We start from the raw sequence: 56,836 nt of genomic DNA, 5'->3' as shown, positions 1-56,836 counted from the left end.
GCCTACGTCGTCACCACGTGCCGCCCCGACACCCCCTGGTCCCGCTCCTACTCCGCGTTCCTCAAGCTCGCGCTCGCCGTCCTCGTCATCCGGCTGGTGTTCGTCGTCGTCCTGGGCTCCCCGATCCCGGGCACGCAGGTGCTCGTCACGCTTCCCGAAGTCCCGCTCCCCCACTGGGCGCAGGGCATCCGGCTCGGCGGCGCGGTCACGGCCGAGGGACTGCTCTTCGCGCTCTACGACGGACTGAAACTGGCGACCCTTCTGGTCTGCGTGGGTGCCGCCAACGCCCTGGCCAGCCCCTCCCGGCTGCTCAAGACGCTCCCCGGCGCCCTGTACGAGACGGGGGTGGCGGTGGTCGTGGCCCTCACCTTCGCCCCGAACCTCATCGCGGACGTCCACCGGCTGCGCGCCGCCCGCCGTCTGCGGGGCCGGCCCGACACGGGCCTGCGCGGTCTGCTCCAGGTGGGCCTGCCGGTCCTGGAGGGCGCTCTGGAACGCTCCGTGGCCCTCGCGGCCGCGATGGACGCGCGCGGCTACGGCCGTACCGCCGACGTCCCCGCCCCCGTCCGCCGGACGACCGCCGTGCTCACGCTCGGCGGTCTGCTCGGCGTCTGCGCGGGAACGTACGGGCTGCTCACCGCGGCGGGCGGCAGCTACGGCCTCCCGGTGCTGTTCGCCGGAGTCGTCGCGGCCCTCGCCGGACTGCGGCTGGGCGGCCGCCGCTCCCCACGCACCCGCTACCGTCCGGACCGCTGGACCCCGCAGGCCTGTCTCACCGCCGCCTCCGGGGTCGCGGTCGCGGCCCTCCTCACCGTGGCCGCGTCCGCCGACCCGGCCGCGCTGCACCCCGGTGTGGTCCCGCTGACCGCCCCCGCCCTCCCGCTCTGGCCGGCGGCGGCCGTACTCCTCGGCCTGCTGCCCGCGTTCACGCACAAGGAGCCGTCGTGATCCGCTTCGAGAACGTCTCCGTGACGTACGACGGCGCCGCCGAACCCACCGTCCAGGACGTCGACTTCACCGTGCCCGAGGGTGAACTGGTGCTGCTGGCGGGCCCGTCGGGCGTGGGCAAGTCGACGCTCCTCGGCACGGTGTCCGGCCTGGTCCCGCACTTCACCGGCGGCACCCTGCGCGGCCGCGTCACGGTCGCCGGCCGCGACACCCGCACCCACAAGCCGCGCGAACTCGCCGACGTCGTAGGGACGGTGGGGCAGGACCCCCTCTCGCACTTCGTGACGGACACCGTCGAGGAGGAACTCGCCTACGGCATGGAGTCGTTGGGCCTGTCTCCGGAGGTGATGCGCCGCCGCGTCGAGGAGACCCTCGACCTGCTCGGTCTGGCCGCCCTGCGCGACCGCCCGATCGCCACCCTCTCCGGCGGCCAGCAGCAGCGGGTCGCGATCGGCTCGGTCCTCACCCCGCACCCGCGTGTCCTCGTCCTGGACGAGCCGACCTCCGCGCTCGACCCGGCGGCCGCCGAGGAGGTCCTCGCGGTCCTCCTCCGTCTCGTCCACGACCTCGGTACGACGGTGCTGCTGGCGGAACACCGCCTGGAACGCGTCCTGCAGTACGCCGACCAGGTCGCCCTGCTGCCCTCCCCGGGCGCGGCCCCGCTGCTCGGCACGCCCGCGGACATCATGGCCGTGTCCCCGGTCTTCCCGCCGGTGGTGAGCCTGGGCCGGTTGGCGGGCTGGTCCCCGCTGCCCCTGACCGTGCGGGACGCCCGACGGCGCGCCGGTGACCTGCGGGAACGCCTGCAAGGGCGGGAGCCTCTCCAAGGACGGGAACGCCTGGACGGGCGGGAAACCCCTCCAGGGGCAGGCAGCACCGTGGCGGCCTCCGTCGAGCCCCCGGCGGAGCCCTCCGCCCGCCGCCGCTTCCGCCGCCCCCTCCCCGCGCCGTCCGCCTCCACGGCCCCCGCCGAGGCCCGTTCCCTCTCCGTGCGCCGGGCCCGGGTCCAGGCGCTGCGCGGGGTGGACCTCACCGTCCTGCCCGGCGAGACCGTCGCCCTCATGGGCCGCAACGGCGCCGGGAAGTCGACGCTGCTCAACACCTTCGTAGGCCTCGTCGAGCCGTCGGCGGGAACGGTCCACGTGGGCGGTCTGGTGCCGCACCGCACCCCGCCCCGGGACCTGGTCCGCCGCGCCGGTCTGGTTCCGCAGGAGCCTCGCGACCTGCTGTACGCCGACACGGTCGCCGCCGAGTGCGCGGCCGCCGACCGGGACGCGGGGGCCGCCCCCGGCACCTGCCGGGCCCTGGTCTCGGATCTCCTCCCCGGCATCACGGACGGCACCCACCCCCGCGACCTCTCCGAGGGTCAGCGCCTCACCCTCGCGCTGGCGGTCGTCCTCACCGCCCGCCCGCCGCTTCTCCTCCTGGACGAGCCGACCCGGGGCCTGGACTACGCGGCGAAGGCGCGCCTGGTCGCCGTCCTGCGCGGACTCGCCGCGGCCGGGCACGCGATCGTCCTGGCCACCCACGATGTGGAGCTGGCCGCGGAACTGGCCCACCGGGTGGTGCTGCTCGCGGAGGGCGAGGTGATCGCCGACGGCCCGACGGCCGAGGTGGTGGTCTCCTCCCCCTCCTTCGCCCCGCAGGTGACGAAGATCCTGGCCCCGCAAGGGTGGCTCACCGTCGCGCAGGTGCGCGAGGCACTGCGGGAGGAATCGGGGGAGGAGCTCCGATGACGAGGCCCAGGCGGCGTCCGGTACACCTGGGCCCCCGTTCGCTCGCCGCGTTGGCGCTGGTCAGCGCGGTGGGCGTGATCGCGTTCGGCTGGCCTTTCCTCGCCCCGCCCAGCTCCGCGCTGAACGCGCACGCCCAGGACGCCCCCTGGCTGTTCGCGGGCCTGCTGGTGCTGCTGGTCGCGGTCGTGGCGGCGACGATCTCGGAGTCGGGGCTCGGCGCGAAGGCGGTGGCCATGCTGGGCGTGCTGGCGGCGACGGGCGCGGCCCTGCGTCCGATCGGCGCGGGCACGGCGGGCATCGAGCCGATGTTCTTCCTGATGGTGCTGAGCGGCCGGGTCCTCGGCCCGGGCTTCGGCTTCGTCCTCGGCTCGGTCACGATGTTCGCGTCCGCGCTGCTGACGGGCGGGGTGGGCCCGTGGATGCCGTTCCAGATGCTGGCGATGGGCTGGTTCACGATGGGCGCGGGCCTGCTGCCGGGCGGCGACCGGCTCCGCGGCCGTACCGAACTGGCCCTGCTCGCGGCCTACGGCTTCCTGGCCGCCTTCGCGTACGGCACGGCGATGAACATGGCCGGGTGGCCCTTCATGGGCGCGCTGGCCTCGGGGGTCGCCTTCGATCCGGACGCCGCGGTGCCCACGAACCTGGCTCGCTTCGCGGCGTACTGCGTGGCGACCTCACTGGGCTGGGACCTGGGCAGGGCGGTGGTCACGGTCCTGCTGACCCTCGCCCTCGGCCCGGCGGTGCTCAGGGCGCTACGCAGAGCCACCCGGCGCGCGGCCTTCGAGACCGCGGTCACATTCGAGGCCCCGCGGAAGGCTCCAGAAGGCCGTTGACCGGTGAACCACCCCACATGACTCACATCACCTACTACCCGACCTAGTCGGGCATATCGGACGCCATGCCCATGCCATAACGGCCTCTGACCTGGGCATTGAGAGCCAGCTCACACGGGGCGCCGACTTCGCGAATACGACCACAACTAGCAAAAGGGGTCTTTGCGGACGGCGCTCGATCCTGTTTCTCTGGATGACGTCGCAGGGTGCACCGAGTCCACGGGCTCAGGCACCACGGCATGCAGCCACCCACCGCAACCACACGGTGCGGCCACGCACCGCGTGACTCCGGCATGCAAGCGACCGCCATCGTCCCCGAAGAAAAAGGTTCTCTGTGTCCGTCTCCGTCATCCGTCGCATCGCTTCCCCGAAGAAGGCCCTCACCGGCATCGCCGTGGCCGCCGCCACCGCGGGGATGGCGCTGTCCGCCGCTCCCGCACACGCCGCGCCCGCTTCCTCCGCCGCCCAGGCCCAGGCGATCGCGCACAAGATGATTCCGAACGCGGCTCAGTACAAGGCCTTCTCCAACATCGTGAAGCACGAGAGCGGCTGGAACGTCACCGCCACCAACGCTTCCTCCGGCGCCTACGGCCTCGTCCAGGCCCTGCCCGCCTCCAAGATGTCCTCGGCCGGTTCCGACTGGAAGAGCAACGCCAAGACCCAGATCAAGTGGGGTCTGGACTACATGAACTCCCGTTACGGCAGCCCGGTCGCCGCCTGGAACTTCTGGCAGGCCAACGGCTGGTACTGAGCCACGCCACCGCGCTGAACAAGCGCCCCCGTACCGTCGAAGGCGGCGGCCCCCGATCCCCGGGGCCGCCGCCTTCGGCGTTTCCTCACCTTGCCGTGCTCCACTGAGCGGATGACCGGCACCGATCACCCGTCCGAGCCCCCGGAGCCCGCGGAGCCGTCACGGGACCCGGAAGCACGCGGCGTCCGCCTGGTCCCCGTACTCCTGGCCCTGACCGCCATGAGCGGCCTGATCGACGCGGTCACCTATCTCGGCCTGGGACATGTCTTCACCGCCAACATGACCGGCAACGTCGTCGTCCTCGGTTTCGCCGCCGCCGGCGCCCCGGGTTTCTCGGTCCCCCACACGGCGACCTCGCTCGTCTGCTTCCTGGCGGGCGCGGTGACCGGTGGCCGGGTCGTGCGGCGGGTGGGCGAGGGCTCACGCCGCACACCGGCCCGCGTGATGCTGGCGACCGAGGCGCTCCTCACGGCCGTCTCCGCGGCCGTGGCATTCACCACCTCGGACCACGCCCCGGCCACGGTCTACGCGATCATCACCCTGACCGCTTTCGCGATGGGCCTGCGCAACGCGACGGTCCGCAAACTGGCGGTGCGCGACTTCACCACGACCACCGTCGTGACGATGACCCTGACCGGCCTGGCCTCCGACTCCCGGGCGGGCGGCGGCACGGGCCGGCGGTCGCCACGCCGTACGGCGGCCGTGACCGCGATGTTCTCGGGCGCGGTGCTGGGCGCGGTCCTGGTACTCCACAACGACCTGGCGATCCCGCTGATGCTGGCCGCCGTGACCTCGGCGGTCCTGGCACTGACGGTGTCCGGCAAGGAGTGATCGCGCCGAATCGAGTGCTGATCATCGAGCGCTGATCACCCTGCGCCGATCATCCCGCGCTGACCCGGAGCTCCTTCACCCCGTTGATCCAGGCGGACCGCAGCCGACGCGGGTCCCCCACGAGCCTCAGGTCGGGCAGGGCATCGGCGATGGCGTTGAAGATGAGGTTGATCTCGAGCACGGCGAGTGACTTGCCGAGACAGAAGTGGGGTCCGCCGCCGCCGAAGCCGAGGTGCGGATTCGGATCCCGGGTGACGTCGAACTCGTCGGGCCGCTCGAACACCTCGGGATCGCGGTTGGCGGAGGAGTAGAAGAGCCCGACCCGGTCCCCCTTCCTGATCGGCTTCCCGCCCAGTTCGGTGTCCTGGGTGGCGGTCCGCTGGAAGGCGATGACGGGCGTGGCCCACCGCACGATCTCCTCGGCGGCGGTGCCGGGCCGCTCCCGCTTGTACAGCTCCCACTGCTCGGGATGGGTGAGGAAGGCGTGCATGCCGTGGGTCGTGGCGTTCCGGGTCGTCTCGTTCCCGGCCACGGCCAGCATCAGCACGAAGAACCCGAACTCGTCGGAGTTGAGATTGCCCTCGTTCTCGGCGGCCACGAGCGTCGAGACGATGTCGTGAGCGGGGCACTGCTTCCGCTCGGCGGCCATGTTCATGGCGTACGCGAGGATCTCGGCGGCGGACTGCTGCCCGACCTCGGCGGTGATGGCGAACTCGGGATCGTCGTACCCGATCATCTTGTTGGACCAGTCGAAGATCTTGGAGCGGTCGTCCTGGGGCACGCCGATCAGCTCGGCGATGGCCTGCAGGGGCAACTCCGAGGCGACGGACGTGACGAAGTCGAAGGAACCGTCCTGCGCGCGGGCGCTCTCGACGATCGCCGTGGCCCGGTTGCGCAGCCGCTCCTCCAGCGCCCGGATGGCCCGGGGCGTGAACCCGCGCTGCACGATCTGCCGCACGCGCGTGTGCTCGGGCGGATCCATGTTCAGCAGGATGAACCGCTGAGCGTCGATCGAATCCCGTTCGATGTGTTCGTTGAACCGGATGATCGCGGTGTTGAGGTAGGAGGAGAAAATCTCGGGGTGGGTGGAAACGTACTTCACATCCGCGTGGCGGGTCACCGCCCAGTACCCCTCGTCCTGGAAGCCGGCGACATTGCCCGTCTGAGGGATCCAGCGGACCGGTTCGGCAACGCGCAACTCGGCGAACTCCGGTAGCGGCACTTGGTGTTGCAGCAGGTCGGGATCGGTGAAGTCGAACCCTTCGGGAAGCGCTGGACAGGGCATCGGCGGCTCCAGCCATCTGACGATGCGATCTGACGGTTCATCAGAAACAGATTGTCGTGAAGGTAGTTCAGGACCCTCGAGGCTGCAAGACCCTTGCGGTGACGCACATCACGTAAGCAGACTGCACACAGCAGAGAACTAGAACACGTACTAGTTCCGAAGGGATCCGCACCCATGGCCGCCGAACCCGTGATCGTGGAAGCAGTCCGCACCCCCATCGGCAAGCGCGGCGGCGCGCTCGCCAACCTGCACCCCGCCTACCTCCTGGGCGAGACCTACCGCGAACTACTCGGCCGCACCGGCATACCGGCCGATGCCGTGGAACAGATAGTCGGCGGCACGGTGACCCACGCCGGCGAACAGTCCATGAACCCGGCACGGACAGCATGGCTGACGATGGGCCTCCCGTACGAGACCGCGGCGACGACGGTCGACTGCCAGTGCGGTTCCTCGCAGCAGGCCAGCCACATGGCGGCGAACATGATCGCCGCGGGCGTCATCGACGTGGGCATCAGCTGCGGAGTGGAGGCGATGTCCCGCGTCCCCCTCGGCTCGGGCTCGAAGCACGGCCCCGGGAAACCGTTCCCGGAGGAGTGGAACGTGGACCTCCCGAACCAGTTCGAGGCGGCGGAACGTATCGCCCGCCACCGGGGGTTGAGCCGGTCGGACGTGGACGCCCTGGGCCTCCTCTCCCAGGAGCGGGCAGCGGCGGCCTGGTCGGAGGAACGCTTCAAACGCGAGACCTTCGCCGTCCAGGTCCCGACGACGGAGGAGGAACAGGGGGCGGGCCAGGGCATGTGGCGCCTGGTCGACCGCGACGAGGGCCTGCGCGACACCTCCCTCGACGCCCTGTCCCGTCTGAAGCCGGTCATGCCGACGGCGATCCACACGGCCGGCAACTCGTCCCAGATCAGCGACGGCGCGGCGGCGATCATGTGGGCGTCGAAACGGATGGCCCGCGCCCTGAAGCTGAAGCCGAGGGCGAGGATCGTCGCCCAGGCCCTGGTGGGCGCGAACCCGCACTTCCACCTCGACGGCCCGATCGACGCGACCCGCGCCGTCCTCGGCAAGGCGGGCATGTCCCTGAAGGACATCGACCTCGTCGAGATCAACGAGGCTTTCGCGTCAGTGGTGTTGAGCTGGGCGCAGATCTTCGACGCAGACCTGTCCAAGGTCAACGTCAACGGCGGAGCGATAGCCCTCGGCCACCCGGTCGGCGCGACGGGCGCCCGCCTCATCACCACGGCCCTGCACGAACTGGAGCGCACGGAGAAGGAGTTCGCCCTGATCACCATGTGCGCGGGCGGCGCACTGGCAACCGGCACGATCATTCAGCGCCTGTAACGCCACCGCCGGTCCAGGCGAGGAACGTCGAGAACGCGGCGGGCTCGATGGTGAGGATCGGGCCCGCCGGGGCCTTGGAGTCACGGATGGCGATGGTGGCGGGGGTCTCGGCGATCTCGACGCAGTTGCCACCCTGGTCGCTGCTGTAGGACGACTTACGCCAGGCCAGGGGCCCGATCGGTGCGCACTCGACGCAGTTGCCGCCTTGGTCGCCGCTGTAGCTGGACTTACGCCAGATGCTGCTCTCCATAGCGTTCCTCCATCACTCGCCGGATCAACGCCGCCGAGTCCTTGAGAGAGAGCGCGGCAGCTTGAAGATGATCGTAACGGAGCGAGCAGTCCTGGACGGTGTCCGGATTGGCGGTCGGATGCCCACTGTTGTAGCCCTCGGTGTAGACGATGGGGGCATCGCCCGCAAAGCGGTAGACGTCGAACGCCCCTTGCAACCCCGCATGCGCGCCCGCCGCGAAGGGCAACACCTGAACGTTGATCCGCGGATTGCCCTCGAAGGACAACAAGTGGGCTAGTTGCTCCCGCATGACGGCTCGACCACCGATCTCCTGACACAGCGCGGCCTCACTCAGCACCAGCCAGTAGAGAGGCGGTTGCCCCTTCTCGAAGGGTCGACAAGTGGGGAGTGTCGCCGACTGCCGGGGGCGGGAAGACGGTGTGGTTCGAGTGCACGAACCACTCCCGCGCTCGGGGCCGCAACCCCCTGTGACCGCAGTGGAACCGAGCGAATGCCGCTGCGACTCATTCGTATATTCGCGCCGCCATGACCATGGCGGCCAAGAGATTCCAGTCAGGCTGGTCCGGAGTCTGTTTGCCGTGGTTCTGACACCATCCGGGCAGGGAATCCACCCAGGCCCCCCACGCTTCGAGAAAGTTTTCGAGCGTGCGGTTCTCCCACTCCTCAGGTCGATCCCGTAGGTCAGCCAGAGCGGCAGCGAGGAATACGACGAAATCTTCACGTGTCGTCACTGCAACGGCTTGATCATCCAAATTCGTAGCCGTGGCCACAAAGAATCGCCGGCGAGAACGCTTCTGCTTCAGCAAGGTGGCCGCGTAGCAAATCGCCAGGAGTCCGGCCCCGAAAGCGGGAGACCACAGCCAACCCCTGGGAAGGTCCTTATGGGGAGCTATCAGCCAGAACATCCCTGATGTGACTGCCCACGCGCCGAGCATCTGCAGAATCACCGCGCGCCGCGAGAGAGGCTTTGCCCGTAGCGCCTTCTGCCGCACCTCATCGTATCTGCCCGTCCTCATGTAATAGGCGTGCAGCCATCGAGTATTGCGGCACGCCGCCCAGGCGAGCAGCCCGAGCCCCGCACCGATCAGGGTCGCCTGAAACAGGATCACAGGATCGTCGAAGCCGGACAGGACCGCAGCGATCAACACCGCCATCACAGTTCCGCTCGTCACCCCGACGCGCACGGGATGGCGAGCCGCAGCCAGTTCCACCCGGGAAGGCGGCTCGCCCGTCCCCAAGACCCGGTCGACCGCCAGCAACGCCTTCTCCCAGCGACGCATGTCCACCCCCCGTGGAATCCCGCAGCACCAACCAGGAGGACGGCCTGGTCGGACTGCGAGAATCTCAGCCTTCGTTGATACGCAGCGACCGGCAGACCACGAACCCGTCCCCCGCCCCATCCGTGACAAGCAGCTTGGCGTACCGGGCCCTGTGCTGTCCCGGGGGCTCGACGGCTCGGCCAGCTCGGCGCGGCCGGATCAGGCGGCCGGCGGGTCGGTGGCGGCCGGGCGGAAGTAGGCGATCGTCCTCAGGACGGCGGCGATCAGGCAGCCCACGGCGAGAAGCGCCAGCAGGACCAGCATGGGGTTGACCCAGAACGGCACGAGGTCGTACGAGGCGTTGCACTTGTTGTGCAGCGGGAAGAACTGCGACGGCTCGCGCCAGTGCTCCGTGCGGTAGGCGTCGTCGTACTTCTGGCCTTTCAGGAGCGTGCAGGTCTCCGCCACGTCCAGGCCGCCGGACCACGCTCCCCATAACCACGTGAGGAACGACCCCACGCACGACAGCGCCGAGAGCGTCAGCCAGAAGACCGGCGTCCGCCGCATCAGCCACGCCCTCGTGTTCCCGAACACCGTCTTCCCGACCATCCCGTGATTCTCCCCTCCCGGCGATCAGAACGCCCCGTCACCCCCAACTGCCGTCTGTACCATGCTTTTTGTCCCGCGCGCGCACTCAGCGGGCCGGGGTGGCCAGGGGGAGGGGACGGATCATGCTGAGCGAGGCGTTGACCGCGGCTGCCGCCGGTGGGGGGATGGCCGTCGTGCAGTCGGCCGGGGCGGACAGCTGGGCCTGGTTCCGGGTGCGGTGCGCTCGGCTCGTCGGGCGGGGTGATGCCGACGCCGAACGGGAGGCGATCGAGCGGCTCGACCGGACCGCCGCCGCGCTGGACGCCGTCGACGAGGGCGACCGGGAGCGGGTGCGGGCCGTGCACGCGGTCCTGTGGCAAGGGGAGTTCGCCTCGCTGCTGGAGGCCCTCGCACAGGAGGAGCGGGATCGGCTCGTCGAGCAACTCGTACAGCTGACCAAGGAGTTCGGCGCAGCTGACGGGCCGCAGGGCGGCGCCGTCAGCGGGAACACCTTTCACGGGCCCACCGCCGTCCAGACCGGCGATCACAACCGGCAGGAGAACCACTTCGGGTCCGGCAGATGACCGACCCCGGCAGCGCCGCGTCGGAGACCGGCGACAGAGACCCCGGCGACAGAGATCCTGGCGACAGAGACTCCAGCTACCAGGAACCCAGCGGCACAGACTCCGTCTCCGGCAACGCCTTCCACGGGCCCACCGCCTTCCAGGTCGGTGATCACAACACCCAGAACATCCATCACCACATCACCCACAGCGGCCCCACCACCGAGGACCCCCTCGACACCACCACCGACGAACTCGCCCGGGTCGTCGGCGCCCAGTGGCAGCAGGAGGCCGGCCTGCGACGGCTGCTGGAGCCCGCGCCGCTGCCCGTGCGGTGGCGGGTGAGTGAGCGGAAGGTGGCGGGTCGGGTTGTCGGGGCGACGGGGGAAGGCGCGGGGCGGGCGCGGTTCGGGCCGTTGCCGGGGCTCGCACCGGCCACCCGGGACCGGCTCCGTGACGGCGGTGGGCTGTCCGAACTGCACGCCGTGTACGGCGGGTTGGCCTCCGGTCGGCTGCTGCTCGTCGGGGCGCCGGCCGCCGGAAAGACCGCCGCAGCCGTGTTGCTGCTCCTCGACGCGCTCGTCCATCGGGCCGCGCAGGCCGCACCCGCGGACCGGGCTCGCGTGCCCGTGCCCGTGCTGCTCTCCCTCGACGGGTGGAATCCCGGCGAGGACACCGCCGTCGACTGGGCCGCCGACCGGCTCACCCGCGAGTACACGCTCTTCCACGGGAGGGGCGGGCGGGCCCGCGCCCGGCAGCTGCTCGAACAGGGGCGCATCTCCCTCTTCCTCGACGGCCTCGACGAGGTCACCGGCAAGCTGCGCGGGGCCATGGTCAGCGCGCTGGAGACGGCGCCGTTCCGGCTGGTGCTGGTGTCGCGGGCCAGGGAGGCGGTGCTCACCGCGAGGAAGGCCCGGCTGGGCGGTGCTCTCGCGGTGGAGATCCAGCCGGTGCGGCCCGCCGACGCCGCCGGGTATCTGCTGAACCGGCTGCCCTCCACTCCGTCCCCCGCCTGGCAGCAGCTCACCGGACGACTGCTCACGGAGACCGGACCGCTCGCCGCCGCCCTCACCGGGCCCCTGGCCATCGCCCTGCTCCGCGACGTCTACGGCGACGACGATCCCGTCGACGAACTGCTCGACACCGCCCGCTTCCCCACCCGCGCCGCCGTCGAGAACCATCTCCTCGATCACGCGGTCGTCGCCGCCTACACCCGGCGCCCCGGACACCCCCGCCCGCGCTACTCCGCCAGGACGGCCGAACGCACGCTCCGGTACCTCGCCGCCCGGCTCACCCAGGAGGGTGCCCGCGATCTGCGCTGGTGGCACACTCCCGGCTGGACGGACCACCGGCCGCGGCTGATCGCCGTATGGATCGTCGCCACGGTCGTGTGCGGGCCGCCCGGCATGGTCATGGCCTGGAGTCTGTACCCGACTCCGCTGGTGAGCGTGATCGGTGCCCTCTCGGCGATCGGGGGCGGCTACGGTGTCGCCCGCCGGGTCGCGGAGTTCAGCGAGCCGCAGCCGCTGTCGAGTGCCGGCTGGCGCGACATCTTCACCCCGGATACGGTCCGGTCCGGCATCGGGCAGTGGCTTTTCGTGGGTACCGGGCTCTGCCTCCTGCTGCCGCTGGTCTTCGACCCCGGCCCGCCGGTCTGGCTGCTGTACCTGGTGACGCTGCCCGTCGGCTTCTCCGAGCTGCTGGTGACAGGCCGAGGACACAAGATCCTCTCCGGCACCCCGTTCCTCTCCGCCGGCTCGGGCCGTCGCTACGACAAGGTGCGGGAGGGCTTCGCCCGGCCCCAGGTGGTGGACACCCGGTCAGTGGGCCCGATGGACGTGTGGCGGCACCACATAGGGCTGCGGCTCTTCCTGGGGCTGCTGACCGGATTCGCCCTCGCCCTGTACATCGGTCCCATCATCGCCTGGACGCAGTCCCCGCTCCTCGGAGCGATGTTCGCGCTGACGGCCGCCCTGTGGACCGGCGCCACCTCGGTCCTCGTCGGCAACCTCGCCGTCTCCACCGCCCTCACCGCCGTACAGCTCCACTTCGAGGAGGGCACCCCCGTACGGTTGATGCACTTCCTGGAGGACGCCCGTCGCCGCAATCTGCTGCGGGCGACGGGCCCCGTCTACCAGTTCCGGCACGCGCGGCTCCAGGAGCGGCTGGCCGCGAGAAGCGCGCCGGAGTGATCAGCTCACCGGCCGGGCGCCGGCATCGGAACGGTCTCGGTCCATCGGAACGTCATCGACAACGGTTTCTGGCCGCCGGGAAAGACCGCGCGGGCGGTGTTGGAGATGCCCGACGCCATCGGGTCCTTCGCTCCGCTCTCGTACCCTTCCTTCGACACGCCACGGGTCAGTGACTCGACGGTCATCTTCTGTGTGATCTCGAACTGCACCGTTCCGCGCCGGTTCAGCTTGTTGTATCCGGTCACGGTCGCCTTCATGTTGAAGGAGCCGAGCACCGCGCGGGTGGCGCCCGCCGCCGTGTCCGGGTCGTTGTCACCGGCGAGCTGCATGAGGGCGTCGGACACTTCGCCCACCATCATTCCCTTGAGGGGAAGATCGTTCATGGCCGCGCCGTACTTGGTCTTGTAGTCGAGCCCCTTGATGGTCTGCCCTATCTTCGTGTTCTTGCGGTGCGTGAGGAACGTGCGCACGACCTGCATCCAGATGTGGTCCTGGACGGCCTGGGTCATCTTGTCGTTCTTGTCGAAGTAGTAGGCGGACGGTGTGACACCCATGAACCACAGGGCCGTGAGCTGGGTGGCGTTCGGGTTGAGGATGACCTCCGGGTTGAGCACCAGCTGCTCGCGGTAGGCGGCCGCGGCCCGACGGCCCAACTCGTCCTGTCGCGTCCACGTGTCGCCGCTCGCCGTGCCGCAGTTGCTGTTGCACGGGTGGGGCGACTGCGGCTTGGAGTAGTCGACGGCCTCGTTGGGGCGGCCGTTGCCGGGGGTGCCGTCCGGGCGGGTCGGGCAGGGCGTGTCGTCGCCGTTCCCGCCGCAGGCGAGGCCCAGGCCGGTGGGGTCGCTGTGGGTGAGCGGGTTCTGCACCGCGTACGTGTAGCCGTTGAGGCTCTGGAGTTCGCCGGATTCCAGGAGCGGGTCGACGCTGATGAACTGACCGATGGAAGCGTCGTATTCACGCGCGCCGATGTGGGTCAGGCCCGACGTGGCGTCCCGTGTCTTGCCCAGGAAGCCCTTGTCGTCGGGCCAGGGCCCGTTCAGCGTCGTCCCGCGATCGGCGCCGAAGGGGGTGGTGTAGCGCTTGGTGAAGGTCTGGCCGGTGTCCGGGTTGAGCGCCAGCGTCGAGGTCTGGTGCTGGTCACCCGTGAGGTAGGTGAGCTTGTTGGTGCCCGACTGGTTGGAGCGGACGGCGACCGTCAGTTCCTCGGCGCCGTAGTAACGCTGCGACCAGGTGGTGCCGTTGGCGCGGAGGTGGAGTTCGGTGGCGCCTGTGTACAGGATGCGCTCGCCGTTCTGCGTGCTGCGGATCAGCAGGGTGCCGTCCGTGGTGTAGAGGTGGTCGGTCGCCACGCCGCCCTCGGTGAGCTTGCTCAACTTGCCGTCGGCCGACCACTCCAGGGTCTGGGTTCCGCTCGCGCCGGGGCGGTGCCAGGTGTTGCCGGACTTGTCGTAGTCGTAGGAACGCTCCGGGGTGGCGCAGTCGGTCTTGGTCGTGGTGCCTGTCAGGGTGTGCGGCTGGGCGGTGAGGGTCGTGGGGTAGCAGTACGTCGTCCTGGTGTCGCCGGTGCTCTTGTGGACCGTCTCACTGGTCCGCTGGCCCGCGGCGTTGTAGGAGTAGGTCGACCAGTACGGGGCCGGGCCGGACAGGCTCGACGCGCTCCTGGTGTCGGTGCACTTCTGCGAGGCGGGCGTCCAGGCCTCGGTCAGGCGCTGATGGCCGTCGTAGGTGAAGCACTGGGTGTCCGCGGAGCCGGCGCCGCCCAGGAGGGTCGGGTCGCTGATCTCGGTGACGTTGCCGGTCTGGTCGTAGGTGTAGGTGAGGTCCTGGAGCATGTAGCCGTGGGTCTGGTCGGTGACATGGCTGTTGGTCAGGCGGCCGGTGCCCTCCTCATAGGTGTTTGCCACGTAGACGCTCTTGTTGCCGGTGCCGCCGGTGCCCAGGGTCAGCTGCTGCGGTTGCGCCAGCGCCGAGTAGTCCACGTCCAGCAGGTAGCCGGTCGCGCCGCCGACCGAGGTCACGTCGCCCACGTCGTCGTATCCGTAGTCGACGATCTCGGAGGACAGGCCGCCCACGGCCGGCTCACGGCTGAACTTCTTGCTGCCGTCGACGTTGTATCCCGTCTCGTACGCCAGCGTGGCGGATGCGCCCGCCTTCACGAACGGGTCGCTGTCCGGCAGTTGCAGCTCGGTGCCCGTGGGACGGTTCAGGCTGTCGTAGGCGGTGACGGCCTGTGTGTAGGCCGCGCCCGCCTTGCCGTTCACGTAGCGGGTGGAAGAGGTGAGCTGCCCCTTGACGAGGGTGTCGTAGACGAAACCGGTGAGCTGGTTGGCGTCCGTCTTGGAGTTCTTCCAGGTACCGGTGGTCCGGCCCAGCACGTCGTAGTCGGTCACGACGGCCGTGCCGCGCGCGTCCGTCGTCCTGACCGGACGGTTGAGGGCGTCGAACTCGGTGAGCGTCACGCCCTTGTCCGGGTCGGTGCTGATGCCCTCTCGGCCGAACAGGTCGTAGACGTAGGACCACTTGGCGCCGTCGGGGCCGGTGAGCGTCAGCTTCCTGCCGTCGAGGGCGAAGTCCGTCTTCGTGGACGTGTACGAGGCGCCGGCGCTGCCGCCGTAGGCGGCGTCGGCCGGGCTCGTGCTCGCGTACTCGCGGGTCTCCGTCGCCTGGCCGCGGACGTCGGTGATCGTGCGCTGCGCCGAACCGCCCTCCAGGGCCGTTGTCGCGACCGAGTCACCCGTGTAACTGGTGCTGGTGGCCCACTTCTTGATGCCGTAGGTGTACAGGGTGCTGGTCGTCGGGCGGCCCGCCCCGTCGAACACCGTCCCCGTCTGCTGGGGCGCCTCGCCGTACTCGGCCCGCGTGTACGTGCCGTTGGGCGTGCTGGTGGTGTCGAAGATGTCGGCGTACGTCTCGTAGGCCAGGCCCCGCGTGTCGTAGCGCGTGTCCGTCAGCAGCCTGCCGCCCTCGGGTGTGGGCGACTGGGTCTGCAGGGGGCGCAGGAGTGCGTCGTAGATCGTGTAGGTGGTCTTGTAGCTCTCGCCGTCCTTCTTCAGCGTCGAGGTCGACACCCAGGACGGCTTGGCGCTGTCCGTGTGGTACGCGTACTTCTGGTTGGGGGTCTGGCTGCCGCTCGTCCGGTTCGGCAGCCACACGTCGGTGAGCCGGCCGAGGGCGTCGTAGGCCATCTCGGTCTTCTTGAGACCGACGTCGTAGGTGCGCAGCGGCACCGCGCGACGCGGGTCGAGGAAGGTGATCGTGTTGTACGTCTTGGCGTCCGTGGTGATGGTCTTGGTCAGCGGCCCCGCGTCGACGGGCGTGTAGGCGGTGCTGGTGGGGTTCCCCACCGAGTCGGTGACCTTGAGGGTGCGGCCCAGCGCGTCGTACGTCGTGGTGGTGGCCGTCTGCCAGCCGGACGGGAGCCGGTCGCCGGCCGCGTCGGCGGTCGCGGTGTAGCCGGTGGGGCGGCCGGTCCAGGTCGCCAGGCCCTTGGTGGGCTTCTGGGTCGCCGACCAGGTGGTCGCGTTCGCGGTGTCGTAGACGGTGCCGACGTCGGAGAGCACGCTGCCCCGCTCGGGGGCGGCCGGGTTCATCGTCGCGGGCAGGGCGAGTGAGGCGTCCGCGGTCGCGCAGCTGCGGGCGACCGTGCGGGTGCGGGAGGTCAGGCCCGTGAGGCCGATGTCGGCATTGCGGGCGTACCAGGTGCGGGTGCAGGTCTCGTCCGAGGCCTTGCCGACCTGCCCGGAGTCGTCGACCGTGACGGGCATGCCGTAGCTGTCGTAGGACGTGTTCGTCAGGCGCTCGCGCCACGTCTGCGAGGCCGTCAGATAGGTGTAGCTGTGCACCTTCTGCGGGCGGACGAAGCGGGCGACGTGGTCGCCGGCGCCGGACACGCTCTGCCGGGCCGTCTCCTGCGACCAGGGGTCGTTCACCGTCGCCGAGATCGCGGTGGAGCCGTCGTACGTGACCTGCTCGCGCAGTTGCCCCGAGTACGGGTCGCTGTCGGTGATGGCGGCGGCCCCGAGAGCGGGCGTCGACAGGGGGGCGACGGAGACGGACTTGTCGGTGCCGTCGCTCTTCTCGTCGCCGTCCATGCCCTGGAGGTAGAGGGAGACCGTGCGGGAGCGGGTCACGCCCGTCGCGCCGGTCCACGCGGTCACCTGGGCGTAGCCGCGCCACTCCGACCAGGTCCGCTCGGCCTTCGGCGCGAACGGGTCGTCGCTGTAGTGCCAGGCGGCACCGCTGTAGGAGTACGCGTGCTCGACCGCCTCGTTGTTGCCTGTCGGGTCGGACACGCCGACGGCCAGCACCCGGTATTTCTGGAACCAGTCGATCGAGGCGTCCTCGCCACCGTTGATGTGCCAGAACTGCGGGTAGCACGAACGGGTGTTGGTGTCCGGGGCCGCGCCCAGCACCTGGCTGCGCACGCACTCCGCCGCCGACAGCGTCACCGTCGTGATCGCACCGGTCTCCGAGACGAGGGTGGAGATCCGCGGCCGGGTCAGGGGCAGGATGTCGTCCGTGCCGTCGACGCGGTTCGGCCGCATCTGGTAGGTGAACGAGACCGGGTTCAGCGCGACGCTCGTGGCACCCGCCTTCGCGGTCCGCTTGAGGGACTTCAGGGTCAGCACCTGGTCGGAGCTGTCACCGATGTCCCCGCCGTCCAGGTACTGCTCGACCAGGTCCCAGGAGTCCACCGCGTCGTACGCGGCGCTGGTGGCGTTGTAGGAGAAGGTATCGATCCCGGTGAGCCGCTTGCGGGAGAAGAAGGCCGGGCCGACCGCCTTGCACTCGTCGTCGTCCTTGGCGCAGATCGCGTCGAACGGCACGTCCGGCCAGTTGTCGGCGGTGTCCTTGGTCAGGGAGGAGCAGTCCGAGGCGGTGCAGCGCTCGGCGTGACCGAAGGTGACCTTCGCGTCCGCCTTGTCGGTGAACAGCGCCCCCCTGCGCAGGCCGTACTCGATCCGGTCCAGGTAACCGCCGCGGGTGTAGGAGGCGTTGGCGGTCTCGGCCTTGTTCTTCTTGTAGTAGTTCGATTCCTTCGTGTACCAGTAGGTGGCCGCGTTGCCCCGCAGGTCCTCGACGTAGTCGAGACTCCACCGCCAGGCCTGCGTGAGCGAGCGGTCGCCGAAGGCGTCGCCCGCGGAGTAGCCCGGCTCACCCGAGTCGTCGCCGAACACCGGCACGGTCGCCGTGGAGTTGGTGCGCTGGGCGTCCGCGCCGTCCAGCTTGTTCTGACCGAACACGTACCTGGTGCCGTCGCCGGTGACGACGGTCCAGTACTCGCCGTTGTCGTCGCCGTTGTCCGCGCCGCTGGACCGGGTCACCTTCGAGGCGTCGTCGCCCTCGAGCCGCCACTGACCGTCATCGTCGTCCTTGACCAGCCGCGTCGACTTGCCGTTCAGCACCAGCCGCGCGTTGTCGTACTTCCAGCAGAGGTCCGAGATGTCCTCGTGGCCGTCCTCGTCGCACGAGCCGTAGGTGCGCTCGATGTAGGACTCGGTGAGCGAGAAGCCCTCCCCGACCGACGTGCCCTGGTTGTTGGACGTGGCCGTGCGGCCGTCGACGCCGCCCGAGTCGTACGACAGCGACAGCGGCGGCAGCGGGCCCGCCGCCGCGGGCGGCAGGGTGAAGTCGTACGACCAGGTGAACGCGCCCGAACTGCCGCCCGCCTCCCAGGACGAGGACTCCGACAGCGGGGTGGCCGAGTAGTTGCCGGTGCCCTTGGGCGACTCCCCGGCGCCGGCCGCGGTGGCGGTGACGGCCAGCACGGTGGCGGCCGGGGCCGCGCTGCCCGCGGCCTTCATGAGCTGGGTCGACGCACCGTCCGTGGACTCGGCGATGCTCACCTGCGCCGAAACCGACCGGTGCGCGAGGTCGTTGTCCGACGCGAGCGGACGCTGGGTGCGGCACTCGCTCTTCTCGGGGGTCGTCAGGGCGCACGCGGGAAGCTGCACCAGCCGCAGCCGCTGCGACCAGCCGCCTCCCAGGGCCGAGGAGAAACCGCTGTAATCCACGCTCACTTCGGCCTTGCCCGCGGTGTCGGCCTCGGCGGTCAGCAGCACACCCGTGACGCCTGCCGCGCGAGTGGCCTGCTGATCCAGCACGGTGACACGCGCCGTGCCCGCCGCCGCGCCCTTGCCCGCGGTCGCGGCCTTGTCCCCGGACGACGGCGCCACCGTGACCGGGACTCCGCCCGGTTCGGCCTTCCCCGCCCTGCCTCCCGTGAGGGCGAGCTCCGCCTCGCCCGCTCCGGGCCAGACCGCCTTCCGCTCCGTACGGGCCCGATCGGCCTGCGCCTTGTTGGCCTTGTTGTCCTGGGCGACCCGTCGCCGGGCTTCCTTCGCGCCGAGGCCGTCGACCGTCTCGACCTTGCTCACCCGGGACTTGGGCACGTCGGGCCGCCCCAGGCCGGAGGTCTCCGCGGCCTGGGCCAGTTGTGCCGCGCCCAGAGGTGCGACGAGCGCGAGGGCCAGCGACGGCACCAGCAGCCGACCGAAGCGGTGCCGGCCGGCACCACCCCCTCGCCAATATGAGGTGCCCCTGCCAAAGATCATGGTCATTTTCCCCCGGTCCTGTCGAAAGAGTTCAGAGAGGGTTCAGAGAGGTTCGGAGCGATACGGAGAGGTTCGGAGCGGTACCGAAAAGTCGGGGCAGGGGCAGCCCGCCGAGCGAGCCGCCCCTGCCCCTCCTCGTCAGTCGCCTACGGTCTCTTCGATCTGCTCTGATCCGGCCATGGCGCCCGCCCACAGGCGAACGTCCGCGACGCGGCCGGGCAGGTAGTGCCCCCACGCGTTGCCGGCGAAGTCCTTGCCGACCGCGAGGTCGCCCGAGCCGATCCTGGCCGTGAACGCCTCGTCGTCGCCGTTCTGGACGGCTCCCAGGTAGAGGCCGATCGTGCCGTCCTGGGCGTTGAAGACACCGGTCATCCTGACCATGCCGTCCACCATCGCGGCCTCTTCAGACGCCACCGCGCTGAACGTGCCGTTGGCGTTGAGCCGGCCGAAGCGCCAGAAGCCCACCGGAACGGTCTTCTCCTCCAGGGTCTCCTCGTCCAGCACGGTCTGCTTGTCCGTCAGCTCGTACCAGAAGCCCCAGGCCGACCCGTCGGCCGTCCGCTGTCCCACCACCTGGCCGGTGTAGCCGACGCTCTTGCCGGCGAGCGCGGTGGCATCCAGGGACGCCAGCGCAGTGACCGTGAACGACCCCGTGTCGTCCACCACCGGACCCGCCGCCGTGGCCGCGTCGTCCACTCCGTCCAGCACGATCGACTCGCCGTTCAGCGAGGCGCCGCCGCCGAGGGTCAGCGATCGGCCGTAGCCCGAGGTGGTGTCCGCGACGGTGCTGGCGACGCCCCGGTCGGCCGACCAGTCGGCGACCAGTTCCACCCCGGCGTACCCCTGCGACGTCAGCGTCCGCGCGTCGTCCGCGATCTCCTCCGCGGACAGGGCCCGCTGCCACGCCGTGGGCTCGTCGATGCTGCCCTTGAAATAGTCCACGTAGGTGTCCGCGTACAGCAGGCGGCCGATCTGGAACGCGCCGTCCGCGTGCCAGGCGGTCCCCGCGTCGACCGAGGCCTGAAGCTTGCCGTTCACATAGAGGTGGACCTTCTTGGCAACGGCGTCGTGGACACCGGCCACATACGTCCACACCCCCTTCGGTGACGCGTTCGGTGCCGCCGCCTCGTGGAAGGCACCGTCCGTGCCCAGCACGCGCATGCTCCACTTGCCGCCGTAGGAGATGATGAACGGGCTGTACTTCTTGGTGAACGGGCTCGTCGTTGCCGTGGACTGGCTGAGGACCGTGACGGTCTTCGTGGAGGCCGGGTCGACCCGTACCCAGGCGGCGACCGTGTACGACCCCGCCGTGTCCAGCACCGTGCCGGCCGTGGCCGCATAGCCGGTGCTGCCGTCGAGGGCCAGCCCCTTGTCCGTCACCGGCGTCGCCAGCGGCACACCGGCGGCGTCACGCGTGATCAGACCGCGCCGACCGCGGTCGTCGCGGACCGCGCCGCCGCTCGGGGTCGCGTTGTCCGCGCCGTCCCACGTCGCGGAGTCCACCGCTGTTCCGTCGGCCTCGCCGAACTGCCACTGGCCGACCGGCTTCTCACCGTCGGCGACCACGAAGTCGACGACGGACTGCGCACCGTAGCGGGCCACGTTGTCCTTGGCCCGCACGTACAGGCGGTACGTGCCCGCCTTCGTGGGCGTGATGCCGACCGACACCGAAGCGCCGGTCTGGTCCGGCGACCACGCGGCCGTCGAGGAGAGCTTGTACTGGTAGGCGACGTTGGTGTCGCCGGTGGCGGGCCCGAACTTGAACGTGCCCTTCACCGCGGGCCCGCCGTGAGCGGTGCAGTCGTTGGTCGTGCATGCCGTGTAGGGGCTGCCGACGGTGATGCCGGGCGCCTTGGGCGCGCTGGAGTCCACCTTGAAGTAGCACCAGCCGGTGGTGGTGGCGTTCGACGGGCCGGGCAGATTGCTGGCGCCGCCGTTGTAGTACGACCGTACCCAGCTCCGGTACCGGTAGAGCGTGCCGTCCGTGAGGGTGGACCAGGTCAGCGTCACCTTGGTGTTGTCCCCGACGTAACCGGTCGAGGGGCGTGCGTCGCCGTTGCCCGGTGTGGTGTCCACCCAGGTGCTGCCGCTCTTGCTGTCGAGGTCGTAGGCGATCCTGAGCTGGGCGTCCTTCTCACCGCCGGACTTGGTCTGCGCGGTCGCGGCCAGCGTCGGGGTGGGGTCGGAGATGACCGCCGGGTCGCTCTCGGCGGTCTCGCAGACCGTGCCGGAGCCGGTGACGATGCCGACGGCGCTCGGCTTGTCGGGCAGGCCGACGAAGTTCACGGCGAGCACGGCGTCGTTCTTGAACCGCTTCCACGCGGCGGTGTCGGACTCGTCGTGCGCCTTGATCTCCAGCGTCAGCCGGGAGAACTTGCCCGCGGCGAAGTTCGACACCGTCGAGGTGAGGTTCTCGTTCGTCTCGTCCGGGCTGTCGTTGAACTCGATCGGCGCGTCCGGGGCGTCCGGGTCGCACAGCGAGCCACGGCCCGCCGAGACGTTCCGGTCCACCATCAGGTCCAGCTCCGCCGGCCGCGAGGACCACGTGGTCGCCGAGGAGATGTTGTTCGTACGGACCAGGTCCACCCAGCGCGGATCGCACTGGAACGCCCACGGCTCCGTCACCCGGAACGTCGCGTCCAGGACCTTCTTGCCCTTCAGACTCGCCGGCGAGAACTCGAAGTACAGCTTCTGCACATACCCCGGACCGCAGTAATACCCGTTCCAGGTACCGCACTTGCCGGCACCCTTGCCCTGGTCGTCATCGCCGTTGCTCCAGCCGTACGACTCGTAACCGTCACTGCGCAACAGAGTGCGCTCCGACTCACCCCAGGTCACCGTCGGGTCGATGAAGAGCGGAAAGGCCGAGGCATCGGACTTGGTGAGCATCTCCGTGTCCGGGACGACCGACAGCGAGTCCTTGGTGACCGCGACGTCCATCTTCGCGACCTTGTCACCCTGACCGGGCTCCAGACCCGAACCCGACGGCGCCACCTCGGCGGAGTCGGACGACTCCACCGGCTCCTCGCCAGGCACCGGCTCCTCGCCGAGCACCTGTGCCCGCAGCAACTGGGGCTGAGCCCCCGCGGTCTCTGACGTCTCCGGCGTCTCCGGCGTCTCGGCCGCCTTTGGCGTCTCCGGCGTCTCCGGGACCTTCGGGGCCTCCGGCGTCACAGCAGTCTCTGGCGCCCCGTCAGCCTTCGGCGTCTCCCGCGCCTTCGCCGTCTCGGCCGCTGTTGGCGTCCGTGGCGTTACGGCAGCCTCGCCGGTCGAGTCCCACATCCGCGCCGGCGGTGCCTTGAACACCGTGCGGCCACTGCCGTCGACGGCCGCGAGATTGCCCGCCGCACCCTCGCGAACGTCCAGCCCCTGAGCCTTCAGCCCGAAGGTGAGCTTCTTCAACTCCTCGTTCGCCGCCGCCTCGGGCGTCTTCACCACGAACACCGGCTGGAAACTCTCCGGCGTCGCCGTCACTTGCAGGTCGACACCCGGAAGCACCTCCGCGTATACGGCGCTCGGGCCGTCCAACCGCGGGGCCGGAAGCTTGCCCGGCCACTCCAGTTCCAGCGAATTGCCCTGGTCCTCGATCCGCGCCAGCGGCGTTTTGTCGCCCCCCGCCGAGAACGCGATCGACACGGCGGCGGCCTTCGGCCCCACCGAACCATCGGAACGCTTTTCCAGCGTCGCGTCCGGTGCCTGCCAGCCACCGCCCGCCTTGGCCACGCGTATCGGAACCGCCGACTGCTCCAGCGTGAAGGTGAACCCGTCGGGATTGGCGAAGACCGTCGTCCGGTCCGTCCGCTCCCCCGTCACCTCCACCCGCTGACCGGACTTCTCCGCCTCGGCCAGGGCCTGCTGACCCTCTGTCGAAGGCGCGGTATCCGCCTCCGGGGAAGCTGCCACAGCCTCCTGCGCGGGCAACGCCAGCATCCCCAGCAACACGGCCAACGCGGCCGCCGTTCCCGTCCCCCTGCGTCTGCCGTGTCTACGACGTCCGAACGCGCCTGAACCGCCCCGTGCCGAAAGCACTGAACTCCGCCCCCCAGAGTCAGAAGATCTCGAAAAAGTAAGCGAATTCAAGCCTCTCTCTCACCCAGCGTCAAGGAACTATCGCTGTACGCAATGGCCACTTGACGCACCAAAGCCGGTCAACTGCCCTCTTGAGAAATGCGCCGTCAACGCATCGACATCCGCACAGAGTGCGAAATGAAAGAATGATGAAAGAAAGAGGAAAGGTAACAACGCCTCTAGCGATTAACGGTCATCACCACATAGAGGCCCGCGATGACCGCGAGCACGCAGACGACGGCCAGGACGATCAGCACGAGGCCGATCAGGCCTGTCGCGCCGGCGATCGCCATCCACCCGGCGCGTTCCGCGCGTTCGGCCTTCTGAACCGCGTCGCGGTAACCGCCGTCGTCGTTCCAGTCGCGATTTGTCATGATCCCCCCTGGGGGGAGTGTACCGCCCGCCTTGTCCCGGGCCCCCTGGCTCCGCGCCCCTGACTCCGCGCCCCTGACCCCGATCCCCTGGCGGTTGCCGGAGGGGCGGGGCATCTGGGGACGACCCACGTCTCCAGCCGGGCACCCCGCCGCGACGGCCGGGCTCGGGTCGCGAGAGCGCTCAGCGCGGTGCCGGGTTCTTCTCCGTGGCCGCGGACCCGGCGGACTCGGCCGCACCCGCACCCGCCGCCGTGGCCGTCGTCGCCGCCGCCGTGGCGAGCCGCGCCCGCGGCCCCATGAACAGGTACGACAGGCCGAAGCCGCCGCCGACCACGACCGCGCCGCCGACCGCGTCCAGCACCCAGTGGTTGCCGGTCGCGACGATCGCCGACACCGTGAAGAACGGGTGCAGCAGGCCCAGCGCCTTCATCCACCACTTCGGTGCGACGATCGCGATGACCAGCCCGCACCACAGGGACCAGCCGAAGTGCAGGGACGGCATCGCCGCGTACTGGTTCGTCAGCGCCGTCAGCGTCCCGTACTCCGGCTTGGAGAAGTCCTGGACGCCGTGGACCGTGTCGATGACGCCCAGGTTCGGCATCAGACGGGGCGGGGCGAGCGGGTAGAGCCAGAAGCCGACCAGGGCCAGCAGGGTCGCGAAGCCCAGGGAGGCGCGGGCCCAGCGGTAGTCGACCGGACGGCGCCAGTAGAGCAGCGCCAGCACCGACAGCGGGACCACGAAGTGGAAGGACTCGTAATAGAAGTCGAAGAAGTCGCGCAGCCACCCGACCTTCACGACCGCGTGGTTGGCCCAGTGCTCGATGTCGATGTGCAGGAACCGCTCGATGTCGAGGACCTGCTGCCCGTGGCGCTCCGCACGGACCCGGCCCGCGGAGTTCGAGCCACCGGTCGCCGCCAGCCGGACCTGCTGGTACGCCGCGTACGTCACGCGGATCAGCAGCAGTTCGAGGAGGAGGTTCGGGCGGGTCAGCACCCGCTTCAGGAAGGGCAGCAGCGGTACGCGCTTCCAGCGCGTGGGGACCGGCCGGGCGTACTCCGTGGGGATGGGCGCGCGGTAGTACGGGGACGTACGCGGCAGGAAGGGGAGGACCGTGGCCGCCGCGACGGCCGCCAGCAGCACCGCGTTGTCGCGCAGGGGGTACAGGGCCGCCATGTTCGGCAGCATCATCTTCGCCGGGAGGGTCATCACCAGGATCACCGCCACCGGCCACACATAGCGGTCGGAGGCGCGCTCGCCGACCCGGCCGACCACCGCTAGCAGCACCCACAGCAGCTGGTGCTGCCAGGTCGTCGGCGAGACGACGATCGCCGCGCAGCCCGTGAGGGCCACCGCCAGCAGCAGCTGGCCGTCGTGGGCGTAGCGGACCGCCCGGCGGACGCCCAGGGCGGCGACGGCCGCGCCGAGCGACAGGAACAAGCCGATCTCCAGCGGTCCGGAGAGGCCGAGGCGGAGCAGGGCGCCGTGCAGGGACTGGTTGGCGAGCGCGTCGGCGTCGCCGCCGAGTCCGACACCCGCCATGTGGTGCACCCAGTAGGTGTACGAGTCGTGCGGCATCGCCGCCCAGGCGAGCGCGGTGACCGCGGCGAACGAGGCGCCGGTGACGGCCGCGGCGCGGCGGCGGCCGGTGAACCACAGCAGTGCGGCGAAGAGCAGGACGGTGGGCTGGAGGGCCGCCGCCAGACCGATCAGGACGCCGGCCGCCCGCCAGTCCCGTACGACGAAGCAGCCGAGCAGGACCAGCAGCACCGGGATGATGCTGGTCTGGCCGAGCCAGAGGGTGTTGCGCACCGGCAGCGACAACATCAGCAGGCTGATCGTGACGGGGGCGGCCAGCAGTGCCGTCCGTCTGCTGACCGGCTGGGGCAGCGCACGCGCCACGACCAGGCCGAGGGCGGCGACCAGCAGCAGGGTGCCGAAGGTCCAGCCCCAGCCCAGGGCCTGTTCGGCCGCCCGGGTGAGGGGCTTGAGGACGAGTCCGCCGAACGGGGTCCCCGTGAAGCGCGTGGAGTCGTAGAGCGAGCCGTTGACGTGCAGCACGCCGTCGGGTCCGACCCAGGTCTCCAGGTCCGTCAGCCGTTCTCCGCGCGGGGTGCCGAGGACGACGGCCACCTGGCGTACGGCGAGGACCGCCGCCAGCAGCCAGAGGCCGAGACGGGCCGCGCGCAGACGTGCCCTCGCCGTGTCGGCCGCCGTCGACCCCAAGGCCTCCGCCGGCCGCCCGCTGTGCTCCGCATTCGCCACGCCTCGTCGGCCTCCCGCCCCGTCCGTCCCACGCGTCCCGTGCACGAAGTTCCCTATCGCACCCTATGAGGCTCGCATCGCCCCCTGACAGAGACGCAAGCCATCCCCACTTCACCTGACGTCCGCTCTCCTTTTGTCCGGAAGACGATAGTGCTCCCGGGGCCCCGCCGTTTCCACGGGCCGGGATACGAGACCGGACGCGGGTCCGGATACGGGCCGGCATACGAGACCGTCAGCGGGCCGCCAGGGGGCGGGAATTGGATGAGGCCGCGAACGGAACGGGGGCTTCAGCCGTACCGTCGTTGCCACCGCACCGCGCGCTGGCGGGTACGGAGAGTGCTGGAGGGGATACGAGGCATGGGCGGTTTCCCGCGGGGACGGCAGGCGTGGCGGAAACGGTTGCGCGGGCGGATGACGGCCGTGCTGCTGGCTCTGCTGGCGATCCAGCTCGGTTCGCTCGTCGCGCCGGCCTACGCCTGCGGCTGCGGTGCGCTGCTCCCGGGCGACCAGCGGCAGGTCGTGGTCGGCCGGGAGGTCTCCGTCGTGCGCTGGGACGGCGCGCAGGAACAGATCGTGATGCGGCTGACGGTCGGCGGGGACGCCGAGCGAGCCGCCTGGATCATGCCCGTGCCGCACCGGGCGACGGTCGACCTCGGCGCACCGAAGCTGTTCGACCAGCTGGCCGCGGCCACCGCCCCCGTGCACCGCACCCGCCACCACTTCTGGCCGCAGGACGGCGACTGGCCGCTGACCACGGGCGGCGACACGGCGGGCCCGCCGCCGCCAGGGGCGGGGCCGGGCGTCGGCGTGATCGGACGCGAGCGGCTCGGCCCGTTCGACGTGGCCCGGCTGACCGCCACCGATCCGGGGGACCTCGACGACTGGCTGCGCGCCAACGACTTCACCCTCCCGGGCCACCTCGAGACCGCGCTCCAGCCGTACGTCGACCGGCGCTGGGAGTACGTGGCGGTCCGGCTGACCCCCGAGAGCAGCGGGACCGCGCTGCGCGGCGAGCTCGAACCGCTGCACCTCACCTTCGCCGCCGAGACCCTCGTCTACCCGATGCGGCTGTCCCGGCTGGCGGTCACCCCGCAGTCGCTCGGCCTGTACGTCCTCGCCCCGCACCGCATGGAACCGGCCTCGCGGATCGGCGGCGAACGGCCCCGGGTGACGTTCGCCGGGCCGCTCGGGAAGACGACGGGGCCGCTGGCCGCGCTGGCGAAGGGCACACCGTTCCTGACGGCCGTCGCCCAGGAGTTCCCGCGGCCCTCGGAGATCTCCGGGGACCACGAGCTGCGCCGGGCGGCGACGGACGCCGCGTACCGGCAGGTGATCTACGAGGACCGGCTGCTCGCGCTGGCCGGCATCCCGGTGTGGCTGCTCACGGTCGTCGGCGGACTGGCCGTCCTGAACACCGTCGCGCTCGTGCTGGGGGTCCGCTGGGGCCGGGCCCGCCGGGCGACCCTGCCCCGCCCCCGCCATGCCTCGGGCTTCCCCCCGACACCCAGCACCGGAACCGGGGCGGCGATGCCGGTGCCGGTGCCGGCGCAGGTACCGGTGCAGGCGGAGGTACCGATGCCAGGTACGACGGCCGGGAGGCCTTGGCCGGTAGCGGGGTCGGCTGCGGTACCGGGCACGACCGCAGGGCGGCCCGGGCCGGTACCGGAGTCAGCGGCGCCACGCCCGACAGCGCGAGGGTCGGCGGCGGTACCGGGGACGGCTGGCGTCGGCCCTACGGCACCGTCCGCACCTCCTGGTGTGCCCTCGGCACCTGTCCCGGCCGCCCCGCCTGCCCCACTCATCCCGCCCACCGCGCCCCCCGTACCCCCGCGGCCGCCGTCCCTCCGCCGCACTCCCCCTCCGCCCCCTCGGCCCGCGCGGTCGTCCGCCCCCACTGCTCCTCCCGCCCCCGCCGCCCCTCCCGTCCGGCCTCCCGCTGCCGTTCCGCCGAAGCCGTCCACGCCACCCCGGGCACCCCGGACGCCCCCCATGCCGTCCGCAGGCCCCACTCCGCACCCGCCCACGCCCAGCACGCCCCCCGCGCCACGCACGGCGCCCTCCGCCTCTTTCGCGCCTCCCGCCGCGCCCCCTGCGCCGAACGGCTGAAAGCCCCGGCCGGGGATCCGTGGGGCTCGACTTAGCATTCCTGACGAGACATACCGCCGGATATGTCAGGTACACGAGAGGCAGAGCGCATGAGCGAGTCGCAGGCCTGGGACGCCGTCGACGCCTACTTCACCGACCATCTCGCCCCGGACGACGAGGTGACGGCGGCCGCGCTGCGCGACAGCGAGGCCGCCGAGCTGCCGCCCGTCAACGTCACGGCCAACCAGGGCAAGCTGCTCCAGCTGCTCGCCGAGATCCAGGGGGCCCGGACGGTCCTGGAGATCGGCACGCTCGGCGGTTACAGCACGATCTGGCTGGCCCGCGCACTCCCGGCCGACGGCCGGCTGATCTCGCTGGAGTACAGCCCCCGGCACGCGGAGGTCGCCACCCGCAACATCGCCCGCGCGGGCCTGGACAAGCTGGTCGAGGTGCGGGTCGGGCCGGCCCTGGATTCGCTGCCGCTGCTGGCCGACGAGAACCCGCCGCCGTTCGACCTCGTCTTCATCGACGCCGACAAGGTCAACAACGCCCACTACCTGGAGTGGGCGCTGAAGCTCACGAGCGTGGGCAGTCTGATCGTCGTCGACAACGTCGTACGGGGCGGGCGGGTCGTCGACGCGGACAGCGACGCGGGAGACGTGGTCGGCACCCGCGCCGCGATCGAGCTGATCGGCTCGCACCCGAGACTGAGCGGCACGGCCGTGCAGACGGTGGGGGCGAAGGGCTACGACGGCTTCGCGCTGGCGCGCGTGCTGGCCTAGCGCCCACGGGGCGGACAGGCCCCGGCGGCACCACCCTCCCCCTCTTCCCCCCCCGAAATTGTCACGCCTCGTGATAGAAGCCCACGTTGACGCTGCGCGGCCCGGTGCGGTCGAGGACGATGATCTCGCCGGAGCCGCCGCGCGCCAGCGGCATGGTCCCGCCGTAGGCGAGCGGCTGGGCGTACTGGCCGCTCACCAGCCGTACCTCGGAGGACGGCTCGTCCTGCGACCCGCGCAGCCACGAGACCTGCCAGGTGCCCTCGGGGCCGCACAGGAACTCCAGGTGCACCCGGGAGACGAACAGCCAGTCGTCGGGGGTCGCGAGGCGGCACACGGACTTGTCCCGGCCCACCCGGAGCACGGCACCCGGGTCGCTGGGCGAATCGGCCATCAGCATGCCGGCCGTGGCGCCCTCTTCCGTCCCGGAGACGGTGGCCATGGTGAGTTCGAGCACGTGCGCTCCCCTTGAAATGTCTTTGACATGCCTGTCGGCGTGCTGGGTCCTAAGTGTGCTTGTACAGCGGCCGCATGATAAATCGCCCGGCCCCACCGCGTCCGGCACAATGGACGCATGACCGAGCGCAAGCCACCGGGTGTCCCGTTCGAGTCCTGGGTCGACAAGCAGATCCGTGACGCGGAGCGGCGCGGCGAGTTCGCCCAACTGGCGGGAGCGGGAAAGCCGTTGCCGACGGGTGCGGACACCACGTACGACGAACTCTGGTGGATCAAGCGCAAGATGGCCCGCGAGGGCCTTTCCGTCCTTCCACCGACGCTCGCCCTGCGCAAGGAGGCGGAGGACGCGCTCGTGGCGGCGTACGCGGCGCCTTCGGAACGCCTCGTCCGGAAGATCATCACGGACGTCAACGTCAAAGTGCGCGACATGATGTTCAAGCCGCCGCCCGGCCCCCCGCTGGGCATGAAGCCGTACGACGTCGAAGCGGTCGTACGCGAGTGGCGGGAGCGCCGGGCGGCGGCTGGTGGTTCGGCCGCGAGGGCCGAAGGGGCCGAGGGCTCAGAGGTGTAGCAGCCGCTCGGTCAGTTCGCGGTAGTCCCGCAGGGCCAGCCGGAGCTGCTCGGTGTCGGTGGCCGTCGCGGAGCGGTCCTTGCCGCCCTCCGACCCCGACTGCCAGGACCCGCGCAGGGTGCGGCGTCGGCGGTCCACGGCGTCCGTGAACTGCGCGGCCAGTTCCTCCAGCACCTGGTCGGCCTCCGCGACGGCGTCGCGCGGGCCGTCGACGAACCCGACGACCGCGTGCCGCATGCGGGAGGCGATCCGGTCGCACTCGTCGTCCGGCAGGAGGGACTCGCCGTTACCGGTGTGACCGGCGGCCGTCGTCGGTGCGCGGCCCGTGACGGTGTCCGCCGCGCCCGCGTCCCGGTGCCGGGGCTGCGCCCCTTCCTCCGAGGCGCTGAGCGGGCCCGCGTCCCGGCCGGCGCCGGCCGCCCGGCCGCGTGCCGGTTCGCCCGCGCCGATGTCGGAGCCGAGCGGCGTCGGCTCGCCCACGGCTGTCGTACCGCGCGGCTCCGCCGACGTCCGTCCCCTCTCCCCCGGCAGGACGGCCTCCCCCGGCAGAGCGGTTTCACCCGGCGAGGCGGCCTCGCCGGTCCGTACGGGTGCGCCGGTGCGTGCGGCGTCGCTGCTGCGTACGGCTTCGCCGGTCCGTGCTGTCTCGCCGGTGCGTGCGGTGTCGCCGGGCCGCAGCGTGTCGGCGGTCCGTGCGGTGTCGCCGGACTTCGCCGCGCGGGCCCGGTCGCCCGCCGGTCGGCGGTTCTCCGGAGTCCCGCCCGGAATCACGTCCGGAATCGCGTCCGGGTTCGCACCCGTGTCACGCGTCGTGTCCCCCGTGGTGTCGGCCGTCGTGTTCGGCGTCTTGTTCGGTGTCAGGTCCGGCATGGCGGTCAGCCCTCCTTCGCCTGGTGACGGTGGAAGCCTCGCGGCAGGTGGTGGCCGGAGCGGGAGCCGTTCTGGCTCACGCGCTCCTGCGTGCGACGGTGGCCGGCGTCGTGGGAGGCCCCACCGACGAGGTCGTCGAAGAGGGCGCGCGCCTCGACCATGGCGGCGCGCATGTCCTCCGTGCCAGGTGCGCCGGACGTGCCGGTCGCGCTCGCCTCGTGCGTGCCGACGCCGTTGAGGCGTACGCGGGCGACCCGGTGGACGCGTCGGTAGCCCTGGACGTGGTGCGCGTGGTGGACGGAGAGGGCGGCGAGCTGCTCCTCGTACTGGTCGCCGTCCGGGAAGCCCCGGGCGCCGGCCACTTCCGCGAGCAGCCGGTCGGCCTCGGTGACCGCCTCCTGGGGCGAGTCGACGAACCGCTCCTGCGCGGCCGTCCAGCGGGCCTCGAACCTCTCCCGCTCCGCGGGCTCCAGCGTGCGCTCGCGCAGCCCGCCGTGCCGCTCCACGAGGGCGTCGAGCTCGCGCTCGGCGGCCTTGACGTCCCCGTCGTGCCGGGCCACGGCACGGTCGTACTCGGGCCCGAAGCGACGCTTCAGACCGTGTCCGCCGTGCGAGCCGCGGGCCCGCACGGCCAGAACGGCCGCGACGGCGACGATGGCCGCCACGATCACGATCAGAGCGATGATCACTCCTGTGGACATGCCTTGCCTTCCGATGTGTCGGCCCCACGGGCCGGTTCACGCATCGGGTTGCCCGGACTGCCTCTCCCAAACGGCCTGCGCACTTACCGGGACGAGGGTGCCGGCGCCTATTCGGTTGCGCGGCGGCGGGGGCGTCTTCGGACAATGTCCGCATGACGACGTCGCCGACCTGGACCCTCACCGCCGAACCCTTCGACGCCCCGGTCGCCCGCGCCCTCTGGCGGGCGTACTACACCGAGGTCAGCGACCGCTACTACCTGCTGCACGAGGGGCGCAGGACCGACCCGGTCGAGCTGGAGCGGGAGATCGCCGCCCACACCGGTGCCGAACTCGCCCCGCCCGGCGGACGGTTGCTCGTCGGGCGGTACGACGGCGAACCGGCCGGCACCGCGGGCGTACGGCTGCGGGACGCCGACACCGCCGAGCTCACCCGGGTGTTCGTCCGGGCGGAGCTGCGCGGCCGGGGCGGGGCCGCGCTCCTCGTCCGGGGTGCCGAGGACGCCGCCCGCGCGCTCGGCGCCACCCGGATGATCCTCGACACCCGCGGCGACCTCGTCGAGGCCCGTGCCCTGTACGCCCGGCTGGGGTACGCGGAGACCGCGCCGCACAACGCGGACCCGTACGCGGAGCACTGGTTCGGCAAGCAGCTCGGCCCGGACCTCAGGTGAGCCGGTGGTCGGGCACCACCCGCCCGCCGCGCGGCTGTTCCCGGTCCGAGCCGCACAGCTCGCTGTTCAGCTCCTTGACGAGCTGGACCAGGTCGGTGGGCCGGTCCGGGCCCCACCAGTCGCCGAGCAGCTCGGCCAGCGACTCCTCGCGGACCTCGGCGAGCCGGTCGGCGACCTCGCGGCCCTCGTCGGTCAGCATCATGTCGAGTCCCTCGCGTACGGCGAGCCCGCGCCCCTCGATCTGGCGGACGGCCTCGATGATCACCGGCAGCGGGACGGTGGTGTTCTCGGAGAGAGCGCTCGGCTCGACACTGCCGTACCGCCTGATCCGCAGCAGCATCCAGCTCGACGCCGGAAGGAGGTCCTGGCCGGCCAGGGCGGTGATCTTCCGGTAGATCTCGCGGCGGCCCTCGCGGGTGCCGAGGACGGACAGCGCCCGGCACACCTCGTCGTACGAGGACCGTTCCACCGGGTTGCTGGCGAGGGTCTCCGTCACGTCGGGCGCGGTGACCGAGCCGCGCAGCGGGTCCTCCTTGAGGAACCACGCCAGGACGAAGCCGACGAGGGCGACGGGGACGGCGTACAGGAAGACGTCGGTGATGGCGGACGCGTACGCGTCCAGGGCCTGCGGTCGCAGGGTCGACGGCAGCTCGGCGATGCCGCGCGGGTCGGACTCGAGTCCGTCCACCGAGACCCCGGGCGGGAGTTGCGCGCCCAGGAAGGCATCCGTGAGCTTGTCGCCGAGGCGGCCCGAGAAGATCGTGCCGAAGATCGCTACGCCGAAGGAGGCGCCGATCGAGCGGAAGAAGGTCGCGCCGGAGGTGGCGACGCCGAGGTCCTCGTACCCGACGGCGTTCTGCACGATCAGCACCAGCACCTGCATGACCAGGCCGAGGCCGAGACCGAACACGAAGAAGCAGGCGCTCATGGCGCCCGTGGAGCTGTGCTCGTCGAGCCGGTGCAGGAGGAGCAGGCCGAGCGTGGTGACGCCGGTGCCGGCGACCGGGAACATCTTCCAGCGGCCGGTGCGGCTGACGATCTGCCCGGAGGCGGTGGACGCCAGCAGCAGGCCGGCCACCATCGGCAGCATGTGCACGCCGGACAGGGTCGGCGAGACGCCCTGCACCACCTGGAGGAAGGTCGGCAGGTACGTCATCGCGCCGAACATCGCGAAGCCGACGATGAAGCTGATCACCGCGGAGAGGGTGAAGGTGCGGATGCGGAAGAGTTTCAGGGGAAGCACCGGTTCGGCCGCCCGGCGTTCCACGGCCACGAACGCCACGGCCAGCAGCACGCCCAGCACCGCCAGGCCGACGATCTGCGGCGAGGCCCAGTCCCAGGTGGTGCCGCCGAGCGAGGCCACCAGGACCAGGCAGGTGGCCACCGCGGCGATGAGGAAGGTGCCGAGGTAGTCGATGACGTGCTTCGTCGACTTGCGCGGGATGCGCAGCACGGCCGCGATGACGGCGAGCGCGACGACGCCGACGGGCAGGTTGATATAGAACACCCAGCGCCAGCTCAGATGCTCGGCGAACAGGCCGCCCAGCAGCGGGCCGAGGACGCTCGTGGCGCCGAACACCGCGCCGAACAGACCCTGGTAGCGGCCTCGGTCGCGCGGCGGGACGAGGTCGCCGACGATCGCCATCGACAGCACCATCAGGCCGCCGCCGCCCAGGCCCTGGAGCGCGCGGAAGGCGATCAGCTGTGGCATGTTTTGCGCCATTCCGCACAGCGCCGAACCGATCAGGAAGATGACGATCGCGGCCTGGAAGAGCCTCTTGCGCCCGTACTGGTCACCGAGTTTGCCCCACAGCGGGGTCGCGGCCGTCGACGCCAGCAGGTAGGCGGTGACCACCCACGACAGATGCTCCATACCACCGAGCTCGCTGACGATCGTGGGCAGGGCGGTCGACACGATCGTCTGGTCCAGGGCGGCGAGCAGCATGCCGAGCAGGAGGGCGCCGATGGAGACGAGAACGTTTCCGGACACGTGTTCCGCACGCGGATCCGCCGCCCTGCTGTGCGCGTCCAAGACCATGGATGCCTCCCGAGGCTCTGGTGACCCCCTCCATCGTGATCGGTGTGACCCGTTATGGCCTCTTGTAGTCGTCTTGCGTTCTGACGGAATACGACATTCCGGGGGTCGCGGGCGGCGGGGCATGTGAAGGATCTGCATAATCTCTGGAGTTTGAATGGGGAGGGACGAACACGTGATCGATCCGACGGGGCACCAGGGGCACTCGGGGCAGCAGGGGCTGCCGTGCCCGGAGTGCGGAGCGCTGCGCGCGCTCGACAACACCCCGTCCTGCGCCTGCGCCCAGCGCGCCTCCGAGGCTCAGCGCGACACGCGCACGACGGAGGCGGCCGCCGCGGAGGACTTCGATCCGTTGCGGATACGGCCCTACGTCGAACTGGGAACCGACGGCGGGGGCGAACCCGCGGGCGCGTTCGGGGGTACGGCCGCGGGTGCGCCCATGGGCTCCGCCGGCGCGGCCGACGTGACCATGCCACTCCCGACCGTGCCCGGCGTTTCCGGTGCTCCCCGTGTTCCCGGCGCGCCCGGCGTTCCGGCCGACGCGACGATGCCCCTGCGTACCGTGCGCCCCGCCGGCCCGGCGCCGGACATGACGGCGGCGCTGCCCACTCCCCTGGCCTCGTCCGCCTCCGAGCCCAGCACGACCGATCTGAGCCTGTTCGAGGCGGCGGACGTAGGCTCCGTACACCCCGACGACGAGGAACCGCACCGCCCGCGCCGTCGCCGCACGCTGCTGATCGCGACGACCGCGGCCGTCGTGGCCGTGGTGGCGGCGGCCGGGTTCGCCTCCGGGCTGTTCACCTACGAGAAGCCGACGCGGGACGGGGCCACCCCCGAGGACGTGCGGGCGGCCGTGCCGGACGCCTCGACCAGCGCCGCCTCGGCGTCGGCCTCGCCGAGCCGCTCCGCGTCCCCGTCGGCCTCCGAGGCCTCGCCGTCGCCCTCCGAGAGCGAGAGCCCGTCGCCCTCCGCGTCGGAGTCGAGTGCCTCACCGTCGGCGTCGCCCTCGGCCGATGCCGGGCAGGTCACGCCGACCGCCCGCGTGACCGGCTCCCTGGCGCCCGGCAACGGCGCGGACAACGACGACGACTCGGCCGAGGCGGTCGTCCTGCGGCGCGGCGACAAGGGCGCCGAGGTGACCGAACTCCAGCTGCGGCTGCGCCAGCTGTTCCTCTACAACGGCGAGTCCGACGGCACGTTCACCGGCGAGGTCGAGGACGCCCTGCGCAACTACCAGTGGTCCCGCGGCACGACGGAGGACGGCATGGGCGTGTACGGGGCACTGACCCGGGCGCGCCTGGAGTCGGAGACGACGGAGCCGTAGACCCCGCGGAACCGTGAGCCCCGCCGGGGCTCACGCCACGTGGATCCGCACCCCGGACTCATCCGTTTCGACCCGTACCTGGCGCAGATCGCGGACCACCACGTCGGGTCCGTGCGCGGCCGCCCGCGGCCCCACTCCCACGACCCGCATCCCGGCGGCCCGGCCGGCCGCGATGCCCGCGCCGGAGTCCTCGAACACCACGCAGTCGGCCGGGGCGATCCCCAGCTCGGCCGCGCCCTTGAGGAAGCCCTCGGGGTCCGGCTTGCTGGCGCCCACCGACTCCGCGGTGACGCGTACGTCCGGAAGCGCCAGTCGGGCCGCGGCCATCCGGGCCGTCGACAGCGGCACGTCCGCCGAGGTGACCAGCGCGTGCGGGACCCCCCGCAGGGAGGCGAGGAACTCCGGCGCGCCGGGCACCGGCACGACTCCGTCCATGTCGGCGGTCTCCTCCGCCAGCATCCGCGCGTTGTCCGCGTGGTTCAGGTGCACCGGCCGGCTGGGCAGCAGCACGGCCATCGAGGCGTGTCCCTGGCGGCCGTGGACGACCTTCATGACGTCGTCCCCGTCGAGCCCGTGCGTGTCGGCCCAGCGCCGCCAGACCCGTTCCACGACGGCGTCGGAGTTCACGAGGGTGCCGTCCATGTCGAGCAGGAGGGCGCGGGCGGTCAGGACCGGCATCAGCAGCTCCAGGTAGGAAGAGAACAAGGCGGCCCCGCCCGCCGGTCAGGGAAAACGAGCGGGAGCCACTTTGTTTCTCTACGGTACAAAACAATGCGGGTCCACCGCCACCCCGGCCGCAAGGCGCCGGGGAGCGTTCACCCGCCGTTCAGCTCGGCCCGGCCTCAGCCGGCGATCGCCTCCCACAGGCTCCACACCCCGAGCGCCAGCATCAGCAGCGCCGCGATCTGCGTGATCAGCTTCAGCGGCACCCGCTTCATCAGCGCCTTTCCGCCGACGATGCCGAGCCCGGCCACCGCCCACAGCGCCAGCACCGCGCCCAGTCCGACGGAGAGCGGATCGTCGTAGCGGGCGGCGAGGTTCGCCGTCATGATCTGGGTGAGATCACCGAACTCGGCGACGAGGATCAGCATGAAGCCCGCGCCGGCGACCTTCCAGAAGGACTGGTTCTCCGGCCGGCGGACCTCCTCCTCGCTCTCGTCCTTCTTCAGCAGCAGCACCGCCGCGCCGCCCAGGAACAGGACACCGGTCAGCGCGTGCACGAGCTGCTGCGGGAGCAGGGTCAGCACACTGCCCGCGGCGACGGCCAGCGCGACATGCAGCGCGAAGGCGGCGGCGACCCCGGCGAAGACGTACGAGGCGCGGTAGCGGGTGCCGAGGACGAGGCCGGCGAGCGCGGTCTTGTCCGGCAGCTCGGCCAGGAAGACGACGCCGAAGACGAGCGCCGTCACGGTGATGCTGATCAAGGTTCCTCAATCGGTCGGGGCTGCCCCACCGAGAGTCCTGAGCACTTCAGGAGAAGAAAGACACCTCGGCACGGCAGCACACATGTCATCCCTGCCGTGCGGCACGGATGTGCACTGCTTGCCGAAGGTCTCGCTGGCCGACCCTGTGACGGGTCCGCCTCCGGGCGCCGGCTCAGACGAGCTGAGCAGTATGTCGACGGTCCGGCGAAGAGCTACTCCCCTTCTGCGTTCCCCAGTGTACGAGATCGTTCTGCCATAAACCTTGTCGTGTCATGCCCACGTCACTAACTTCTCACCGGGCGCACATCTCCCCGCAATGTGCGGCCGCGAGCATTCCCTCGCTCGCGCTCCAACACCCCGCCTCCCCCATGGAGTTCGCATGTCGAAGTTCTACGCGCGTGGACGGCTGAGCATACTCGCCGCCCTCACCGGCCTCATAGCCTCGGTCGGGCTGCTCAACTCCCCGACCGCCTCCGCCGCCCTCCCCACCCCGGTCAGCGCCGCCACCGCCCGCACCTACCTCGCCTCGCTCACGGTGAAGACCGAGAGCCGCACCGGCTACGACCGCGACCTGTTCCCCACCTGGATCACCATCAGCGGCACGTGCAACACGCGTGAGTACATCCTCAAGCGGGACGGTACGAACGTCGTCACCAACTCCGCCTGCACCGCCACCAGCGGCAGCTGGTACTCCCCGTACGACGGCGCCACCTGGACCGCCGCCTCCGACCTCGACATCGACCACATGGTGCCGCTCGCCGAGGCCTGGGACTCCGGGGCCAGCGCTTGGACCACCGCCCAGCGCCAGGCCTTCGCCAACGACGTCACCCGCCCGCAGCTGATCGCCGTCACGGACAACGTGAACCAGTCCAAGAGCGACCAGGACCCGGCCGAGTGGATGCCGTCGGTCACCTCGTACCGCTGCACCTACGTCCGCGCCTGGGTGCAGGTGAAGTACTACTACAACCTCGCGGTCGACTCCGCCGAGAAGAGCGCGCTCACCAGCTACCTCGCCGGCTGCTGATCGACTCGTGACCGCAGGGATCTCCCCACTCTCCTCCGTCGTTCCGTACCGTACGGGGCGACGGAGGAGGGCGATCGCGTGGCCGAACTGCGGCTGGGACCACTACTGAGATACGCCGACGGCTCGACGGCGACCGTATGGATCGAGTCGAGCCGTCCGTGCGCCACCGAGGTGCGCTGCGCGGACGGTGCGGGCGGCACCGCCCACACCTTCCAGGTGGCGGGCCACCACTACGCCCTCGTCGAGGTGACGGGCCTGAGGGCGGGCACGGCCACGGGGTACGAGGTCTTCCTCGACGGCACCCGTGTGTGGCCACTGCCCGACTCCCGCTTCCCGCCCTCGGAGATCCGCACCCCCGCCGCGGTCGGCGCCGGTGACGACGGCGACGAGGTCCGGGTGGCGTTCGGCTCCTGCCGCTGGGCGGCACCCCCGGCCGGCGGGCACGACCCCGTGGGGCCCGACGCCCTGGACAGCCTGGCGGCACGCCTGGCCGCCGATCCGGCGGCCGAACGGCCCGACGTACTGCTGCTGCTGGGCGACCAGGTCTACGCCGACGAGGTCTCCGACGCGACCAAGGAGCGGATCGCCGCCCGGCGCGGCCTCACCGACGCACCGGGCGCCGAGATCGCGGACTTCGAGGAGTACACCTGGCTCTACTACGAGTCCTGGCTCGACCCCGAGGTGCGCTGGCTGCTGTCCACCGTGCCCAGTTGCATGGTCTTCGACGACCATGACGTCATCGACGACTGGAACACCTCCGCCTCCTGGCTGGCCGACATGCGGGCCACCCCCTGGTGGCGCGAGCGGCTGCTGAGCGGCCTGATGTCGTACTGGGTGCACCAGCACCTCGGGAACCTCTCCCCGGCCGAGCTGGCCACCGACCCGCTCTACGCCGCCGTACGCGAGGCCCCCGACGGCACCGACGCACTGCGTGCCTTCGCCTGTCGTGCCGACGCGGACCCGGCGTCCGTGCGGTGGAGCTACCGGCGTGACTTCGGGCGCGTGCGGCTGCTGATGGTCGACAGCCGGGCGGCGCGGGTCCTCGACGAGGGCGGGCGCTCGATGCTCCACCCGGGCGAGTGGACCTGGCTGCGCGAACAGACCCTCGACGGCCCCGGCTCCTACGACCACCTCCTGATCGGCACCTCGCTGCCCTGGCTGCTGCCGCATCTGGTGCACGACGCCGAGGAGTGGGACGCGGCGCTGTGCCGGGGCGAGCGCGGGGCGCGCTGGGCCCGCATCGGGGAGAAGGTGCGGCGGGGGGCGGATCTGGAGCACTGGGCGGCCTTCCCCGACTCCTTCGCAGCGCTGGCCGGGCTGATCGCCGAGACGGGGTCGGGGGCAGGGGCGCCGGCGAGTGTGCTCGTGCTCTCCGGGGACGTGCACCACGCGTACGTGGCGGAGCCGTACTGGCACGAGGGCGGCGGCCCCGACGCGCGGGTGCTCCAGCTCACCTGCTCCCCCGTGCACAACTCCGTTCCCACGTCGATCCGGGTGGGTTTCCGCTTCGGCTGGAGCGCCGTGGCCCGGGCGCTCGGCCGCCGGCTCCGCCGGCACGGCCGCTGTCCCCGGCCGCCTGTCGGCTGGCGCAAGAAGGGCGGGCCCTGGTTCGGCAACCAGCTCATGTTCCTGACCCTGCGCGGGCGTTCGGCCCGGCTGCGGCTGGAGCAGGCGCGGGACGACGGATCACTGACGCCGGTGCGGGAGTCCGACCTGACTCCCTGAGGACTCCCTGAGGGCTCCCGAGGGCTCCCTGGGGCGAAACAACCGGGTCACCTGGGGCCCACGTTGGCTACCGTGACGGCCGACGGCATGATGATGCGGACCGTCCGCTTCCACCGCGGCCCCGTGGACGGTCCGCTCCATCGCGCCCCACACGCCCGGGAGTCACCCTCTTGCCCTCAGTGAACGCAGACCAAGCCGGCGCCGGAGAGCCCGCACCGGACGCGGAGGCGACACCGTCGGCCACCGTTTCCGTCGCCCTCGTCGGCGCCGGGCCGCGCGGCACCAGCGTCCTGGAACGCCTCTGCGCCTCCGCGCCCGACCTCCTTCCGCCCGGGGCCCGACTGACCGTCCACGTCGTCGATCCCGCCCCGCCGGGACCGGGTCGCGTATGGCGCACCGCGCAGTCGCGGGAGCTGCTGATGAACACCGTGGCCTCGCAGGTGACCCTGTTCACCGACGACAGCGTGGACTGCGCGGGCCCCATCCGCCCGGGTCCGAGCCTGCACACGTGGGCGGCCGGCGAACTGGGCCCGGACGAGTACCCGACCCGCGCGCACTACGGCCGCTATCTGGAGTGGGTGTTCGCCCGGACGGTGCGTCAGGCCCCGCCGTCGGTGCGCGTCGAGACGCACGCGGCCCGCGCGGTCCGGCTCGACGACGCCGCCGACGGCCGCCAGGTCCTCACCCTGGACGACGGCCGGACCCTGCTCGGCCTGTCCGCCGTCGTCCTCGCCCAGGGGCATCTGCCGGTGATCGCCGACGCCGCCCAGCGACGGCACACCGCGTACGCCCGACGGCACGGCCTGCGGCACGTCCCGCCCGCCAACCCGGCCGACGTCGACCACGCCGCGCTCGCCCCCGGCGAACCGGTGCTGCTGCGCGGTCTCGGCCTGAACTTCTTCGACCACCTGGCCCTGCTGACCACCGGCCGGGGCGGCCGCTTCGTCCCCGCCCACGCCCCCGCGCACGCCGGCACCGGCACCGGGCGGGCGGCCCTGCGCTATCTGCCCTCCGGTCGCGAGCCGCGGCTGTACGCCGGCTCCCGGCGCGGCGTCCCGTACCAGGCCCGTGGCGACAACGCCAAGGGGCCGTACGGCCGTCACCGCCCGCTCGTGCTGACCCCGGAGGTGATCGCGGGGTTCCGCAAGCGCGCCGACTCCGGTGAGGCGCCCGACTTCCTGGCCGAGATATGGCCGCTGGTCGCGAAGGAGGTGGAGACGGTCTACTACGCGGCCCTGCTGCGGGAGCCGGCCCGGCACGGCCTCGCGGAGCGTTTCGTGCGGGAGTTCTCGGCCGTCCCGCACCGCGACGCCCAGGAGTCCGTGCTGCTCGACGGGTTCGGGATACCGCAGGCCGACCGCTGGAGCTGGGACCGGATCTCCCGGCCGTACACGGGACGGCGGTTCGCGCATCCGGGGCAGTGGCGGGACTGGCTGCTCGGCCATCTGCGCCGGGACGCGGAGGAGGCCGCCCGGGGCAATGTGCACGGTCCCGCGAAGGCGGCCCTGGACGTCCTGCGCGACCTGCGCAACGAGCTGCGGCTGATCGTCGACCACGCCGGTCTGACCGGCGCCTCCCGCCGGGACCACCTGGACCGCTGGTACACCCCGCTCAACGCGTTCCTGTCCATCGGCCCGCCGCGCCGGCGCGTCGAGGAACTGGCCGCTCTGGTGGAGGCGGGGGTGGTGGACGTGCTCGGGCCCCGGCTGGAGGTGCGGGAGGAGGACGGGGCCTGGCGGGCGCACGCGCCGGAGGTGCCGGGGTCGGCCGTCCGGGTGACGACCCTCGTCGAGGCGCGGCTTCCGGAACCGGATGTGCGACGCACCGCCGACGGCCTGCTGACGCGGCTGCTGAAGACCGGGCAGTGCCGTCCCCACACGGTGGACGGCTATATGACCGGGGGCCTGGACGTGACCCCGCGCCCCTATCACCTGATAGACCGTCAAGGACGGCCGCACGCAAGGCGGTTGGCCTTCGGAGTGCCTACGGAAGGCGTGCACTGGGTCACCGCCGCAGGCGCCCGCCCCGGGGTGGATTCGGTCACACTCTCGGATGCGGACGCGGTCGCGAGAGCCGCTCTGCGCACGGCGGCCGGGGCATTCGAACCGGGGACGGAGCCCCAGGCGGGGCCCCGGACGGAACCGCAAACGGAAGGCCGAACGGAACCCCGCCCGGAACCCGAACCATGGCTAGAAGTTGAACTTGCAAGCATCGATTAGGTGCGCCTAACGTGTGTCGCTCATTCGGTACCGCCGCCCCCACCGACCGGTCCTTCCCCCATCCGGGACCGGCCCGACCGACACCGAAGGAGCACCCCCCACCATGTCCGCTCGCCTCAACACCGCACAGCCCTACGCGGTCGGCCTCTTCCGCATCGTCGTAGGCCTGCTCTTCGCCTGCCACGGCGCGGCCTCGCTCTTCGGCGTCCTCGGCGGCGCCGCGGGCACCGACGGCGGCACCCTCGACGCCGGCACCTGGCCCGGCTGGTACGCGGCCGTCATCCAGCTGGTCTGCGGCAGCCTGGTGCTGCTCGGCCTCGGCACCCGGGCCGCCGCGCTCCTGGCCTCGGGCTCCATGGCGTACGCCTACTTCGACGTGCACCAGCCGAACGCCCTGTGGCCGATCCAGAACGGCGGCGAGGCCTCCGCGATGTTCTGCTGGGCCTTCCTGCTGCTGGTGTTCACCGGCTCCGGCGCCCTCGGCCTCGACCGCCTGTTCGCCGGCCGCTCGGCCACCGAGCGGGAACCCGCGGCGCAGAAGGCCACGGTTTCCGCCTGACCTCGTTCCGACAGCACCGTGATCCGCGGTCATCCGGGCTCTTCCGACGCCTGGGTGACTGCGGATCAGCACCTGGTGCGCACCCTTGGTGAACGTCCTGCACCGAACACATGAGCCCCCCGTGAATCCGCTGTCACACCCCGGGCGTAGTCTGTAGGGCTGTCATTGGCCGCACCTGCCGCTCCCCCGCGACACAGCGGCAAACGGTCGGCCGTCACGGGGGAGACACGGGGAGTCAGTGGTGTTCGAAAGTGTGGGGGCTTTGCTCGGCAGCCCATGGATCTACGCGGTGGTGGGCCTGTCGGTCCTCCTCGACGTGTTCCTGCCGGTGCTGCCCAGCGGGGTGCTCGTCATCACGGCGGCGACGGCCGCGGCGGCGGGCTCGGGCGCGGCGACCGGTCAGGTGCCGCACGACGTGCCGGACATCATGGTTCTGATCCTCTCCGCGACGACCGCCTCGGTGCTGGGCGACCTGGTGGCCTACCGGCTGGCCTGGCGCGGCGGTGCGCGCCTGGACCGGGCGATCTCCCGCTCCCGGCGGCTGACCACCGCGCAGGAACGTCTCGGCGAGGCGCTGGCCCGGGGCGGCGGCGCGCTGGTCGTGCTGGCCCGTTTCGCCCCCGCCGGCCGTTCCGTCGTCTCGCTCATCGCGGGCGCCGCCCATCGCCGCCCCCGCGAGTTCCTCCCCTGGTCCGCCCTGGCCGGCCTCTCCTGGGCGGGCTACAGCGCCGCCCTGGGCTACTTCGGCGCGCACTGGCTGGGCACGACGTGGCTGGCGACGGGGGTGTCGGTGCTCGCGCTGTTCGGCGCGGGGGCCGGTGCGGCGTACGTCATGCGACGGCAGCCGGCGGCGTAGCACGCCACCTGCCGGGCCCTGGCTGCGGCTGCGCTACATGCCCCGCGTGCCCTACGTGCCCTGGGTGTGCGCTGCCGCGCCCCGGCCGGCCCCGCGCACCTCCAGCCCGTCCAGCAGCTCCGCCGTGGCCGCGGCGATGACCTCGACCGCTCGCTCGAACACCTCCCGGTTGTGCTCGGCCGGTGCCCGGAAGCCGGACACCTTACGGACGTACTGCAGGGCTGCGGCGCGCACATCGTCCTCCGTCGCCTTCTCGGGCAGGGCGGGGGGACGCAGCGTCTTGATGCTCCGGCACATGTCTCCCAGTCTCCCCCGGCACCCCACCCTCGTGCCATGATCACCTCCGAGGCGGCCACCGCACCCGCGGGGCCGACCGACGAGAGGGACCACAGCACATGACGAAGGACATACTCAGCGTCGCCGTTCTCGGCCCCGGCGGGGTGGGCGGCCTGCTCGCCGCCCTACTGTCCCGCGCGGGACACCGGGTGACCTGCCTGGCCGGCGAGGAGACCGCGGCGGCCCTGCGCGCCGACGGCATCCGCGTCCACAGCACGCCGTTCGGCGACTTCACGGCCCACGTCGCGGCGGACACCGAGCTGCGCGCGCCCGTCGACGCGGTGCTGATCACCGTCAAGCACACCGCCCTCGACGCGGCCCTGGCCCGGGTCCCCGCCTCGGCTCTCGGCGAGGACACCCTCCTCGTGCCGTTCCTGAACGGCGTCGAGCACCCGGCGGTCCTGCGCGCCCGGTACCGCCCGGACCGGGTCGCCCCGGCCGTCGTCCGGGTCGAGTCGACCCGGGTCGCGCCGGGCGTGATCGAGCACGGGAGCGGCTTCGCGGAGATCGACCTGACGGGCGACGCCGTGCCGCGCCCGCGCCTGGACGCGCTCGCGGGGGTGCTGGAGGCGGCCGGCCCGGCCGTCCGCGTCCTGCCGGACGAGACGGCCGCCCTGTGGGCGAAGATGGCCTTCCTCGCGCCGTTCGCCCTGCTCACCACCCGGTACGGTCTGCCGCTGGGCGAGGTCCGCACCCGGCACCGCGAGGAACTGACCGCCCTGGTCGAGGAGACCGCCGCCGTCAGCCGCGCCTGCGGCGCTCCCGTCGACCCGGCCCAGGCACTCGCCCGCTACGACTCCTTCGCCCCCGGCACCAAGTCCTCCATGCAGCGGGACGCCGAGGCGGGGCGGGCCCTCGAACTCGACGCGATCGGCGGGGCGTTGCTGCGCGCGGCCGAACGGCACGGGGTTCCGGTGCCGGTGGCCACGCGCCTGGTACGGGAGTTGGCGGACGCTACCCGTTGACATGCTCCTCGCCCTGAAGGGCGAGGATTCTGGCCTTCCTTGACTGGCTGCCGTGCCGCTACGCGGCACGGTTTCCGGTTGGGAATCCGTGGCTTCCTGCTTCTTCGCGCTGTGCCGGGATTGCTCCTGGTCTTACCGGCGCTCCGCAGGCCGATACCGCCAGTCCGGCGGCCGTTTTCACGTTGATCGCGGCGTTACGTCACCGGGAACGTGTGAACGATCCGTCACCGTCGCGAGCAGGGTCCGGCTCCGCCGCAACTAGACCGCAACGCTCCGCGTCGCCACCACAAGATTCGCTTCACCCCCGGCGCAGGTCGACGTACCAGTCGTTGGATCTGATCGGGTTGCCCTTCGGGTACTCGAAGTCGGCCTGCCCGAGCAGGGTGAACCCGGCCTTGCGGCACACCCCGTTGGACGCGGCGTGCTCCACCTTGGGGAACGCGTGCAGGGCCGGGTGGCCGCCGTGTCCGGCCCGCTGCCGTACGACGTCGACGAGCGCCCGGGCCGCCGTCGCGGCGAGCCCTCTGCCCTGGAACTCGGGCAGGATGCCCCAGCCCGTCTCCCACACCGTCTCGCCCCGCCACTCGCGCTCCCAGTAGCCGATCGAGCCGACGGTCTCCCCGGTGTCCGCGAGCGTGACCCGGTACATGCGCCCGGCGAACGGCTCGACATAGCGCCGATGCCGGTCGGCGAGTTTCTCCTCGCTCTCCGGCCCGCCCAGCTGCTCCGTCATCGCGGGGCTGTTGGCCCGCCGGAGGAGCCAGAAGTCGCCCTCCGCCCAGGGCACCAACCGCACTTGTTCCCCATCGCGTTCCGCCATGCGTGTCACCCTAGAGGAAGGGTCCGACACCGGCGGTCGCCCGCCGCCGTGCGAGGCTGCGGGGAGGAACCAGTCAGTGCACAACGGGGCGACCCGCCACGCCTCGCTCTTCACCGGGGCGACGGCGGACGGCAGTTGGGTGGTCGTCCACCGCCTCAACGCGGACCCTGACGGCACGGACCGGTCGGGCCTCGGCATCCTCGACCGGAGCCGCACGGACACCTGAGACCACCCGAGGCGCAATCGAACATACGTTCACACGAACACCCCAAAGGAGCTCGCCACCCAAATTCGAACAGGCGTACCATTGCCGCGTGGCTACGACCTATGACTTTCCCAGCGACCTGCGCGCCGGTCAGGAGGAGCTGCATCAGGTCAGGGCCGAGCTGTCGGCCCTGCTGAAGCGACTTCCCTGGTCGGTCGAGCCCCTGGACGGCTTCAGTGACGACGCGGGCTGGCGCAAGACCGAGCGCCCCGCGTCCCCCGGCTGGACGGCCGACGAGCAGGCCGAGGTGGAGAAGCTCCGCCGCCGGGAGCACGAACTCGCGGTGTTCGTCACCTGCCACCGCTTCTGGGCAGAGGTCACACCCCCGGACCGGGTGACGGCCCGCATGAACCTCAAACACACCCGGGAAACCCCACCCCCGGACGACGCCTAGCCCCCGCCCGAACCCACCCGGTCCCGAGCCACCCACACCGGGACGACCCGCGGCACCCGCACCCAGGGCATGCGAAAGGGCCCCCGGATCTCTCCGGGGGCCCTTTCGCTCTCCTGGTGGGCGCGGACGGTTTCGAACCGCCGACATCCTGCTTGTAAGGCAGGCGCTCTACCCCTGAGCTACGCACCCGGGACGAGTCGACAGCCTACATTGCCCGGAGCCGTGCCCCGCAAACCCGTATCCGGGGGTTAGCCCCACCCCGGATCCGGGAGCGTGCCGGATCCTCCTGCGGCCGGCGGCTCCCTAGTGTCGTCAGGGCAACGCCAAGCAGCCCAGGGGGAGATCACCATGGCACGTACGTCACTTTCGGCCCGCGCGTTCCTCGTCACCGGGGCCGTCGTGGCCCTGGCCGCCGGCGCGACCGCCTGCGGCGCCGCCGCCGCCGACGACGAGCATCCCGATCACCGGGCCTTCGCCCTTCAGGGCGGCACGCTCACCATCGACTCCGACGACTCGGCGCTCGAGATCGTCGCGTCGGACACGGCCGAGGCGGGCAAGGTCGACGTCACCCGCTGGTTCCAGGGGTCGGTCACCATCGGCGAGGAGCCGAAGGTGACCTGGTCGATGAAGGACGACCGGCTGACACTGCGGATGCACTGCTCCGGTGTGGTGGCCGACTGCTCCGCCAAGCACCGGATCGAGGCGCCCCGGGGCATCGCGGTGAAGGTCGGGAGCGACGACGGCAGCGTCCGGGCACGGGGCTTCCGGAACGCGCTGAGCGTGCGCACCGAGGACGGCTCCGTGCACGTCACCGACTCGAGCGGGCCGCTGGAGCTGCGCAGCGACGACGGCTCCGTACGTGCCGAGGTCGCCTCCCGCACGGTGGACGCGCGCACCGCGGACGGCTCGGTCCGCCTGACACTGTCCGCCGTACCGGACCGGGTGGAGTCGGTCAGCGACGACGGCTCGGTGACGATCTCGCTGCCCGACGCGACCTACCGGGTGACCGCGAAGACCGACGACGGCGGGGTGGACGTGTCCGTTCCGCGCGACGAGTCCAGCACGCACGTCGTGAGCGCCCGCACCGCCGACGGCAAAGTCACTGTCAGGAACGCGAACTAACCGACCCGTGTGTTCGTCCTTAACCGGTGGGAGAATGACACCGGGCAGGGCGGATCACAGCACGGGAGAGGGATGTGACGGCGACACCAGCGCAGCCGTACTCGCCGTTGGTGCCGCGCGCACAGCGCCGCCGTGCAAGCCGGGGACCGCATGCCCTCCGGGACACCCTCACCCTCGTCGCCCTCCCCCTCGTGGCCGCCCTCGCGCTGCCCGCCGCGTTCGCAGGCGGCGGCACCCGGCGCTGGTTCGGCGGGCGGGCGGAGGGACAGCGGGCCGAGGCCCAGGCCGCCAAGGACGCCGCGGCGGCCGCCTTCTACGAGCTGGACACCGCCCAGCGCGACCTGCGGATCTCGATCGAGACGATCCGAGCCGTGGACGACTCGCCGGCCGCCCGGCGCGCCGTCTCCGACTTCGAGGCCGTCGGCAGGCGGATCGACGAGGCCAGCCATCAGTACATCGACGCCGTCGACGCCCATGACCTCGACCGGGACGACCTGGAGGCCTCGGCGGCCGCCCAGGCGCGCACCGAGCTGACCCGCGCCAAGGACGAGCTGGGCCGCGTCAAGCAGGAGCTGGACCGGTTCGCCGACGGGCTGGGCCCGCTGCTCGGCAAGGCCGAGACCCAGCTGGCCCGTCTCGCACCCGCCGTGGAGCGGGGCCGGCAGGCGCTGCTGGCCGCCTCGAACGCGCTGGACGCCGTGCGGGAGAGCGGGTTGCGGGCGGACGGTCTCGCGGCGCGGCTGGCGGCGCTGGCGCCCGAGCTGACGAAGCTGAACCAGGGCGCGGGGCAGCACGGCGTACCGCAGACGCTGGAGCGCGCGGAGCGGGTGGCGCGGGAGGCCGAGGCGATCCGGGTGGAGGCGGAGCGGCTGCCGGAGCAGGCCGCCGAGATCGACCACCGGCTCGTCTCGCTGCGGACCCGCGCGCAGGCGCTGACGACCCGCTCGGGGCAGGTGGAGCCGATCCTCAGCGAGCTGCGGCGGCGGTTCTCGGCCGCCTGCTGGCAGGACCTCCAGCACGTCCCCGACCAGGCCGGGGAGCACGTCCGGCAGGCCGAGGCGAAGCTCGCGGAGGCGCGCGCCGCGCGGGACGCGCAGCGCTGGCCGGACGCCACCGCCCTGCTGTCGACCGTGCGCGCCCTGCTGAACGGCACGGACGAGGCGGTCTCGGCCGCCGGCGACCGGCTGACCAGGCTGAACGCCGTACAGAAGGATCCGCAGGCGGAGATCGACCGGACCCGGTTCGCGATCCGGGACGCCCAGCGGCTGGCGATGGCGGGGCGCAACACCCCCGATCCCCGGCACGCGCGCCCGCTGGACGACTCGGTGGCCCGGCTGGAGCGGGCGATCGGCACGCTGGAGGGCCGGCACCCCGACTACTGGCACTTCCTGACCGAGACGGAGGCCGTCCGGCGGGCGGTGGCGGACGTGGTGGCCGGGATCCGTGAGGAGCGCGGCACGGGGCACTGACATTGCCGCGGGCGCCCGGCGGGCGGATATTGAAGGTACGTACGGCCTCCATCGGCGCATCCACCCTCAGGGAGGCGGAGATGGCCACACACGCAGTACACGGCCGGTCCAGGCGGCGCATCAGGTTCGACGAGCACCTGCCCGTCGACCACCGGCTGAACCTGGTCTACCGGATCGGCGCCGGGCTGATGGGCCTGGGCCTGATCGGCTTCGGGATCTTCGGCATCATCCACAACATCGGCTTCTTCGACACCGGCGGGGACGAGGTGTGGAGCCTCAACACCAACGGGGCGCTCAGCTGGCTGTCGGTCGCCGTCGGGCTGCTGCTGCTGGTGGGGATGGTGATCGGCGGGAACTTCGCGTCCACGCTGAACATGACCCTCGGTGCCCTGTTCGTCGTCAGCGGCTTCCTGAACATGGCCCTGCTGGAGACGGACTACAACTTCCTGGCCTTCGAGATCCAGAACTGCATGCTCAGCTTCGTGATCGGGATCCTGCTGCTCGTCTTCGGGATGTACGGCAGGGTGGGGTCCGCCCTGCCGCACGACAACCCGTACTGGCGGGCCCGCCACTCCGAGGAGTGACGGACCGGCCGGATCAGGTGCGGTAGGCGTAGAAGTACGCGGTCGGGTACGACGAGACGAGGCTCGCCACCGACCTGCGCAGGGTGTTGTTCGAGTGGTAGGTCACGTACGGCACGCCGCCGCTCTTGGCGGTGACGATCATCGTGTGGTCCTTGGACCCGTCGCGGTCGAAGTCCATCTGGAGGACGTCGCCGACCTCGAGCTGGTAGACGTTGGCGAGCGCGGTGGTCCGCTTGGAGTTCTGGGCGAACCAGGACCACTCGTTGACGCCGACGAACGAGTCCGACTGGATGTCGGCGTTGCCGAACCACCGGGTGTAGTCGTACACGTAGCCGGGGACGTGCTTCCAGCCGCCCGCCTTCAGGGACTGGCTGACGAAGTTGGTGCAGTCGCCGCCGGCGCCGTGGCCGTTGTAGTCCGGATAGTCCTTGTTGTAGACGTTCCAGTACTTCTCGGCGTAGGTCGCCATCGCCTTGTAGTCATAGGCGGTGCCGGTCTTCGGGACGGCGACAGGGTTGCGGGTGGTGGCCGCGCGCGCGGCGTTCGGCATGGTGTCGTCCGCCGTCGTGGCCGCCTTGACGGACGTCGGCTTGGTGAGCGCGTTCACCGCGAGACCGCCCTGGTCGGTGTCGCGGATGTCCGTCAGCTGCCAGTTGCCCTGCCGGTCGGCCTTGAACGTCAGCTCGTGGTGCGACTCGAAGCCGGTGCTCTTCGGCTCGTTGCCGCGGACCTTCTCGTAGGTCAGCGTCGTGCTCTCGGTGACCGCGGCCTTGGCGGTACGGCCGGTCACGCGCGTGGCGTTCAGGGTGACGGTGGTGCTGGCCTTGCTGTACTTCTCGCCGGCCTTCGCCAGTTTGTCCTTGCGGTCGCCCAGCGTGGACAGGGCGGCGTCCTCGGTGCGGGCCGTGCCGGAGGACAGCTTGACGTCACCGGAGAAACCGTCGGTCAGCGGCTTCGACCGGTCGCCCTGCTTGCCGGCGACCAGGGCGTCGGTGCGGTCGGTGAAGACCGCGTCCGCCAGCCGCTGGAAGGTGGCCTTGGTCCGGGCGTCGACCTTGGGGTCGTCGACGACGGCGGCACCGGCGGACCAGTTGGGCAGCAGAGCCACTCCGGCGACGACCGAGGTGGCGGCTGCCCCGAGTATCGCGACGCGGCGGCGGGTCGCCCTCAATTTCCTTGACTTCACTGATGTTTCCCCTCTTGCCCCGGCGGAGGGATGCCGGGAAGGGCATCTTTGCATGGCGTGTGTGGCTGTTGTGAAGAGGGGACCGGGTTGAGGTTTGGTTACTTCACGACGGTCGACCAGTCCGGGTTCTGCGCCGGATCCAGGGTGCGCAGCCGCTCGAGCGTCGCCGGCGTCTGCACCTCCATCCAGTCGGCCAACTCCTGGAAGGACACGCACTTGACGTCCTTCTTGGTGCAGACGTTCTCGATGACCTGGTCGACGGACTTCATGTAGATGCCGCCGTTCCACTCCTCGAAGTGGTTGCCGATGAACAGGGGCGCCCGGCTGCCGTAGTACACGCGGTTGAAGCCGGCCATGTAGGCGTCGACGGTTTCCTGCTCCCAGGTCGGGTACTGGGCCGCGTCACCGTCGACCTCGCCGTCGGACTGGTTGTAGAGGAAGTTGAAGTCCATCGACAGGCCCTGGTACTTGCCGCCGTCGTAGGGGAGCAGCTGGAGCGGGAAGTCCCAGATGCCGTTCTTCTTCGCCGGCCAGATCTGGAAGTCACCGGTGGAGCTGGCGTCGTAGCGCCAGCCGTAGCTCTTGGCGGCCTTCAGCAGGTTCGCCTGGCCCTCCAGACAGGGCGCGCGGCCGCCGACGACCGCCTTCTTGAAGTCGAAGGGCAGCGGGTCGATGTCCGTATAACCGGTGTTGGTCTTCCAGTTCTCCACGAAGGAGTAGAACTGGTCGATCTCGCTCTTCCACTCCTCGACGCTCCAGTCGCCGCCGCCCTTGGCGCCGCAGAAGTGGCCGTTGAAGTGGGTGCCGATCTCATTCCCCTCCTTCCACGCCTCGCCGAGCTGCTCCAGCGTGGTGCGGATGTGCTCGTCGGTGGGGAAGCTGATGGCCGCCGTGCCCTTGGGGTGCTGGGGCGGGGAGTACAGGTCCTTCTTGCTCTTGGGCAGCAGGTAGATGCCGGTGAGGAAGAAGGTCATGTGGGCGTTGTACTCCTCGGCCATCTTCCGGTAGTGCTCGAAGAGGCCGTCGTCGCCCATGAGCGCGCCGTCCCAGGAGAAGACCACGAACTGGGGCGGCTTCTCCCCCGGCTTGAGCGGAACCGCTTTCAGCTGCCCCGTCTGCGGCCCGGTGTACGAGGTGGAGCCGTCCCCCAGGACCTTCGTCTTGCCGTCCCACTCCGGTTCCTTGGTGGCCCCCGCCGACGCCTTCTTGTTGTCCCCCGAGGACGCGGTCGGCGCGGTGTTCGTCGTGCGGTTGAGCACCAGGTAGCCGGCCACCAGGGACGCGACGACGAGGAGCGCCGCCAGCGTCAGGAACCCCGGATGCGTGGTGGCGGGGTGGCGCGTTGCCGGAGCCTTGCGGCGACGGCCCGACGGTGACTTCATGTGCGGATCATTCTCCGGATTTCGGGGACGCGGGTGCCCGTCTCGGTGGTCAGCCGAGCGGGCTCATGGCACCTGACCAGATGCCGTAGGGAACGCTGTCGTCGGTCGTGCCGGCGATGCCCTTCAGTGGAAGCGGTTGCAGGCTCTTGCTCAGGTCGATGCGGTAGACGACGACCGCGGTGGACACGGCCTTGGCCGTGCCGACGTACCAGGCGGCGGTGTCGTCCTGGGTGGTGCCCGCCTTCCCGGCCACCTGGCCGAGCGAGCCGGCCCGGGCGGCCGACTGCTGCGAGGCGGGTACGTCGTCCGGGTGGGCGGTGCGGAAGGAGTCCGCGAGCGCGGAGTTGACCTCCTCGGCCACGTCGGCGCCGAACGCGCGGTCGGTGGCCGGGGTGTCCAGGACGACCTTGGTGCCGTTCTTGGTGATCAGGCGCACCGAGTACGGCTCGGTGTGCTTGCCGCCCGCGGCGAAGGTGGAGTAGCCGCTCGCCATGCGGATCGCGCTGGGCGTGGAGCTGCCCATGGACAGCGCGGGCACCTGCGCCCCGATGCTGGAGGAGAGCAGCCCGGACTTCTCGGCGGTGCTGCGCACCACGTCGAGGCCGGCGTCCATGCCGAGCTGCATGAACGGCGTGTTCACCGACAGCTCCATCGCCCGGTGCAGCGAGATCTGCCCGTACGACTCGCCGTCGTCGTTCTTGGCGGCCACCACCTTGCCGCTGCGGTCCCAGTAGGGCCCCTCGGGCGTCTTCACCGGCACCTTGTCGTCGCCGTCGTACAGGGTCTCCCCGGTGACCGGTGTGGTGTCGTCCCCGTCGCGGGTCTTGTGGATCCCGTTCTCCAGGCCGGCGGCGTACACGAACGGCAGGAACGCGCTGCCGGCCGAGACGGTGGTGGCGTTGGACTCGTTGTAGCCCTGCGTGCGGTGGTCCGGGCCGCCGTAGACGGCGAGGATCCGCCCGTCGGAGGCCACCGAGGAGGCGCCGTAATGGGCGGTCTTCGCGTTCTTGGGGTCGTCCTTCAGGGCGTCCTTGCGGGCCTTGGTGACGGCGTCGGTGAGCTGGGTCTCGCGCTTCTTGTCGAAGGTCGTGTAGATCTGGTAGCCGCCCAGGTCGAAGTCCTTGTCGGAGATCTTCCCGGACTTCTTGGCGTACTGGGAGGCGAGTTCCACCAGGTAGTCGGTCTGCTCACCGGTGTCGTACAGCGGGTTGGACTTGAGCGGCTCGGGGAACTTCGTGTACTTGGCGCGCTCGGCCTTCGACAGTTTGCCGATGTCGACCATCCGGTCCAGGGTCCACGACCAGCGCTCCACGGCCCGGGCGCGGTTGGCGGATTTCAGGGTCGGGTCGTACAGGCCGGCGCCCTTGAGCAGGGAGGCGAGGAAGGCGGCCTCGCTGGCGTTGAGTTCGCCGACGTCCTTGCCGTAGTAGGCCTGGGCGGCGCGCTGGATGCCGTAGGTGCCGCGGCCGAACCAGCTGGTGTTGAGGTAGCCCTCGAGGATGTCGTCCTTGCTCATCTGGTTGTCGAGCTTGAGGGAGATCATGGCCTCGGTGAACTTGCGGCTCACCGTCTGGTTCTGGTTCAGGTAGACGTTCTTGACGTACTGCTGGGTGATCGTGGAGCCACCCTGGGTGTCGCCCTGGCCGATGGTGCGGAACAGGGCGCGGCTGATGCCCTTGAAGGAGATGCCGGGGTCGCTGTAGAAGCTGGCGTTCTCGGCGGCCAGCACCGCCCAGCGGACGTCCTCGGGGATGTCCTTCAGCGGCATCGCCTGCCGCTGCACCCAGCCGGTGCGGGCCATCGGCGTCCCGTCGGCCCAGAAGTACACGTTGTCCTGCTGGGTGGCGTACGAGTTGATGTTGTCCGGGATGTCGGTGGCCGCGTAGGCGACGACCAGGAGCATGCCGCTCAGGCCTATGGACGTGAGGACGCCACCGAGACACTGCCGCCAGGAGGGTATCCAGCGCCGCCAGTCGGTACGGCCCGGGCGCGGGTACTGCGGGCGGAGCTTGCGGGCGTAGGGCGTGACGCGAGCCACATAAGGGGCCAGGAAGGCGAGCAGCGGGGCAAGGCGGGGACCCAGAAACGAAGATACCCGGGCAAAAAGCGAAGGGCGGGGTGCCTTTCGTCGGTTTTTCGAAGAACGCGGCTTTTCTTCGTCCCCTTCGTCGCCCTCATCGGGCATGTCCGGCATTGCCGGTATATCCGAGACCCGCAGTTGCATGGTCTCGTCCGGCCGAAAAGATGCAGGAAGCTTCAACTGCATTGTTTCGTCAGGCTGTTGGGGCTTGTCCCCCGGCCCCGCCTCGCTCACGACGCGTCTCCCTCCGCACTCCGTATTGCTCGCAGGCAGACGTACAGACTGACGAGGGCCTGACATGGTTGCCGTTGACGCGGCCGCAAACCTTGAACCCTCCCGACCTTGGAGTTCAACGCGGCGCTCTCAAATTACCAGCGCTCTTCGCGAATTCTCCACAGAAGAAATCGACAGAAGTGAACAGAGCCGAAACTGCTGACACCACGTCCGAGCATAGGGGCTTAGTCTGACGCCATGCCTCGCTACGAGTACCGCTGCCGGACCTGCGGCGACACCTTCGAACTGAGCCGCCCGATGGCCCGGTCCGCCGACCCCGCCGACTGCCCCGCGGGCCACGACGACACCGTCAAACTCCTCTCCACGGTGGCCGTGGGCGGCACGAAGTCCGCCCCCGCGCCCAATGCGGGCGGCGGGGGCGGCGGCGGATGCTGCGGCGGCGGTTGCTGCGGCTGAGCGCCGCCGGGCGATTCTCAGGAATTCTTCAGGAACTCCCGCAGGATGCGCTCCCCGGCCAGCACGCCCCGCTCGGGCAGGGCGGTGATGGCCGGGGCCGTCCAGGCGGCCTCGGCCAGCTCGCCGTGCCCGGGACGCCAGCCCCGGTCGGCGACCAGCAGCAGGTCGGCGTCGAGCAGCGAGTCGCCCGCCGCCAGCGTCAGTTCCGCGCCGGTGCGGCGGGCCACCTCGCGCACGGCCGCGCTCTTGGTCAGCGGCTTCGGCACGGCGTAGATCTTGCGGCCCTGGAGCGACACGGTGTAGCCGCGGTTCTCCGCCCAGGCCGCGAGCTCCTTCACCCACTCCTCGGGCAGCAGCTCGCGCTCCACGACCAGGTAGGCGAACAGGTCCTCGGCGACCCGCTGCTTGCGCAGCCAGAACGGGTCCGCCGTCTTCGCCAGGTACTCCTCCACCTCCGCGAGCGGCGCGCACTCGTCGGCCAGCCTGGCCTGCACGCTCGCGTGCCAGTCCTGATCGGTCACGCCGTCGACCAGCAGATGGCCGCCGTTCGCGCAGATCGCGTACTTCGGCGCCGGGCCCGGCAGGTTGATGCGCTGGTACTGCTTGCGCGTCCGGGTGGTCGTCGGCACGAACACCGCCCGGTCGCCGAGGTCGGTCAGCAGCTGCGCCGACGTCTCCGTCATGAACGACAGCGGCCTGGCCTCGTGCACCTCCACACACAGCAGCCGCGGCGCCCGCGCGTCCGGCATGGTCAGCGCCAGGGCGGCCGCCGAGTAGATGAGCGTACGGTCGAGATCGCTCGCCACCAGAACCGGCATCAGACCGTCACCGCCTTGCCGTCGGCACCGGTCGCGCCCCGGGTGAACTGCGGGTGGATCAGCCCCACGCAGGTGTACGGCAGGTCGCCGACCTCCTCGACGGGCACCCCTCGCTGTCCGGCGAGCAGCCGTACGTGGTCCAGGTCGGCGCCCGCGCCGGCCCGCGCCAGGATCTTCCACGGCACCCGGCGCAGCAGCACCCGGGTGGTCTCGCCGACCCCGGGCTTGACCAGGTTCACGTCGTGGATGCCGTACTCCTCGCTGATCCGCTCGACGGCCCGCCAGCCCTCCCAGCTCGGCGTGCGGTCACTGGCCAGCAGCTCCTTCACCGCGCCCCCGACCGCGTCCGCGACCTCGGGGAAGCGGGCGGCGACGGCGTCCAGGAAGGCCACCGAGACGTCGGTGCCGGCGAGCTCGCGGTAGAACTTCGCGCCGTGGAAGTCGTTCGGCCCGACCAGGTCGGCCCGCAGCACGGTCCGCGAGATGAGCCCCGAGACGGTCGAGTTGAGGCAGGCGGACGGGATCAGGAAGTCGTCCCGGGTGCCGTACGTCCGCACGCACGAGCCCGGGTCGGCCAGCACCGCGATCTCCGCGTCGAAGCCGGCCGCGCCGCCGCCCGCCTCGAACTCCTCGACCGCCGCGGCCAGTTCCCGGGTGATCGCGCCCTTGCCGGTCCAGCCGTCGACGAAGACCACGTCACGCGGGTCGTGATGGGCGGCCAGCCAGCGCAGCGCGTTGGCGTCGATGCCCCGGCCGCGCACGATCGACACCGCGTAGTGCGGCAGGTCGAGGCCGTGCCGGAACTGCGCCCAGCGGCGCATCAGCACACCGACCGGGGTGCCGGCCCGGGCGAGCGAGACCAGCACCGGCCGGGGGGAACGCTCGGCGATCACCGTCTCCGTGACCACGCCCACGGCCTGCGCGATCCGCGCCGCCGACGTCTCCAGCGCCGCGTGGAACAGCTCCTGGTACTGCTCGCTGGGCTGGTACTCGACGGGCAGCGACTCGGCGTAGTGTGCGCCGCCGCTCTGGATGGCCTCCTCCCGCTCCTCGGTCGGCGCCTCCAGCGTCACGTCCGAGAGGTCCTGGAGCAGCCAGCCGACCTCCTCGGGCGGGTACGAGGAGAAGGCGGGGCCGCGGAGGGGCTCGGGCAGCATGGCGGGTCTCTCTTCCGACAAGGCGGCTGCGTACAGCGGCTCGGGGACGTACGACGGCACGACCGCGAGGACGACGTGCGGGGTGTGCGCGGCGAGCTGGGACAGGAGACCGTCGGGAGCGTGCAGCTCCCGGGTGTCGGCCGCGGAGTCCACGACGGCGACGACGGCGTCGAAGCCACTGCCCGCGACGTTATAGGCATAACGCTCGCCGGGGCCGTCGGCCGGCTCGTCGTGCGCCGGGAAAACGATGCGGCTGCGTATCGCGTAGCCGGGGTCGTCGACCGCGAGGACGGGCGAGCGGGTGGTGGTCGAGTAGCGCACCTCGGCGGCCACCACCTGCTCCAGTTCACGGGCCAGCCTGAGCGGGGCGTACATCAGCTCCTCGAAGCCGAGTACGAGGACGCGCGAGGCGCCCTCGGGTATCGCCTCGGCG

General features: G+C 71.2%; 46 protein-coding genes, 1 tRNA gene and 1 pseudogene (2 of these 48 cut by a window edge). 25 read left to right on the top strand and 23 right to left on the bottom strand.

What is annotated here, in order from left to right; translation table 11 throughout:
- From ACFVYS_RS19200 to ACFVYS_RS19180, 5 genes are all read left to right on the top strand, one after another.
- Positions 1-948, top strand: partial view of an energy-coupling factor transporter transmembrane component T gene (locus ACFVYS_RS19200; RefSeq protein WP_389503431.1) — the 3' portion only. Its footprint begins 210 nt before the window's first position; only the last 948 of its 1,158 coding nucleotides appear in the window; its start codon lies beyond the left edge, outside the window; it ends in the stop codon at positions 946-948.
- Positions 945-2,684: an ABC transporter ATP-binding protein gene (locus tag ACFVYS_RS19195; protein WP_389503429.1), complete on the top strand. Its 1,740-nt coding sequence runs from the start codon at positions 945-947 to the stop codon at positions 2,682-2,684. Before ACFVYS_RS19200 ends, ACFVYS_RS19195 begins: the two co-directional genes overlap by 4 nt.
- Complete coding sequence (locus ACFVYS_RS19190) at positions 2,681-3,517, top strand: ECF transporter S component (protein ID WP_389503427.1); 837 nt, start codon at positions 2,681-2,683, stop codon at positions 3,515-3,517. Before ACFVYS_RS19195 ends, ACFVYS_RS19190 begins: the two co-directional genes overlap by 4 nt.
- Positions 3,518-3,851: 334 nt before the next feature.
- Complete coding sequence (locus ACFVYS_RS19185) at positions 3,852-4,268, top strand: transglycosylase SLT domain-containing protein (protein ID WP_389503425.1); 417 nt, start codon at positions 3,852-3,854, stop codon at positions 4,266-4,268.
- Between the two features lie 111 nt (positions 4,269-4,379).
- Entirely contained in the window at positions 4,380-5,099 is a 720-nt protein-coding gene (locus ACFVYS_RS19180; protein WP_389503423.1) for a YoaK family protein, read from the top strand.
- A 49-nt stretch (positions 5,100-5,148) separates the two neighbouring features.
- On the opposite strand, the gene ACFVYS_RS19175 is transcribed toward ACFVYS_RS19180, so the two are convergent.
- Positions 5,149-6,384, bottom strand: coding sequence for a cytochrome P450 (locus ACFVYS_RS19175; RefSeq protein ID WP_389503421.1), 1,236 nt, complete (start codon positions 6,382-6,384; stop codon positions 5,149-5,151).
- A 174-nt stretch (positions 6,385-6,558) separates the two neighbouring features.
- Here ACFVYS_RS19175 and ACFVYS_RS19170 point away from each other — a divergent pair, with 174 nt between their 5' ends.
- Positions 6,559-7,728 carry a steroid 3-ketoacyl-CoA thiolase gene (locus ACFVYS_RS19170; RefSeq protein WP_389503419.1) on the top strand — a complete coding sequence of 390 codons (1,170 nt, stop codon included), beginning with the start codon at positions 6,559-6,561 and terminating at the stop codon, positions 7,726-7,728.
- Here ACFVYS_RS19170 and ACFVYS_RS19165 read toward each other — a convergent pair.
- The 4 genes and pseudogenes from ACFVYS_RS19165 to ACFVYS_RS19150 all read right to left on the bottom strand — a co-directional run bounded on the left by ACFVYS_RS19165 (position 7,712) and on the right by ACFVYS_RS19150 (position 9,846).
- Positions 7,712-7,978, bottom strand: coding sequence for a DUF397 domain-containing protein (locus tag ACFVYS_RS19165; protein WP_389503417.1), 267 nt, complete (start codon positions 7,976-7,978; stop codon positions 7,712-7,714). The genes ACFVYS_RS19170 and ACFVYS_RS19165 overlap by 17 nt on opposite strands.
- Positions 7,956-8,354 (bottom strand): annotated as a pseudogene (locus ACFVYS_RS19160) (DUF5753 domain-containing protein); the annotation flags it as partial. The pseudogene ACFVYS_RS19160 and the gene ACFVYS_RS19165, both read right to left, overlap by 23 nt.
- Positions 8,355-8,481: 127 nt before the next feature.
- Positions 8,482-9,258, bottom strand: a complete 777-nt coding sequence (locus ACFVYS_RS19155) for a hypothetical protein (protein ID WP_389503575.1) — start codon at positions 9,256-9,258, stop codon at positions 8,482-8,484.
- 198 nt (positions 9,259-9,456) lie between these two features.
- On the bottom strand, positions 9,457-9,846 hold the full coding sequence (locus ACFVYS_RS19150; protein ID WP_389503415.1) for a hypothetical protein: 390 nt from the start codon (positions 9,844-9,846) through the stop codon (positions 9,457-9,459).
- Positions 9,847-9,968: 122 nt separating this feature from the next.
- On the opposite strand from ACFVYS_RS19150, the gene ACFVYS_RS19145 reads away from it, so the two are divergent.
- Positions 9,969-10,409 (top strand): hypothetical protein, encoded by a 441-nt coding sequence (locus ACFVYS_RS19145; RefSeq protein ID WP_389503413.1) that lies wholly within the window; start codon positions 9,969-9,971, stop codon positions 10,407-10,409.
- Positions 10,406-12,580 carry a hypothetical protein gene (locus ACFVYS_RS19140; RefSeq protein WP_389503411.1) on the top strand — a complete coding sequence of 725 codons (2,175 nt, stop codon included), beginning with the start codon at positions 10,406-10,408 and terminating at the stop codon, positions 12,578-12,580. The genes ACFVYS_RS19145 and ACFVYS_RS19140 overlap by 4 nt, the downstream gene beginning before the upstream one ends.
- Before the next feature lie 5 nt (positions 12,581-12,585).
- On the opposite strand, the gene ACFVYS_RS19135 is transcribed toward ACFVYS_RS19140, so the two are convergent.
- From ACFVYS_RS19135 to ACFVYS_RS19120, 4 genes are all read right to left on the bottom strand, one after another.
- Positions 12,586-19,134: an RHS repeat domain-containing protein gene (locus tag ACFVYS_RS19135; RefSeq protein WP_389503567.1), complete on the bottom strand. Its 6,549-nt coding sequence runs from the start codon at positions 19,132-19,134 to the stop codon at positions 12,586-12,588.
- Between the two features lie 138 nt (positions 19,135-19,272).
- Positions 19,273-23,064: a LamG-like jellyroll fold domain-containing protein gene (locus tag ACFVYS_RS19130; RefSeq protein ID WP_389503565.1), complete on the bottom strand. Its 3,792-nt coding sequence runs from the start codon at positions 23,062-23,064 to the stop codon at positions 19,273-19,275.
- Between the two features lie 317 nt (positions 23,065-23,381).
- Entirely contained in the window at positions 23,382-23,576 is a 195-nt protein-coding gene (locus ACFVYS_RS19125; RefSeq protein ID WP_389503409.1) for a hypothetical protein, read from the bottom strand.
- A 181-nt stretch (positions 23,577-23,757) separates the two neighbouring features.
- On the bottom strand, positions 23,758-25,839 hold the full coding sequence (locus ACFVYS_RS19120; protein WP_389503407.1) for a bifunctional glycosyltransferase 87/phosphatase PAP2 family protein: 2,082 nt from the start codon (positions 25,837-25,839) through the stop codon (positions 23,758-23,760).
- Between the two features lie 357 nt (positions 25,840-26,196).
- Between ACFVYS_RS19120 and ACFVYS_RS19115 the strand changes: the two genes are divergently transcribed.
- Positions 26,197-27,945 carry a DUF2330 domain-containing protein gene (locus ACFVYS_RS19115; RefSeq protein ID WP_389503405.1) on the top strand — a complete coding sequence of 583 codons (1,749 nt, stop codon included), beginning with the start codon at positions 26,197-26,199 and terminating at the stop codon, positions 27,943-27,945.
- Between the two features lie 89 nt (positions 27,946-28,034).
- On the top strand, positions 28,035-28,706 hold the full coding sequence (locus tag ACFVYS_RS19110; RefSeq protein WP_389503403.1) for an O-methyltransferase: 672 nt from the start codon (positions 28,035-28,037) through the stop codon (positions 28,704-28,706).
- A 61-nt stretch (positions 28,707-28,767) separates the two neighbouring features.
- On the opposite strand, the gene ACFVYS_RS19105 is transcribed toward ACFVYS_RS19110, so the two are convergent.
- Positions 28,768-29,160 (bottom strand): hypothetical protein, encoded by a 393-nt coding sequence (locus ACFVYS_RS19105; protein WP_020126876.1) that lies wholly within the window; start codon positions 29,158-29,160, stop codon positions 28,768-28,770.
- A 117-nt stretch (positions 29,161-29,277) separates the two neighbouring features.
- Here ACFVYS_RS19105 and ACFVYS_RS19100 point away from each other — a divergent pair, with 117 nt between their 5' ends.
- Positions 29,278-29,730 carry a DUF1992 domain-containing protein gene (locus ACFVYS_RS19100; RefSeq protein WP_389503401.1) on the top strand — a complete coding sequence of 151 codons (453 nt, stop codon included), beginning with the start codon at positions 29,278-29,280 and terminating at the stop codon, positions 29,728-29,730.
- Here the strand turns inward: ACFVYS_RS19100 and ACFVYS_RS19095 are convergent.
- Together ACFVYS_RS19095 and ACFVYS_RS19090 are read right to left on the bottom strand one after the other, a co-directional pair.
- Positions 29,719-30,600: a hypothetical protein gene (locus tag ACFVYS_RS19095; RefSeq protein WP_389503399.1), complete on the bottom strand. Its 882-nt coding sequence runs from the start codon at positions 30,598-30,600 to the stop codon at positions 29,719-29,721. The two genes, ACFVYS_RS19100 and ACFVYS_RS19095, sit on opposite strands and share 12 nt — an antisense overlap.
- A gap of 5 nt (positions 30,601-30,605) precedes the next feature.
- Positions 30,606-31,301 (bottom strand): hypothetical protein, encoded by a 696-nt coding sequence (locus tag ACFVYS_RS19090; protein WP_389503397.1) that lies wholly within the window; start codon positions 31,299-31,301, stop codon positions 30,606-30,608.
- 152 nt (positions 31,302-31,453) lie between these two features.
- Here ACFVYS_RS19090 and ACFVYS_RS19085 point away from each other — a divergent pair, with 152 nt between their 5' ends.
- Positions 31,454-31,969 carry a GNAT family N-acetyltransferase gene (locus tag ACFVYS_RS19085; protein ID WP_389503395.1) on the top strand — a complete coding sequence of 172 codons (516 nt, stop codon included), beginning with the start codon at positions 31,454-31,456 and terminating at the stop codon, positions 31,967-31,969.
- On the opposite strand, the gene ACFVYS_RS19080 is transcribed toward ACFVYS_RS19085, so the two are convergent.
- Positions 31,962-34,007, bottom strand: a complete 2,046-nt coding sequence (locus ACFVYS_RS19080) for a DHA2 family efflux MFS transporter permease subunit (RefSeq protein ID WP_389503393.1) — start codon at positions 34,005-34,007, stop codon at positions 31,962-31,964. The genes ACFVYS_RS19085 and ACFVYS_RS19080 overlap by 8 nt on opposite strands.
- Positions 34,008-34,182: 175 nt before the next feature.
- On the opposite strand from ACFVYS_RS19080, the gene ACFVYS_RS19075 reads away from it, so the two are divergent.
- On the top strand, positions 34,183-35,328 hold the full coding sequence (locus ACFVYS_RS19075) for a peptidoglycan-binding protein (RefSeq protein WP_389503563.1): 1,146 nt from the start codon (positions 34,183-34,185) through the stop codon (positions 35,326-35,328).
- Between the two features lie 30 nt (positions 35,329-35,358).
- On the opposite strand, the gene ACFVYS_RS19070 is transcribed toward ACFVYS_RS19075, so the two are convergent.
- Together ACFVYS_RS19070 and ACFVYS_RS19065 are read right to left on the bottom strand one after the other, a co-directional pair.
- Positions 35,359-36,006, bottom strand: a complete 648-nt coding sequence (locus ACFVYS_RS19070) for an HAD-IA family hydrolase (protein WP_389503561.1) — start codon at positions 36,004-36,006, stop codon at positions 35,359-35,361.
- 164 nt (positions 36,007-36,170) lie between these two features.
- Positions 36,171-36,752, bottom strand: coding sequence for a TMEM165/GDT1 family protein (locus ACFVYS_RS19065; RefSeq protein ID WP_389503391.1), 582 nt, complete (start codon positions 36,750-36,752; stop codon positions 36,171-36,173).
- Between the two features lie 379 nt (positions 36,753-37,131).
- Between ACFVYS_RS19065 and ACFVYS_RS19060 the strand changes: the two genes are divergently transcribed.
- The 5 genes from ACFVYS_RS19060 (at position 37,132) to ACFVYS_RS19040 (ending at position 43,135) form a co-directional block, all read left to right on the top strand.
- Complete coding sequence (locus tag ACFVYS_RS19060; protein WP_389503389.1) at positions 37,132-37,776, top strand: HNH endonuclease family protein; 645 nt, start codon at positions 37,132-37,134, stop codon at positions 37,774-37,776.
- 78 nt (positions 37,777-37,854) lie between these two features.
- On the top strand, positions 37,855-39,501 hold the full coding sequence (locus ACFVYS_RS19055) for an alkaline phosphatase D family protein (protein ID WP_389503387.1): 1,647 nt from the start codon (positions 37,855-37,857) through the stop codon (positions 39,499-39,501).
- 179 nt (positions 39,502-39,680) lie between these two features.
- Entirely contained in the window at positions 39,681-41,720 is a 2,040-nt protein-coding gene (locus tag ACFVYS_RS19050; RefSeq protein WP_389503385.1) for an FAD/NAD(P)-binding protein, read from the top strand.
- 103 nt (positions 41,721-41,823) lie between these two features.
- Entirely contained in the window at positions 41,824-42,279 is a 456-nt protein-coding gene (locus ACFVYS_RS19045) for a DoxX family protein (protein ID WP_389503383.1), read from the top strand.
- A 241-nt stretch (positions 42,280-42,520) separates the two neighbouring features.
- The gene (locus ACFVYS_RS19040) at positions 42,521-43,135 is read left to right on the top strand and encodes a DedA family protein (RefSeq protein WP_389503381.1); all 615 of its coding nucleotides are present in this window, start codon (positions 42,521-42,523) and stop codon (positions 43,133-43,135) included.
- A gap of 51 nt (positions 43,136-43,186) precedes the next feature.
- Here the strand turns inward: ACFVYS_RS19040 and ACFVYS_RS19035 are convergent, their stop codons facing one another.
- On the bottom strand, positions 43,187-43,432 hold the full coding sequence (locus tag ACFVYS_RS19035; protein WP_389503379.1) for a DUF2277 domain-containing protein: 246 nt from the start codon (positions 43,430-43,432) through the stop codon (positions 43,187-43,189).
- Between the two features lie 98 nt (positions 43,433-43,530).
- Between ACFVYS_RS19035 and ACFVYS_RS19030 the strand changes: the two genes are divergently transcribed.
- The gene (locus ACFVYS_RS19030) at positions 43,531-44,436 is read left to right on the top strand and encodes a ketopantoate reductase family protein (RefSeq protein ID WP_389503377.1); all 906 of its coding nucleotides are present in this window, start codon (positions 43,531-43,533) and stop codon (positions 44,434-44,436) included.
- A gap of 298 nt (positions 44,437-44,734) precedes the next feature.
- On the opposite strand, the gene ACFVYS_RS19025 is transcribed toward ACFVYS_RS19030, so the two are convergent.
- Positions 44,735-45,256: a GNAT family N-acetyltransferase gene (locus ACFVYS_RS19025; protein WP_389503375.1), complete on the bottom strand. Its 522-nt coding sequence runs from the start codon at positions 45,254-45,256 to the stop codon at positions 44,735-44,737.
- Between the two features lie 76 nt (positions 45,257-45,332).
- Between ACFVYS_RS19025 and ACFVYS_RS19020 the strand changes: the two genes are divergently transcribed.
- Positions 45,333-45,482, top strand: coding sequence for a hypothetical protein (locus ACFVYS_RS19020; protein ID WP_389503373.1), 150 nt, complete (start codon positions 45,333-45,335; stop codon positions 45,480-45,482).
- Positions 45,483-45,570: 88 nt separating this feature from the next.
- On the top strand, positions 45,571-45,915 hold the full coding sequence (locus ACFVYS_RS19015) for a hypothetical protein (RefSeq protein WP_389503371.1): 345 nt from the start codon (positions 45,571-45,573) through the stop codon (positions 45,913-45,915).
- Between the two features lie 114 nt (positions 45,916-46,029).
- Here ACFVYS_RS19015 and ACFVYS_RS19010 read toward each other — a convergent pair.
- A tRNA-Val gene (locus ACFVYS_RS19010) sits at positions 46,030-46,104 on the bottom strand.
- Positions 46,105-46,263: 159 nt separating this feature from the next.
- Here ACFVYS_RS19010 and ACFVYS_RS19005 point away from each other — a divergent pair.
- The 3 genes from ACFVYS_RS19005 to ACFVYS_RS18995 all read left to right on the top strand — a co-directional run bounded on the left by ACFVYS_RS19005 (position 46,264) and on the right by ACFVYS_RS18995 (position 49,090).
- Positions 46,264-47,037, top strand: coding sequence for a DUF4097 family beta strand repeat-containing protein (locus tag ACFVYS_RS19005; RefSeq protein ID WP_389503369.1), 774 nt, complete (start codon positions 46,264-46,266; stop codon positions 47,035-47,037).
- Positions 47,038-47,111: 74 nt separating this feature from the next.
- Entirely contained in the window at positions 47,112-48,506 is a 1,395-nt protein-coding gene (locus tag ACFVYS_RS19000; RefSeq protein ID WP_389503367.1) for a hypothetical protein, read from the top strand.
- Positions 48,507-48,586: 80 nt separating this feature from the next.
- Positions 48,587-49,090 (top strand): DUF4383 domain-containing protein, encoded by a 504-nt coding sequence (locus tag ACFVYS_RS18995; RefSeq protein ID WP_389503365.1) that lies wholly within the window; start codon positions 48,587-48,589, stop codon positions 49,088-49,090.
- Positions 49,091-49,103: 13 nt separating this feature from the next.
- Here ACFVYS_RS18995 and ACFVYS_RS18990 read toward each other — a convergent pair whose 3' ends face one another.
- The 3 genes from ACFVYS_RS18990 to ACFVYS_RS18980 all read right to left on the bottom strand — a co-directional run bounded on the left by ACFVYS_RS18990 (position 49,104) and on the right by ACFVYS_RS18980 (position 53,924).
- Positions 49,104-50,276, bottom strand: coding sequence for an amidase domain-containing protein (locus tag ACFVYS_RS18990; RefSeq protein WP_389503363.1), 1,173 nt, complete (start codon positions 50,274-50,276; stop codon positions 49,104-49,106).
- A 98-nt stretch (positions 50,277-50,374) separates the two neighbouring features.
- The gene (locus tag ACFVYS_RS18985) at positions 50,375-51,658 is read right to left on the bottom strand and encodes a hypothetical protein (RefSeq protein ID WP_389503362.1); all 1,284 of its coding nucleotides are present in this window, start codon (positions 51,656-51,658) and stop codon (positions 50,375-50,377) included.
- A 49-nt stretch (positions 51,659-51,707) separates the two neighbouring features.
- Positions 51,708-53,924, bottom strand: a complete 2,217-nt coding sequence (locus ACFVYS_RS18980) for a transglycosylase domain-containing protein (protein WP_389503560.1) — start codon at positions 53,922-53,924, stop codon at positions 51,708-51,710.
- 285 nt (positions 53,925-54,209) lie between these two features.
- Between ACFVYS_RS18980 and ACFVYS_RS18975 the strand changes: the two genes are divergently transcribed.
- A complete protein-coding gene (locus ACFVYS_RS18975) occupies positions 54,210-54,428 on the top strand; it encodes a zinc ribbon domain-containing protein (RefSeq protein ID WP_389503360.1) in 219 nt (72 codons plus the stop codon).
- A gap of 17 nt (positions 54,429-54,445) precedes the next feature.
- On the opposite strand, the gene ACFVYS_RS18970 is transcribed toward ACFVYS_RS18975, so the two are convergent.
- A complete protein-coding gene (locus tag ACFVYS_RS18970) occupies positions 54,446-55,246 on the bottom strand; it encodes an HAD family hydrolase (protein WP_389503359.1) in 801 nt (266 codons plus the stop codon).
- A protein-coding gene (locus ACFVYS_RS18965; protein ID WP_389503357.1) for a phosphoribosyltransferase crosses the window boundary here: on the bottom strand, positions 55,246-56,836 show its 3' portion. 1,085 nt of this gene lie beyond the right edge of the window; the window shows 1,591 of its 2,676 coding nt (coding positions 1,086-2,676); its start codon lies off the right edge, out of view; its stop codon occupies positions 55,246-55,248. Before ACFVYS_RS18965 ends, ACFVYS_RS18970 begins: the two co-directional genes overlap by 1 nt.

The sequence above is a fragment of the Streptomyces sp. NPDC058295 genome, from assembly GCF_042880655.1.
In the GTDB taxonomy this organism is placed as follows: Bacteria; Actinomycetota; Actinomycetes; order Streptomycetales; family Streptomycetaceae; genus Streptomyces; species Streptomyces coriariae.
Note: the sequence above shows the minus strand (reverse complement) of the source record. Positions and strands in the feature narration are given on the sequence as shown.

Excerpts from the sequence above, each read along its gene's own strand:
- ACFVYS_RS19190 (WP_389503427.1), top strand. The coding sequence starts at position 2,681 with ATGACGAGGCCCAGGCGGCGTCCGGTACACCTGGGCCCCCGTTCGCTC.
- ACFVYS_RS19180 (WP_389503423.1), top strand. The coding sequence starts at position 4,380 with ATGACCGGCACCGATCACCCGTCCGAGCCCCCGGAGCCCGCGGAGCCG.
- ACFVYS_RS19175 (WP_389503421.1), bottom strand. The coding sequence starts at position 6,384 with ATGCCCTGTCCAGCGCTTCCCGAAGGGTTCGACTTCACCGATCCCGAC.
- ACFVYS_RS19170 (WP_389503419.1), top strand. The coding sequence starts at position 6,559 with ATGGCCGCCGAACCCGTGATCGTGGAAGCAGTCCGCACCCCCATCGGC.
- ACFVYS_RS19165 (WP_389503417.1), bottom strand. The coding sequence starts at position 7,978 with ATGGAGAGCAGCATCTGGCGTAAGTCCAGCTACAGCGGCGACCAAGGC.
- ACFVYS_RS19155 (WP_389503575.1), bottom strand. The coding sequence starts at position 9,258 with ATGCGTCGCTGGGAGAAGGCGTTGCTGGCGGTCGACCGGGTCTTGGGG.
- ACFVYS_RS19150 (WP_389503415.1), bottom strand. The coding sequence starts at position 9,846 with ATGGTCGGGAAGACGGTGTTCGGGAACACGAGGGCGTGGCTGATGCGG.
- ACFVYS_RS19145 (WP_389503413.1), top strand. The coding sequence starts at position 9,969 with ATGCTGAGCGAGGCGTTGACCGCGGCTGCCGCCGGTGGGGGGATGGCC.
- ACFVYS_RS19140 (WP_389503411.1), top strand. The coding sequence starts at position 10,406 with ATGACCGACCCCGGCAGCGCCGCGTCGGAGACCGGCGACAGAGACCCC.
- ACFVYS_RS19135 (WP_389503567.1), bottom strand. The coding sequence starts at position 19,134 with ATGATCTTTGGCAGGGGCACCTCATATTGGCGAGGGGGTGGTGCCGGC.
- ACFVYS_RS19130 (WP_389503565.1), bottom strand. The coding sequence starts at position 23,064 with ATGCTGGCGTTGCCCGCGCAGGAGGCTGTGGCAGCTTCCCCGGAGGCG.
- ACFVYS_RS19125 (WP_389503409.1), bottom strand. The coding sequence starts at position 23,576 with ATGACAAATCGCGACTGGAACGACGACGGCGGTTACCGCGACGCGGTT.
- ACFVYS_RS19115 (WP_389503405.1), top strand. The coding sequence starts at position 26,197 with ATGGGCGGTTTCCCGCGGGGACGGCAGGCGTGGCGGAAACGGTTGCGC.
- ACFVYS_RS19110 (WP_389503403.1), top strand. The coding sequence starts at position 28,035 with ATGAGCGAGTCGCAGGCCTGGGACGCCGTCGACGCCTACTTCACCGAC.
- ACFVYS_RS19100 (WP_389503401.1), top strand. The coding sequence starts at position 29,278 with ATGACCGAGCGCAAGCCACCGGGTGTCCCGTTCGAGTCCTGGGTCGAC.
- ACFVYS_RS19095 (WP_389503399.1), bottom strand. The coding sequence starts at position 30,600 with ATGCCGGACCTGACACCGAACAAGACGCCGAACACGACGGCCGACACC.
- ACFVYS_RS19090 (WP_389503397.1), bottom strand. The coding sequence starts at position 31,301 with ATGTCCACAGGAGTGATCATCGCTCTGATCGTGATCGTGGCGGCCATC.
- ACFVYS_RS19085 (WP_389503395.1), top strand. The coding sequence starts at position 31,454 with ATGACGACGTCGCCGACCTGGACCCTCACCGCCGAACCCTTCGACGCC.
- ACFVYS_RS19080 (WP_389503393.1), bottom strand. The coding sequence starts at position 34,007 with ATGGTCTTGGACGCGCACAGCAGGGCGGCGGATCCGCGTGCGGAACAC.
- ACFVYS_RS19070 (WP_389503561.1), bottom strand. The coding sequence starts at position 36,006 with ATGCCGGTCCTGACCGCCCGCGCCCTCCTGCTCGACATGGACGGCACC.
- ACFVYS_RS19060 (WP_389503389.1), top strand. The coding sequence starts at position 37,132 with ATGTCGAAGTTCTACGCGCGTGGACGGCTGAGCATACTCGCCGCCCTC.
- ACFVYS_RS19045 (WP_389503383.1), top strand. The coding sequence starts at position 41,824 with ATGTCCGCTCGCCTCAACACCGCACAGCCCTACGCGGTCGGCCTCTTC.
- ACFVYS_RS19035 (WP_389503379.1), bottom strand. The coding sequence starts at position 43,432 with ATGTGCCGGAGCATCAAGACGCTGCGTCCCCCCGCCCTGCCCGAGAAG.
- ACFVYS_RS19030 (WP_389503377.1), top strand. The coding sequence starts at position 43,531 with ATGACGAAGGACATACTCAGCGTCGCCGTTCTCGGCCCCGGCGGGGTG.
- ACFVYS_RS19025 (WP_389503375.1), bottom strand. The coding sequence starts at position 45,256 with ATGGCGGAACGCGATGGGGAACAAGTGCGGTTGGTGCCCTGGGCGGAG.
- ACFVYS_RS19005 (WP_389503369.1), top strand. The coding sequence starts at position 46,264 with ATGGCACGTACGTCACTTTCGGCCCGCGCGTTCCTCGTCACCGGGGCC.
- ACFVYS_RS18995 (WP_389503365.1), top strand. The coding sequence starts at position 48,587 with ATGGCCACACACGCAGTACACGGCCGGTCCAGGCGGCGCATCAGGTTC.
- ACFVYS_RS18985 (WP_389503362.1), bottom strand. The coding sequence starts at position 51,658 with ATGAAGTCACCGTCGGGCCGTCGCCGCAAGGCTCCGGCAACGCGCCAC.
- ACFVYS_RS18980 (WP_389503560.1), bottom strand. The coding sequence starts at position 53,924 with ATGCAGTTGAAGCTTCCTGCATCTTTTCGGCCGGACGAGACCATGCAA.
- ACFVYS_RS18975 (WP_389503360.1), top strand. The coding sequence starts at position 54,210 with ATGCCTCGCTACGAGTACCGCTGCCGGACCTGCGGCGACACCTTCGAA.
- ACFVYS_RS18970 (WP_389503359.1), bottom strand. The coding sequence starts at position 55,246 with ATGCCGGTTCTGGTGGCGAGCGATCTCGACCGTACGCTCATCTACTCG.